The organism is Vibrio profundi, assembly GCF_043642225.1.
GTDB lineage: Bacteria > Pseudomonadota > Gammaproteobacteria > Enterobacterales > Vibrionaceae > Vibrio > Vibrio profundi_A.
In genome coordinates this window covers 521,615-579,285 of record NZ_JBHZSF010000002.1, presented here as the reverse complement: position 1 = coordinate 579,285, position 57,671 = coordinate 521,615, and the positions used below count along the sequence as shown (strand labels likewise).

The following is a 57,671-nucleotide window of genomic DNA, read 5'->3' as shown; positions in this document are numbered from 1 at the left end:
CTAGTGTCATAGGGCGGCCAACAATGTTTGATGCGCCAACCACAACAGCGTGCTTTCCACGTAAATCGATGTTGTAACGGTCCAACAGGGTAATAATGCCTTTTGGCGTACAAGAGCGAAGCTTAGGGATACGCTGAGCCAGACGGCCTACGTTGTATGGGTGGAAACCATCGACGTCTTTTTCTGGCGTGATGCTTTCTAGAACATGTGTGCTATCAATACCTGCTGGCAGTGGAAGTTGAACCAAAATACCATCGATTTCTGGATCGTTGTTTAGTTCAGCCACAAGGCTAAGCAATTCTTCTTCTGTCGCTGTCGCAGGTAAATCGAAAGATTTAGACACGAAGCCAACTTCTTCACACGCTTTGCGCTTGCTGCCTACGTAGACTTGAGAAGCTGGGTCTTCACCCACTAATACTACCGCTAGGCCCGGAGCACGCAATCCAGCTTCAGTACGTGCTTTTACACGCGCTGCAACTTCCGAACGAACTGTCTGTGAAATGAGCTTTCCATCAATATTTTGAGCAGTCATGAATTTCCTTAGAAAATGATATTCAAGTTAGTGGCTGATGTTTTGGCGCATTATTTCAGAAAACGTTTTTGATTTCCATCAAGCAAACGTTTGCATCGGTCTCTTTTTCATCAAGTAACCACTGAGTGACTCATTTTTACTCACTTAGATCATAATGTTACACAAAGCCGTTGATTTACAGATTCTAACTCGTATAATCCTTTCCCTGTAGCGCGCCCTTAGCTCAGCTGGATAGAGCACGTCCCTTCTAAGGATGTGGTCGAAGGTTCGAATCCTTCAGGGCGTGCCATTTATTTAGAAGGCCTGATAACTTATTAAGTTGTCAGGCCTTTGTCGTTTCTGAGCACTACTTAAAATCTATCAAGGGTAGTTTCCACTCAGCTTCGTTTTGAAACGCCGAACAACAAGATCATTCATTCCAGTATTGCTTGTTTGGATCTTTCTTTTCCACCCATTCAGGGTTCTCCCGAGCCTCCAAATACAACTGAAGCCCGTTATAAGAAAGATAAGCGGCTGGGCCACCGAGGTGCTCAAAATAGTTGAAGTAGTCATCTTCGAGTGAGCAGAGGTGGTTTAAGTCTTTCACCTTTTGTGCCAATGCCCATTGAATGGCAAATTTAGGGGCAATGCTGCCAGAGATATTTACCTCTTCAACATTGTCGTTAAATGCTAACTCTAAGCGTTTCTGTTCAAGCTCCATTTCTTCTTGTTCGGACTCTTGTTGGAGAACTTCTTCTACAATGTCTAAACGGGCTGCTTTAGAGGCATTCTTATTAAGTTTAGCGACTCGCAGAGCATAGCCAAATCGATCAGGCGTGACGATATCAACCAACTGGGTGAGCAACTCTTTGTTTACACCGGCGGCTTTAGCGAAGTAATCGATACATGAATACACGTTGGCGTAACGAATACCATTAAACTCAAAACCTGTAGATTCGTCATAAGTATTGAGTGGGATAGTATCAATAGCTAACGCCCAACCTTGATAATCGACTCGTTGTTGGGCGATTTGATACATCTTCCAAGCACTTTTGCCAAAGCCACTCAAGATTGCACCGGAGAATTCGCTATCAATGAGTTCTTGCTCTGTCCAATTCTCCCCAATACCAAGGTGCTTGGCGTATTTGGTGATTAGCGCTTGTTTGATTTTGTCCCGCAGCATCCATATGGAGGTGAGCCCTTTTGGGCAACTGACGCTAGCACACTCCTTACAGGCTGGGAGTGCTATTGGTGGGTGTTCTAGTTTGGCTATTGACCCAGCAGATTTAGGAAATTCGATGCTATGGCTTGATGGCTCACCACAAAACCAACAGGTGTGGCGTGAGTTGAATGGTATATCGATATGTCGTGGAGCGTTCGGCCTCATATTAGATCCAGAGTTTTATTTTATTGCCTCATCGTAAAGTCGATAGTAGCACTTCCGGTGTTACTCGACCTAAACCGTTACCAAAGGATTGGCTAACAGCTCAATTGATCAAATAAACCCCTAGTTAGGTGCTAAACCGCTTTGATGTACTAGCGAATTAGTTTATCATCAGAACGTCATACTGATTATTTGGATGAAAAAATGCTTCGACGACTACGCTTTACATTACTTTTCATATTATTTTTCCCTGCAATGGTTTTCGCGAATGAGGTTGAGGCCGGCAAAGTTAAATCTAAGCCTTTGATAATGGGCATTGTTTCTAGTAAACCTCAAAAAACGATCCGCAGAAGCGAGCCATTCATTGAGTATTTAGCTAAAGAGTTGGCTCCGTTTGGTTATACCCATGGAGAGGTTTTGGTTACTGATAACCTAAAAGAAATGGCTGATTTGTTGAACAGTGGCAAAGTGCACCTTACGACTTCTACTTTATTTTCGGCTCTCTTGCTAGAACAGCTAACTGACGTTCACTTCGCAGGACTACGTTGGAAGAAAAGTGCCCGTCAATATCACTCTTTGCTTTTTAGTAGTACTCAAAGCGGCATTAAAGATCTAAATGGATTAAAAGGTAAAACCATCGCGTTTGAGAAAAAGAGCTCAAGCAGTGGCTTCTTTTTTCCGGCTAACTATCTAATAAGTGAAGGTTATGAACTGCAAAAAATGCAGTCGTTAGAGCAGCAACCAGATCCTGATAAGATCGGTTATCTTTTTGCCAGCCAAGCTCTAAACAATTCCGATGAGCTTAATATGGCGATTTGGACATACAGCCAAAAACTGGATGCTTCAGTGTTCAGTAATTTGAATTGGGAAGATCCTAATGATGTTCCAGATGCGGTAAGAGACGGCTTGGTCATCATTGCACAAACTCCTCCAGCTCCTCGTGGTTTGATGCTTATCGGTCCGGATATCAATGGCATTGAATTTGATGCACTCAAGAAAGCGATGTATCAAGCTGACACAACAACGGAAGGCAAAAGAAGCTTAGAACGGTTCCAAAAGACGACCAAGATTGAAGCGATTAATGACGAATTCAACCAGTTTATTGATTTGAGTCGTACTCAATTGCCCCAAATCATACAGCTAGCCGACTAGTTCTATGTATGTCCGATCCTCCCTAAAAAAGCGTTTTATGTATGCCAGTACAAGTATTTTACTGGCTATTTCGTTGATGTTTTTCCTCGCCTACCGAAATATTTATGACGAGATAAACACTAAGCTGATTGAACAACTGCACGCTAATACGGAAATTAGTTTAAATCAGCAGTTATCCAGGCGCGGAATATCGTTAGGCAATGTATTAGCTGAAAACTTGTTTGATGCTCTATACACATTCAACCTTGAATTGGCGTTGAAGCTCCTCAAGCCAGTGTTAACACTTGAAGAAGTTCGCTCTCTTAGCGTAACCAATGTCGACGGTATTATTTTTCACGATGGCAGTGAAGCGCTGACAGATTTTGGTAAGCGACATTCACAATTATCTTTGATTCAAGAGTCAATCACTCGCCGAGAAGTGATTACGAAACAAGTAGATAAACGCATACAGTTTGTTTTTCCTATCCAAGCGGGGAGCTCGGTCGAAGGCGCACTGTTCATGGAACTTAGCATGGACCAGCTTAAAAAAGATCTGGATGCAGAGCATGAGGCAATACATAAAATTCGTGAAGAGGAGCGACGTGACTTTGTTTTTTTACAAGCGTTATTAACCATTGTAGGAATGGCGATTGGTGCGAGTTTTATATGGTATCTCGCTCATACACTGACTAAACCTCTTAATCTACTTATCAACCACTTTAAAAGCGCTAGCAACGATGATTATCAAAACTTTCCTAATGAGGAGCGCAATGATGAGATTGGTGAGCTATCACGTGCTTATAACGAGATGAGCCAAAAAATTAATAAGCGAACCGAAGCGATTAAATACATGGCTTATCACGACGCATTAACAGGACTATCGAATCGCACTAAATTTGCTGATTTTGTGAACGCTCATTTGTCTAAATCGAGTACTCATTCGCTCCAAGTATTCTTTATCGACATTGATGGTTTCAAAGCTGTTAACGATACGTACGGACACGCGCAAGGCGATCAGTTTCTAATCAAAATAGCTGAGCGATTAAACCGTTTATTTATTAACTATCATCAGTTTAAAGATGGTCAGCAGAATACTTTTCCGCATATGGTGTCTCGTATCGGCGGTGATGAATTTCTGGTTTGCATAGTGAATGCGCCGAAACTCAGTCATCAAGCGATATCGGATCTGATGCTAGAAAATTTGCAGCAGCCAATTCAGTTAGAGAGTGATTCTGTTAACGCTGGTGGCAGCATTGGTATTGCTCATTACCCGGAATTTACTGGGGATGCACTAAGCTTCATCCAATATGCTGATATGGCAATGTATGAGGCGAAAGCAAAAGGAAAGAACACCTCAGTGACGTTTAATGAAGCAATGAGAAAAAGAGTGGCTCATCGAATGGCGATCGAAAAAGAACTGAAAACCGCCGTTTATAATACCGAACAATTTGAGCTTTGGTATCAGCCTAAAATGGATCTCACTAGTCAAAAGATCGTCGGGGCCGAAGCGCTGGTTCGCTGGAACCACCCGCAACGTGGCATTATATTTCCTGACGAGTTTATTTCTATTGCTGAAGCGTCTAACTCTATACTGCTTATCGGTGAAGCCTTGATTGAACGCTTGTTTCAAGACTTGGCTCACTGGGTTCATTCCGGGCTCGTTGACGATCAATTTACGCTCGCTTTAAATTTGTCAGCCCGCCAAATATACCGACAAGATCTGTATGGTATTTTTCAAAATCAGTTCAAAAAACATCATGTATCTCCGGCCCAGATTCAATTGGAAGTGACCGAATCTTTGCTATTGGATGATACAGAAAAGGCCAACGACGTATTGGTAGAGCTGCAAAAACTAGGGGTTTCGATTTGGTTAGACGATTTCGGTACTGGCTACTCATCTTTAACGTATTTGCAGAATTTCAATTTTGATGGTGTAAAGATAGATAGGTCGTTTGTTCAGGACGTCGATACCAATAATAAAAACAAAGAGTTGGTGAAAGCGACTCTTGCATTAGCAAAGAGCCTTAATATCGATACGATAGCCGAAGGGATTGAGACTCAAGCGCACTTAAACATTTTATCGGAACTCGGCTGCCACACTGGCCAAGGTTATTACTTTGATAAACCGATTACCGCGCAGCAACTGAATGTCAAATACTTTAACAACGAGGAGATAGCCCCGTTAGCGAAGGAACCGATTCAAGAGATGCTCGTCTAAATCGTGCTTTAATGCACGTTTTTATTGAGTTTTGATAGGCTGAGAGCTCGAAGAATATATTTAAATCAGATTTTAGTCTTTGCCTACACCAGTTAAACTGCCATGTCAGAGTTTGACTGCGGATAAAGAGGTGAATTGTGTCTGAGCGTTTTATGCTGCGAGCTTTAGAGTTATCAAAAAACGCGTTACCCCATTGTCGACCAAACCCGCCGGTCGGTTGTGTGTTGGTAACAAACGGGAAGGTGGTGTCAGAAGGTTATACCCAATCGATAGGGGGAAACCATGCAGAAGTGGAAGCGCTCAATAAGTTGTCTGGTTCAACGGAAGGGATCACTGCTTATGTCACGTTAGAGCCTTGCGCCTTTGTAGGGCGAACCCCAGCCTGCGCCCGAACGTTAGTGGCATCGGGAATTGAGCATGTGGTTGTCGCCATGCTCGACCCAGACCCAAGAAACAGCGGTAAAGGTATCGCGATTTTGCAGGAAGCGGGCGTAAGGGTTGAAGTAGGCCTGGCTGAGTCGGCGGTTAAAGCGTTCCTGTCGCCTTACCTAGGGCATTCTTAAGGTATAGGTTCTAAGTTCGTACTATTGAAAGATAACTAACAAAAGATGAAGTTATTTTTTCCTTGATGCTTAACTTGGTACATCGCTTTATCTGCTTGTTCGTAGATAGTATCAAAATCGATGGCGCTTACTTCAAATTGACTTATCCCAATACTAAACCCAATATTTGCCTCGCCATTCTCTAGGCGAATTGGTTGCTTTACTTTGCTTAATAGGCGTTGAGCTAAGTCTGCAAGTCTTGCTTGCGTTGAATCGGGAACTAGAATGACAAACTCATCTCCTCCTAGGCGGGAGACATAAGCGCCACTTGAGGACTCTTGCTCGAGCCATCGAGCGACTTGTATTAATAGAGTGTCCCCCGATTTATGGCCGAGTTGATCGTTCACTGCTTTAAAGTTGTCTAGATCAATGAAAATGATTGCCGACTGGGAGCTTTCTGAACAAGGTTTAAGTGTGTTGAATTGAGTTTCTAAAGCGGCTCTGTTCATTAAACCAGTCAAGGGATCGGTACTTGCGAGTTTGGCTAATTCTAGCTCATAACGTTTTTCTTGCGTGATATCGATATGCGTCCCCATCATTCTAAGGGGCGTTCCATCTAAGCTGTATTCAACAATTCGTCCACGGTCTGATACCCAACTGTGGCTGCCGTCTTTATGAAGCATACGATGGACGGCTTGGTAAGAATCGCTTTTTCCCGCGACGTGAGATTCAAACGCTTCAATAACTTCATCACGTTCTTCTGGGTGGAGTTTACTCTTCCAGGTTTCGACGTTGGCTTCTAACTCATTGGGATTGAATCCAAGCATCTTGCCCCATTCCATATTGAAGATGGTAAGGCTCCCTGTTGGGATATGTTGTTCCCATAAGCATAGGCCCGTACCATCAAGAGCCGCATTGAGCTTTTCTTCAAGGCGATACTTTTGCCGCTTGAGTCGCTCATTTTCCCTTTCTAGCTCGATGATGCGCATCTGATATTGTGCGAGCTGAACATGTTCCTTAAGCTTTTCCATTTGAACAATTACATCCTGTAGTTACTCGTTAGAAATAGAAAGCTCAATATAACCCATTTTCCATATTTATAAATTCCCATAACAGATAATTATGAATTACGTTTATTTGGGTCAGTGTCTATGACCGAAGATGGTGACTTGAGGGGGCAAGGGGATTACATCTAGTATTATTGTTTGGATTTAAGCCTTAGCTTGCTTGGCAAAGTGACGTATAATCCGCAGTGATTAAATAAATAGGTAATAACATGAAAATTTGTGGTGTTGAGATCAAAGGTAATGACGCGATCATTACTCTGCTTTCGCTGTCTAACGGAGTATTCAATATTCCAGATTGCCGAGTGGCTAAAGTTTCGATTAGTGATGCAAACGATACTCAGCAAATGAGAGATTTCCAGTTTTCTTTTGCGAAATTAATGGAAGACTACCAAGTTGATAAAGTTGTGATTCGTCAGCGTCAAACTAAAGGTAAATTTGCGGGTGGTGGCTTTGGCTTTAAGCTAGAAGCTGCAATTCAATTATCTGAAGGGTTAGACGTAAAGGTTGTCGCTCCTGCTGAAATTAAAGAAAGCTTAAAGAAAAACCCGTTAGCTGTTCAATTTAAAGAAACAGGTTTGAAGCAATACCAAGAGCAAGCGTTCATTACCGCTTATGCGTGTTTGATGAGCCGAGGCTAGTCTTACTTTTAGGTCTGAGAGTTGTTAACTTTCAGACCTTTACTCTTCTAAGACGCTACTTTTTACTCACACCCTCCATTCAAAGTTCCCGGTGAATCCCTTCTTGAGCTAAGGGTCTACCGATAGTGTTGAAGGATCTCATCCAGTACGCTATTGCCACTTTCATCTTTGGTTTTAATGATGTCCAAGCCTTTTTGGAGCTCTCTAAGCACTGTTCTGTCTATGTTTCTATTAAAAGCGAAGTAAAGGTCACCTTGTTTAAGGACATACACAACCTCAAATTCACTGGAATCTAGCCCAGCTTGGCTAGTCCACCAAAATGCGGCTTTCTCGGCATAAGCGAGTAGGTCGATCCGCTCTTTTAATAGCTGTTCGGCGAGCGTAGTCACCGATGTGGTTTCTTGCATTGAGTCTCGGGGGATACCAAGTTCTAGAAGTGACTGCTCTCCAATGTCGTCTCGAATGACGCCGATTTTGTATTTCCCCATCTCGATTGGATCGGTAATTGTGATGTTGTCGGACTTTCTTGCGAGTACAACAACCTTGATATCAGTAATAGGGCCAACCCAGTTAAATAAATGCTCACGGTGCTCAGTGCGAGTCGTAGAAAACAAAACGGTATTATCAGTGGTTAGTACTGAGCGGTAAGAACGTGGCCAAGGGCGCAACAGGATTTGAGACGAGTCAATTTGTTGCCCTACAGCTTTTGCTGCGGCATGCAATATGTCGACAGAATAGCCGGTGATTTGCCCATCTTGCTCAAAGTTAGCGGGGGGATAACTTTCCGTATAATAGGTAAGATCGTTCAGCTGCTCTGAAGCGGTAGCAAAACAAGTGAATAGCAGGGTGCTGAACATTATTGTGAGTCGATTACTTAAGGAGAATCCGCGTCTCATACTCACCTCCACAATTCTTGTTAGTAGCTTTAAAACTAGTTGATGATTGCCTTCCCGTCTAATGGATGAACGAGCTCTTTTGAGCTTATTTTGCCGAGGTCGGTAGGGAAAATTCATCGTTCAATTTGGAGTTTACGGAGCGCTATCCCGAAGGAAAAAGTCGATCTATCAATAATTATTACTAAACAAGTGGAATACAAATTTGATTATTTTGAATAAATAGCACAGTATCTAAGGTCATTTTTTAATCTGTTGTTCGTGAGTTATGGAGGATTCACAATGAGCTTAGATACATGGGTTTATTACTTTCTAGCGGTATTGGTACTGACGGCGTCGCCCGGGCCTAGCTCTTTACTGTGCATGACCAAAGCGGTTCAATCGGGCTTTAAGTTATCGGTATTTACCGCACTAGGGAGTCTGACAGCGATCACTGGAATCTTGTCGTTATCCTTTACTGGCCTTGGGATGATCATTGCTTCGTCTGAGTTGGTATTTAGCGTCATTAAGTGGGTGGGTGCTGCCTATTTGATTTATTTGGGCTTTAAAGCGATTCGTTCTACCCAGCAGGACTACGATATGGATTCGGTTCATTCTGCTAAGAAAGAAAATGCGAAAGGTTCACGTATAAATCATTTTGTCAGTGGTTTTATTGTGGGTTCGAGTAACCCGAAAGCGATTCTCTTTTTTACTGCACTTTTCCCGCAATTTATTGACCCGAATGCTTCTCTTCTTTCTCAATACGTCGTGTTTGCCATTACGTTTGCTGTGATGGAGCTGTCATGGTTGTTAATGTATGCCTACCTTGGGGCGAAATCATCAAATTGGCTTTTTGCTAAGGGCAGAGCGAAGATTTTTAACCGCGTAACGGGTGGAGTCTTTATTGGTGCAGGGGCACTGCTTTCTACAACGTCTCGCGCCTAAATGAAAGTTTCTTGATGCTGTCATAAAAAGTTAACACTAATGTGCTTTCTCTTCCGTATGCCGATCGTTATATTGTAATAACTAATTAACATTCTCAGGGAGAAAAGAATGCAGCATCAAGAAATGATTCAACACAGTAATTTCGGCGTAATCGGTAGAACATGGCTTTTCTCAATGGGGTCATTGGTGAGCATCCTAGCGTTCATGCAGTTTTAACAGCCTTTCACTTAGTTCCATTTAGTCTATTTTCGGGTCCAAGCTTTTCATATTTACTTCAGTTACCTGACTTGGCCCGTCAGCACACTCCTCACTTGTTGCGAAATTGTGATACGATCAAGCTATGTTTTTCTAGCGCGTATTATTCATGTCTATTTGGGATTCCCTTTCATTCAATAATCGATTTTATTCTTTTCCAGCGGCTTTCTACAGCGAGGTTAATCCTACCCCTCTTAGCGCTGTTCACTGGCTCAGCTGGAATACACCGTTAGCTTGTGAACTCGGTTTTCCGGAAAACCCAGAACTTTATCCTGAGTTATTAAGTGGTTTATCTGGAGCACAAGTTCCAGACCAATTCGACCCAATTGCAATGAAATATGCGGGCCATCAGTTTGGCGCATACAACCCTGATTTGGGTGATGGCCGAGGCCTGTTGTTGGCTCAGATTGACACTAAGTTAGGCACAACCGTTGATTTGCATTTAAAAGGGGCGGGTAAAACGCCTTACTCGCGAATGGGGGATGGAAGAGCGGTGCTACGTTCAACGATTCGTGAGTATCTATGTAGTGAGGCGATGGCTGGGCTAAATATCCCAACCACACGCGCACTGGCGATGATGGGAAGTGACACTCCCGTATTTCGTGAAACTCAAGAAACAGGGGCATTACTACTACGAGTCACTGAGTCGCATATTCGCTTTGGTCATTTTGAACACTTTTTCTATACCAATCAGTTAGCTGAACAAAAATTGCTAGCGGATAAAGTCATTGAGTGGCATTTCCCCGAGTGTAAAGACAGCGACAAGCCTTATGCGTGCATGTTCAATACGATAGTCGATAGAACCGCTGAAATGATCGCTTTGTGGCAAGCCTATGGCTTTGCACATGGTGTGATGAACACTGACAATATGTCGATTCTTGGCCAAACCTTTGATTATGGTCCGTTTGCATTCCTCGATGATTACAACACTCAACTGATTTGTAATCACTCGGATTATCAAGGCCGTTATGCGTTTAATCAGCAGCCAAGAATCGGCTTATGGAACTTATCTGCTTTGGCGCATTCATTGTCGACTCTCATTGACAAAGACGACCTAGAAGCCGCATTAGAGCAGTACGAGCCTCAAATGAATGGCTATTTCAGTCAAATCATGCGCCGTAAACTCGGCCTTACTCGAAAGCTGCCTGGTGATGGAAAGCTGTTCGATTCGATGTTTGAGCTGATGTCTCAAAGCCGTGTGGATTACACTCGATTTTTCCGTGCTTTGTCTGACTTAGATACTCGAGATAAACAGAGTGTGGTGGATTTATTCTTGGATAGACCAGCCGCTGCGATGTGGATAGATCAATATTTGGTTCGCAGTGAAGAAGAGAGCACGACCGCTGAGCAGCGCTGTAGTGCGATGAGAAAAGTGAACCCTAAATATATATTGCGAAACTATCTCGCACAAAATGCGATTGAAAAAGCGCAAGGTGGCGATTTCAGTGAAATAGATATATTGATGAAGCTTCTAGCTTCGCCTTTTGATGAGCACTCTGAATTTGAGAGTTACGCGAATCTTCCACCCGAATGGGGGAAAGAAATGGAAATCAGCTGTTCTTCATAAGAGGCTTTTATTCGTGTGTGGAGGGTGAAGCTTTCATACTCCACTGCGCGATCATTGCTAGTACATGCTCTTTGTTAATGGGCTTAGTCAGGTAATCATTCATGCCTGCTTTCAAACAGGCTTCTCTATCACCAGTCATCGCATTAGCTGTCATTGCAATGATTGGGATATCTTGGTACTTCTCGCCAGATGTTCCGTCCCTAATCTCTCGGGTGGCTTGATAGCCATCCATGACTGGCATCTGGCAGTCCATGAGAATGAGGTGAAAGTCATGTTGGCTCTTCAATATATCGAGAGCATGTTGCCCATGTTCTGCAATAGTGACTGATGCGCCCACTTTTTGGAGTAGGCCTTCCATGACAATCTGATTGATTCTATTGTCTTCCACTACCAATATATTCAAACCTTCAGGGACGCTCATATCGATTTTTTCTGTTTGTCTAGGGCCCAATGTTGAAAGGTAATTGGGCGTAACCAAATTGTCGTTGGTAGAAAAATTCTTACTCGCAATCACATTGAGAGCGTCAAATAGGTCTGACGTCGTTGCGGGTTTCGGGAAATAGCCACTAAAGCCGACTTGTTTGAATAAGTCTTGATTGGCAATTGAGTCCATGGAAGTCATCATAATTAAATCGATGGACTTGGTGTTCTCGTCGGCTTTAAGTTTTTTACAGAGCTCAATACCGTCAGCGTCGGGCATCTGCATATCTAAAAAAGCGATATCGAACATTTTATTATGTGTGTCAATAAAGCTCTGGCAAGCTTGAATGGCTGAGTCGCAACCATTCGCTTCGATAACTTGAGCTCCCCAAACTTCTAATTGAGCCCTGAGCACCTCTCGGTTAATCGCGTTGTCATCGACCACTAGTATAGCTAGCTGGCTGATGTCCGTGGTTGGCAGCACTTGAACAGATTCGGATGATCTAGCGACAATGACTTCAAATGTGAAAGTACTGCCTTTTCCTTCTTCACTTTCTACCAGCACATCTCCATGCATGAGCTGACAGAGCCGTTTGACGATGGCCAAACCAAGCCCTGTTCCTCCGTAGCGGCGTGTGGTTGAGGCGTCGACTTGGCTGAATTTATCGAACAAGTGCTCGATTTTATCTTTTGGGATGCCAATTCCAGTATCAATAATTTGGCCCATAATACGCCAGTGATTTTTATCTTCTGGAAGTAACTCAACTTTAATGATGATTTCGCCATCTTGGGTAAATTTCAGTGCGTTGGAAAGCAAGTTGGCGAAGATCTGCCTTATACGGGTTGCATCTCCGAGTACCGTAGATTCCGTCACGCCAATGGTATCTAAGATCAATTCTAGGTTTTCATGGTCGATTTGGGTGGCGAGTGATTCTGCGAGATCACCGAGCATTTTTCTCAAATTAAAATGCTGTTCTTCCAGTTCTAGCTTGTCGGCTTCAATTTTTGAAAAATCAAGAATATCGTTGATTAAATTAAGTAATGAGACGGCACTGTTATGGGCCAAGTAGGCTTGGTGGATTTGACTTTTGTTTAGGTTATTTTCCATCAGCAGCTCGAGCATCCCAATGACGCCGTTCATAGGAGTACGAATCTCATGGCTCATTACCGCTAAAAATTCACTTTTGGCTATCGCTGCCTGTTCGGCATCTTCTTTGGCTTTAATGAGCGATGATTCAATTTTTTTAGCATGAGTGATGTCTTTAACGATCCCTGAGAAAATAGTCCCATTGGTTGTATCTACTCTAGCGATCGACAACACTATTGGGAATATTTCGCCATTTTTTCGTTTTCCATTCAGCTCTCTCCCTAGGGTACCGTTTTCTCTTATGTGACCGATAATTTTCGCTTTACCTGTCGTCATGTAGCGATTCATATGCGAGTCGTGATTGATGGCGTCTTGAGTATCCATCAATACGTTGACGGGGCTACCGAGCATTTCGTGTTCTTGATAACCGAAGATCCGTTGGGCAGCTTGGTTAAAAGTGAGAATGTTGGCTTGGGTATCTATCGTGATTATACCGTCGGCGGCGGTGTCCAAAATCGCCGACATTTTATTACTGAGCATCTGTTGCGTCATCATCAACGCTTCTTTTTGCTTCACTTCTTCATCAAGTAAAGAGACAGAAATCATCGACTTGCTAAGCTTTTGTGTGAGTTCGTTGATTGAACTTGCCATTTGGCCAAATTCATCCACTTTGTGTATTGGCAACTGGGTATTGAGATTCTGTTCGTCAATATGTTTTATGTCAGAGACTAATTGAGTGAACGGGGTTACTAATTGTTTCCTGAGCGCAAGAAAGAGTGCGCCACTTAAAATGATTCCGCCAACGATGATCACGTAGGTGATAGATAAAAGCATGGCGTTGAGAGTGCTGTAGGTTTCGTGCTGGTCAAAAGAGAGCTCCAATTGGAGAGTCCCGAGTCCAATAGACAGGTCTTTGCGTTTTGAAAGCAGTGGGTGGTGGCCGGTTAAATGGCGTGTTTCTAAATATTGTGAGGGTAATTCGGTAGGGATCAACTTCATTCCGACAATGGGATAAGAAGCTTCTGCTAATTTCGTCATCGACCTTTGCATAAGGTCTCGATACGCTTCGTCCCACTGAGTCGAAATGATAACCCAACCAATGAGTTGATCTCTAAATCGAATGGGAGAAGATGTCCATTGTGAGAGCGTTTCATAACTCAGCTGCGGTAAAAATGGGTCAGGGTGAGGTTCACTTAAATAAGCCCGATCACGCAGAGTATTAGCGAATAGAGGCCAATGCTCTAGATCCTCCATTAATAGCGTTTCTCCGGAGAAGTTTTTACCTGAACTTGAAGTCGTTGAAGTTGAAAAAATCTTACCATCGTAATCGAGCACTAAAATGTAATTAATATTCGCGTAGGTATTGGCGATTTCGTTGAGCCCTTGGCTTACACCACGGTTGATTCCCTTATCCAGAGCTTTCCTAGTGTTCCGGTTTTTGGCTGTGATATCGGCGATAGAAATAAGCTTTTCGTTGTATTCTTCAATCACACTTTCAACAAGTTCTAATGTTCCTTCTAGTTGCTGGTCGACGGTTCTTTCTATGGATTTTTGAGCAATATTGTAAGCGCCATACCCGATCGCCGACATAATTAAAGTCGTCGCGGTAGAGATAAGAATGAGTAGCTTAGGCACTATTTTCATTTTGTTTACTCATGCCACTGGAAGTTTTCTTTTTGTGTTGGGGCGGGTAGGTTGAGTTGTTCAACACTTGAACGATTAATGAGAAACAGTGGCGTAGGCTGTAAAGAAGATTCTAAGAATCGCGGCTCAACATTATCGAGTAAAATCTTTGCCGCGAGCTGGCCAGATATTTTACCCAGTACATAAAAATCAGCCACGGGCCCAAACGTGGAACCTTGCTGAATGCCTATTTTATTAGAACTTAAAATGGGTATCTTGAACTCTCGAGATAGTTCGATCAGCGCGGTTTCTCCGCCATTTTGAAGCAAGGTGTCTGTCGTGGTAATAAACAGGTCGACGCGTCCTTTTAGCGCAGAGGCTTGACGTTTAAGATCTGCAATATCGGTTGCGGTGACATCTTGGACTTTTATCCCTTGTCGTTCTAACAATCGAATCAAATTACTGGCTTGTATCTTGGAGTTAGGCTCTCCCTGACGATGAAAGATGGCTGCTGATTGGATATTCGGAACTAACTGATCAACGAGAGAGATGTAGTGTTCTAAAGGGATGTAGTTGCTCGTGCCAACTAGGTTATTGCCTGAGTATTCAAAAGATTCTATTAGCCCTGAATCAGCGGGGTAGGTGACAATCGAAAAAACGATGGGTGTGGTTGAAGGTAAGGTCTCTTTGACGATAACGGTGCCAGGGGTTGTCAAAGAGTAGACTAAGTCGACCGACTTGTTTTTAAAGTTCTCTGCTGCCGCACGTTGGGATTCTTTATTGCTTGATATATCACCTTCAATGAATACGACATCGGATTGAAGATCTAGCCCGCCTTCGCGCAAACCCTCTTTGAAGCCTTCAAGGCTTGTCGGATAACCCGTCCATAAAGCTAAACCAATTTTATACGGTGGAGAGGCGGAAGAAGCAGGTGAGTGAACTAAAAAACAAACCAATAGAGCCATGATCATATAAATCGATAGGCTAGCTCGAGAAGGGGCATACCTACTTAATTTGTCTGTTTCCATATTAACCCTAGCGAATTTAACGCTCCTGATGTGATTTACACAAACATCAATGTCCGACTTTTACTAAGCTCTTCTTCCAGTGTAGTTAAGTGTTATTTTTTTGTGATCATAATTTGTTAGTTGGTCAAATTTAATAAAATCATCAATAACAAACCACATAAGTTAAGCTTTACTATGAGCGCAGTGAATGTAAGAGGCGAATAATAATGCAGGGTAGTACTCACATTTTGGTGGTGGATGATGATTCTGAAATCCGCGAGCTGCTAGAAGAATATTTAAGTAAATCTGGTTTTAGAGTGTCATCCGTTGAAGATGGAATCGCACTAGAAAAGCATATTGAACGTGAAGGCTATCCTGATTTGATGCTATTGGACGTGATGTTACCGGGAGACGATGGTTTTACCTTATGTCAAAAGGTGCGAAAGCATTCTAATGTTCCAATCATCATGCTGACGGCGGTTTCTGATGAAACGGATCAAATCATTGGACTAGAAATTGGCGCCGATGATTACATCGCTAAGCCATTTAGTCCCCGTCAATTAATGGCGCGTATCAAAGCTTTACTTCGTAGAGTGCATGTCGTGGAAGAGAAACCAAGTGATGCGTTACCTAAACATATTGTTTTTGGTGACTGGCGTTTAGACACTTTAGCTCACCGGTTAACCCATCAAGAAACCGATAAAAATTTTGATCTTTCAGGCAGTGACTTTTCACTGTTAATGCTGTTTCTCAATCGTCCGAATGAAGTGCTGGATCGTGACACCATTTCCTTTGCGACTAGAGGCCGAGAAGCCTTGCCATTTGAGCGCGGTATTGATGTTCAGCTGAGTCGATTGAGACAAAGGCTAGGTGACAGTGGTAAATATCCTCAATACATAAAAACCATGCGAGGTAATGGCTACATCTTGGCTGTCCCTGTTAGCTATGAACATTAATGGTGAGGTAAGGACTCAATATGAGATGGCTATTTAGAAAACTAAAGCCCAACTCACTGGTGGCGCGAACGTTATTGCTCACATTGCTCGCGGTAGTGATTGCTCAAGGCATTGCAACGGCAATTTGGTACAGTGAATCCAAAAATAAAGAGCTAGAAGGGATTCGTGCGGCTTCTTCAAGCATGGCAAACATGTTTGCGTCGACAGTGACTTTTTTCCAATCGTTACCCGTGAAATACCGGCATATCGTGCTCGATCAAATTCGAAATATGGGCGGAACGCGATTTTTCGTTTCCTTCAATAAAGAGCAGCTCATTGTTGAACCCATTCCAGAAACCCGTTTAAAACGAGCCTCAGTTGAGGAAGTTTATTCTGTACTTCATGACAAACTGAATAAAGTGGAGTCCATTTCGGTTGATTTCTCTCGTCCCGAACATTTGCGACTCTTGAAAAATGATATTTACTTGAGCGACTTACCCAAATCTTGGGCACACCATACCTTGACGTTAGAACCAATCAACCCGCCAATTCTTGTGGTTCAGATTCAACTCGCTTCCAATGAGTGGGTCTATATTGCGGCTTTGTTGCCAGCGCCATACGTCAAGCTTGATGACACCATCATTGGTCGTGAGCAAATTCTATTTATCTTTTTCTCGACCTCGATTTTGTTGGTGCTGACCTACTTTATGATCCGTCGCCAAGTTCGACCTTTAAAAAGCCTGGCGAAAGCGGCCAATGAAATGAGTATGGATATCGAACAGCCTGCATTGAATGAAGAAGGGGCGACAGAACTTGTAACCGCCACTCGTGCTTTCAATCGAATGCAGCAACGAATACGCCGCTATGTTTCAGACAGAGAGCATCTATTTTCCGCAATATCACATGATTTAAAGACTCCTATTACCCGTTTAAGGCTTCGAGCAGAGCTGCTCGAGAGTGATGAAAAGCGCGCGAAGTTCAACAAAGATTTAGACGAACTAGAGATGATGGTAAAAGGGGCGCTGCAATGTGTCCGAGAGACGGACTTACATGAAAATAATGCGTATATCGATTTGAATGACATGATTTTTTCGGTCATTGAGTCCCATAACCAACATAAGCAAAATGTGACTTTTAATGCTGAGCTTGGCGACCCGATTGTGGCGAAACCCTTGGCGATGAAAAGAGTCCTCACTAACCTAATCGACAATGCGGTGAAATATGGACATTGTGCGACGGTCACGTTGGAAGTGGGTGAAGAATGGGTAGAAGTGAGCATAGTGGATCAAGGTGAGGGCATTCCTGAAGAGAAGCTTGAATGGGTATTTGAACCTTACTATCGCTTAGCAAAAGATAATGATGGGCACGGTTTAGGGCTTGGTATTTGTCGAAATATCCTGCACGGACATGGTGGAGATCTCATTATTCGTAATCTGCCACAAGGTGGATTAGAAGCACGAGTCTTTATTCCTAAAGGCTTAGAGGTTTAGTGTAACAAGCTTGTTACATTGTGCTTACTTTTTGTTTCAATCTCATAAGTCAGAGTAAGTAGACTCTCTAGTGAACCGGACGAAAAGGTCCGCTAGACATGGAAGATAATAATGAATATTAAGAAAACCCTACTTACCCTATCTTTGCTTACTGCCACCTCAATCGCACATGCTGGAGAAGTCGAAGTACTTCACTGGTGGACGGCGGGTGGTGAAGCTAAATCCGCTGCTGTTCTTAAAGGCATGCTGGAAGACCAAGGTCACTCTTGGAAAGACTTTGCTGTTGCTGGTGGTGGCGGTGAAAGTGCGATGACAGTACTTAAAACACGTGCGGTTTCAGGCAACCCGCCTTCTGCAGCGCAAATCAAAGGTCACGACATTCAAGAATGGGGCGGTCTTGGTTTCTTAACTTCATTAGATTCAACCGCTAAAAAAGAAAACTGGGATGAAATCCTACCTTCAGTAGTGACGAAAGTGATGAAGTGGGATGACGAGTACGTCGCGGTTCCTGTCAACGTTCACCGCGTTAACTGGCTGTGGGCAAACCCAGAAGTATTGAAAAAGTCAGGCGTAACCGTTCCAACCACTTTAGATGAATTCTTTGTTGCGGCTGACAAAATCAAAGCGGCGGGTTACGTACCGTTGGCGCATGGCGGTCAACCTTGGCAAGACGCGACGGTATTTGAAGCGGTAGCGCTTGATGTGCTTGGCAGTGAAGATTACAACAAGGCCTTTGTTGAGCTAGACATGAGCGTGCTATCTGGTGACAAGATGGTAGAAGTGTTCACTAAGTTCAAGAAGATGCGTGACTACATTGACAGCAACTCTCCAGGCCGTGATTGGAACGTGGCAACCTCAATGGTTATCAATGGTGAAGCCGCAATGCAAATCATGGGTGACTGGGCGAAAGGTGAATTTACCGCTGCAGGTAAAGTACCGGGTAAAGATTACATCTGTGCACCAGCGCCGGGTACTAACGGACAGTTTACCTTCAACATTGATAGCTTTGCTTTCTTTGAGCTAAACGGTTCTTCGAACCAAAAAGCGCAACAAGATCTAGCGCAAACCATTCTTACTAAAGATTTCCAAGAAGTCTTTAACCTAAACAAAGGCTCTATCCCAGTACGTCTTGATATGGACATGTCTAAGTTTGACCAATGTGCGCTTGATTCAATGGCGACGTTTAAAGCCAGTGCCGGCACGGGTGATCTTGTCCCTAGTATGGCTCACGGCTTAGCAACGACAAGTTACGCACAAGGTGCGATTTACGATGTGGTGACCAACTTCTTTAACGAGAAGAATGCTGACCCTCAACAAGCGGCTGCAAAACTGGCGAAAGCGGTTAAAGCTGCAATCTAAAGCGCTTCCCCTAACTAATTAATGTTAGTTAGCGACTCGTTATCACTTCCCTCATCTTACTGAGGGAAGGTTAGCGAGCCTTAACCCCCAGGGTGGGTAGGCTCGTGGGGAGCCTACTCGCCCTTTACCTAATTTATGACCTGAACTTCAGCCACGTCGTGGAAACTGAAGTCTCAGGCATATTTAAAAGATGTGAGATGTTCTGTTAAGCGTATCTGATTTTAAATCAGGATAAGCACTTAATAGAGATGAGATTGCGTTACAAGGACTTGTTATGGAGCATGCTTTAACTCGCTCAAAAGGCAATTCAGCAAAGAAGGTCGCACCGAAACCTAGCTTTGCTGACAAGCTACAAAACTGGCTTCCGAAAATAGTATTAGCGCCGACAGCGTTAGTGACTGTGGTGTGTATTTACGGATACATATTTTGGACAGCTGCACTTTCAATGACTAACTCTCGTTTCCTACCTAGCTTCAATTTTGTAGGTTTCGCTCAGTACGAAAAGTTGATGGAGAATGATCGCTGGATCACGTCCATTACCAACTTAGGTTTGTTTGGCCTGCTGTTTATGGCGATAGCGATACTGCTTGGTGTCGGCCTTGCGGTTCTACTAGACCAGAATATTCGCCAGGAAGGGGCGATCCGAACTATCTACCTTTACCCGATGGCGCTGTCATTCATTGTGACGGGTACGGCGTGGAAATGGATTTTAAACCCTGGTTTGGGGATCGAAAAACTGATGCAGGATTGGGGATTCACGGATTTCAAATTCGATTGGTTAGTGGATTCAGAATTGTCGGTTTACACCTTAGTGATTGCAGCTGTGTGGCAGTCGTCGGGCTTTGTGATGGCGATGTTCTTAGCGGGACTACGTGGTATCGATTCTTCCATCATTAAAGCGGCACAAATAGACGGAGCAAATTTACCCACCATTTATCTAAAAATCATTTTGCCTTGCTTACGTCCAGTTGTGTTTAGTGCTGTGATTATTACCTCGCACATTGCGATTAAGAGCTTCGACCTTGTCACAGCGATGACGGCTGGTGGGCCCGGTTATTCCTCTGATTTACCTGCATTATTTATGTACGCGCACTCCTTTACCCGAGGGCAAATAGGATTAGGCGCAGCCAGTGCCATGATGATGTTAGCAGGCATTCTAGCGATTTTAGTGCCTTACCTTTACTCAGAACTAAGGGAGAAGAAGTCATGATGAATAACATTAACTTTGCTCGTTTGTTTATCTACTCAGCACTATTGTTCTTCTGTCTTGTTTATCTGATGCCTTTGTTTGTGATGGTGATTACCTCATTCAAAACGCTACCAGATATCAAAGCGGGCAACTTGATGAGCTTACCGAAAGAGTGGGTGTTTGATGCTTGGTATAAAGCGTGGGATAGCGCTTGTACCGGCGTAAAATGTGAAGGTGTGAAAGGTTACTTTTGGAACTCTTTTCAAATGGTGATTCCTGCGGTTGCTATCTCAACCTTACTGGGAGCATTCAACGGTTATGTCGTGACTAAATGGCAATTCAGAGGTTCTAACTTGTTCTTTAGCCTGCTGCTGTTTGGTTGCTTCATCCCATTTCAAGTGGTGTTGCTACCTATGGCGACCATGCTTGGGAAAATGGGGCTAGCCAACACCACGATAGGCTTGATTATTGTTCACGTTATTTATGGGATGGCTTTTACCACGCTGTTTTTCCGTAACTTTTATATTTCGATTCCTGATGAGTTAGTAAAAGCAGCGAAGTTAGACGGAGCTGGGTTCTTTACGATTTTCTTTAAGATTTTGCTCCCGATCTCAACGCCAATCATCATGGTGACCGTGATCTGGCAGTTCACCGCAATCTGGAACGACTTCTTGTTTGGCGTGGTGTATTCAGGGTCAGAAACTCAACCTATTACCGTGGCATTAAATAACTTGGTGAACACCAGTACTGGTGTGAAAGAGTACAACGTGGACATGGCAGCGGCGATCATCGCCGCATTACCAACGTTACTTGTTTATGTATTCGCAGGAAAATATTTTGTTCGTGGCCTAACGGCAGGATCAGTAAAAGGATAATTATCATGGCAACACTAGATTTAAAACAGATCCGTAAAACCTACCGTAACGCGGACAACGAAACGCTTAAGGGTATCGACATCAGTATTGATTCGGGGGAATTTTTAATATTGGTCGGCCCTTCGGGGTGTGGAAAATCCACACTAATGAACACTATCGCAGGGTTAGAGAACATTAGCTCCGGCGAGATTGTTATCGATGGCGTTGACGTTGCTCAGGTTGAGCCAAAAGACCGCGACATTGCCATGGTATTCCAATCGTATGCGCTTTATCCAAACATGACGGTACGTGGCAATATCGCTTTTGGTTTGAAGATCCGCAAGATGCCTCAAGAGCAAATTGATGCCGAGGTTAACCGAGTGGCAGAAATGCTTCAGATTGATCACTTGTTGGATCGCAAACCGTCACAGCTATCAGGGGGGCAGCGCCAACGTGTGGCGATGGGGCGTGCACTTGCTCGTCGACCTAAGCTGTATTTGTTTGACGAACCATTATCGAATTTGGATGCCAAACTCCGTGTAGAGATGCGCCATCAAATTAAGCGTTTACACCAACAGCTGAATACCACAATCGTCTACGTGACTCACGACCAGATTGAAGCGATGACCTTGGCCGACCGAATAGCGGTAATGAAGGACGGAGAATTGCAGCAGTTGGGTACGCCTCAGGAGATTTACAGCAAGCCAAACAACATGTTTGTCGCAGGGTTTATGGGGTCTCCTTCAATGAATTTCATCAAAACAATGGTGGATTTAGATGATGAACAAAACCCGATCATTAAAGTCACGGGCACGGCAGATCAAGAACACCACATTCGATTGCCAAAGAGCATGAGGGAGCAAGATGGGAAAGAAGTGGTGATTGGACTAAGGCCTGAGCACATCAGTGAGCAGCAAAGTGAAGATACGTCTGCTTCAACCCTACTGGATCTCAAGCTCGAGGTGTTGGAGCCTACCGGCCCAGATACGATCGCAATGGTCAAAGTGAATGAACAAGAGGTTGCTTGTCGCTTGTCTCCAGAGTTTGAAGCTTCTGTCGGTCAAATGGCTCCATTGCACTTTGATCTCTCCAAAGCGGTATTTTTTGATGCAAAAACTGAAGCACGAATCGACTTTTAAAGCGCAGGGTGATTTGTATTATTAGTGTTTAGTATTAAACCCATGCTGTTAGAGCATGGGTTTTCTTTTGTCCGAAACGTTCAATTGTCAATTTAATGTCAATTGTATCAATAGTGGCATCTCCCTAACCGGGAGTGGCTATACTTATTTCAGAGCCGGGACATTCAGTATCTACCCCTAAAGAACTGACTCTTCGCTTGTAATACCAAAAAACTGAGTAGGGGAATGACGTATAACCTCCTTCCATGCGCCATTCTCCTCCTGTTTCCTAAGAGTAAGTCTTATAACTAGTTTGAATGAATGAGTGGAATTGCACTCATTCGGTCAATTTTAATGTGTCATTTCCCACCCATTTTAAACGACCTAAAAATCAATATCTTACATCGATCGTGTTAAGTGGTTGTTATTTATTGGTTATTTTTTATGGCGCGAGTTGGCTTGGTAGTTGCTCTATAGAAAACATGCAGTTCCCATTGATGGGCTGTTTTGTTTACTAAGGAGAATAATAATGTTTAAGCCTCTTACCTTGCTGTCTGTATCTGCTCTTGCCTTAACCAGCTTTAACGCTGCTGCTAACTGTGATCCAGGTGAGATCGTGATTAAATTCAGTCACGTAACCAATACCGATAAGCACCCGAAAGGCATCGCTGCTTCGTTACTTGAAGAGCGAGTAAACACTGAGATGAATGGCAAGGCTTGTATGCAAGTTTTCCCTAACTCGACGTTATACGATGATAATAAAGTTCTGGAAGCCCTTTTAAACGGTGATGTTCAAATGGCGGCACCTTCGCTGTCTAAATTTGAAAAATTCACTAAGAAATACCGCATTTTTGACCTTCCATTTTTATTTGAAGACGTAGAAGCGGTCGACCGTTTCCAAAACTCTGAGTCTGGTGAAAAACTGAAGAATGCAATGAAACGCCGCGGCTTGAAAGGGCTGGCTTTCTGGCATAACGGTATGAAGCAAATGTCTGCGAACAAGCCACTTCTAAACCCTGAAGATGCGAAAGATCTTAAGTTCCGCGTACAAGCTTCTGACGTATTAGTTGCGCAGTTTGAGCAACTTGGTGCGAACCCTCAGAAAATGTCCTTTAAAGAAGTTTACGGTGGTCTACAAACCAAGGTTATCGACGGACAAGAGAACACTTGGTCAAACATCTACGGTAAGAAATTCTTTGAAGTACAAGACGGTGTAACAGAAACCAACCACGGTATTCTTGATTACCTAGTCGTAACTTCAAACGACTTCTGGAAGAAGCTACCTGACGACGTACGTACTCAGCTAGATACAATCGTGAAAGAAGTATCTGCAACTCGTAATGCTGAATCTTCGAAAGTTAACCTTGCGAATAAAAACAACATCATCGAAGCCGGTGGTGAAGTTCGTACGCTTACTCCAGTGCAACGTCAAGCATGGGTAACTGCGCTTCAGCCAGTCTGGAAGAAGTTTGAAAAAGATATCGGTTCAGATCTTATTGAAGCGGCTCTAGCTTCAAATAAATAACACAGCAAAAGGAGTGGTGCCTCCTCACCACCACTCCTTATTCCCCCGTTACTCCCAAAATAAAAACGATAAGTGGAGCTTTTATGGAAACCCCTCAGATGGAAGAACAGTCTTTATTTTCCAAAGTCGGAAAGTTTACCGATGCAATTGAAGAGTCCTTGATTGCATTTTTCCTAGGCGCAATGACGCTACTTACTTTTGCCAATGTGATTTTTCGTTATGCGTTTAACGACAATATCCTGTGGGCGTTAGAGCTTACCGTTTTCATGTTTGCATGGATGGTTTTAGTCGGCGCTTCCTACGGTGTGAAAAAACATTTTCATATTGGTGTCGATGTCATCATTAATCTCGCCCCAGAACAGCTGAGAAAAGTCTATGCCATTATCGCTGTGACAAGTTGCCTTGCATTCTCTGTTCTGTTGCTAATTGGCTCTTGGAACTATTGGTATCCATTTGCGACTGAACGCGCATGGTATGAAACCGATGATATTCCGATGCCTGAGATGCTTCAGTTTTTTTCTGATTGGCTAAATGAAGGCGAAAGGTATGAAAAACTGCCTAGGTTTATCCCCTATATGGCGCTACCAATTGGCATGGCCTTGCTGACGTTTAGGTTCGTTCAAATCGCTTACCAAATTTTCACTGGAAAACTGGATCGCATGATTGCCGGACATGAAGCGGAAGAAGATCTAGAGGCTCTGAAAGCAGAAGTGATTGCAGGGAGTGAAGAAGATGCGGTGGCACCTCTGACGGGAGTGACCGGAAAAGATGACAAGGTTTCACAAAAATCAACGGGCAAGGAAGACTAAACCATGGCTATGTTATTTCTCTTTTTAATGGTTATTGCTTTCATGTTGGTGGGTGTACCGATCGCAATCTCCTTAGGTTTATCAAGCATACTATTTTTGTTGATGCACTCTGATGCCTCATTGGCTTCAGTGGCACAAACCCTTTTCAATGCTTTTGCAGGGCACTACACCTTACTGGCTATTCCGTTCTTTATTTTGGCGTCTAGTTTCATGTCTACTGGCGGTGTCGCGAAGCGTATTATCCGTTTTGCTATCGCAATGGTAGGTTGGTTCCGCGGTGGACTTGCAATGGCGTCAGTGGTGGCGTGTATGATGTTCGCTGCGCTGTCCGGCTCTTCTCCTGCAACAGTAGTGGCGATTGGTAGTATCGTAATTGCGGGCATGATTAAGAATGGCTATTCAAAAGAATTTGCCGCTGGGGTGATTTGTAACGCAGGTACTTTGGGCATTTTGATTCCACCGTCGATTGTAATGGTGGTGTATGCCGCTGCTACAGATGTCTCGGTAGGTCGTATGTTCCTTGGTGGTGTGATCCCTGGTTTACTCGCTGGGGTGATGCTGATGATCGCTATCTACATTGCAGCGCGCATTAAGAAGATTCCAGCACAGCCGTTTGTTGGTTGGGGCGAGATGTTCGCAGCCGCGAAAGATGCGAGTTGGGGCTTATTGCTGATTGTGATTATCCTAGGTGGTATCTATGGCGGAATATTTACTCCGACAGAGGCGGCAGCGGTAGCAGCAGTCTATGCATTCTTTATCGCTAACTTTATCTACAAAGATATGGGGCCGTTTGCAGATAAAGAAAACAAGAAGCCTGTGTTAGTAAAAATGGTACAAACCTTTGTTCATAAAGACACCAAGGACACGCTTTATGACGCGGGTAAATTGACGATCATGCTGTTGTTTATCATTGCTAATGCTCTGATTTTAAAACACGTTTTAACTGAGGAACGCATACCGCAAATGATCACCGAATCCATGCTGTCTGCTGGGTTAGGGCCAATCACCTTCTTGATTGTGGTGAACGTACTGCTGCTGATTGGTGGGCAGTTCATGGAGCCATCTGGCTTATTGATCATTGTCGCGCCACTGGTATTCCCAATCGCAATTGCACTGGGAATCGATCCAATTCACCTTGGTATCATGATGGTAGTGAATATGGAGATTGGAATGATCACCCCTCCGGTCGGGCTCAACCTATTTGTTACCGCCGGGGTTGCGAAAATGTCGATGATGAATGTGGTTAAGGCGGCGTTGCCTTGGGTGGGCGTTATGTTCTTATTCTTGTTAATCGTGACGTATGTACCATGGGTATCCACTTGGTTGCCAACGACCTTGATGGGACCGGAAATCATTACTAAGTAATCTTGGTTTCACCCTATTATAAAAAAGCCCCGGCATAACTTTTGCCGGGGCGAAAAGTGCAGTAAATGTGTTAACTTAAATTCCGTATTTTACTTTGATAGGGTTGCAGACCAAGGCATACTTCTCTTGTGCAGCCTCTGCGCTTTTAAATTCAATCATGGCTTCCGAATAGCCCATCGCCACTCCAAACTCTTCCATGATCTTTGGGTCTTCCATTAAAGAAACCGAGCTGTCTGTCGTCAGTTCTACCATATAAGAACCAAAATCAGATTGTGCATCAATGCCAGCCGCCCAACCTAAGCAGTGGGCCAAGTCTTGGGTCGGGAATTCGTCAAAACTTTCCGACGCATGACTATTTACAGAAGTCAGTGCAGCAATAGATATTAGTAGGGATAGTGATTTTCTCATCGTGTACTCATCAAGGTTAAAGTTTGGTTTCGCCTAAAGTACGGTGCGTAGCGTGAATGAAATGTGAAGATATCTTGCGAACACCTAGAACTTCTCACTATGTCATGATCGTTGTTCTATAGTTAAAAAGAGCCACATACTGCAGATGGAGAGTTGAAAATGGAAAGGTATCAACACTCAATACCGGAACTGTTTAAACAATTAGGTTTAGGTAGTTCAAAGCAAGAAATTGAAGGTTTCATTATGGAGAACAGTGGTATGGCTGCCGGTGTTGCAATCCATGAAGCTGAGTTTTGGTCTGCATCACAAGCTGAGTTTCTTAAACAAGCGATTGATGAAGATGCCGATTGGGCAGAAATTGTGGATCAACTTGACGCAATGCTTCACCACTAACATCGCTTATCTTAAAAATCGTAGCCGATTCGCCACGTTTTTTAAGATAAGTTGATTGGGGTGAACCCTAATTAGTCAGATTTGTAATTACACTTGTCCAGTCCATAACGCTGCATTTTGTCATACAGGGTTTTTCTCGCGACTTGCAGTTTTTCCATCGTGCCTTTAATGCTGCCATGACAATCAATGAGGGCTTGTTCTACGGTGCTTTTTTCGAATTCAGCGACTTGATCCGCGAGCGATAGTCCTTCCGCCATTGGTTGAGCATTTTCGGATAATTGTACGAGCTTACCAAGTAAAACGTATCGCTCAGCGGTATTTCGTAACTCTCTCACGTTTCCTGGCCAGTCGTGGCTCAGCAGCGTATGTAACTCGTTAGAGGGAAGCGATGTGGCGGCTTTGCCATAACGTGCTGCAGCCACTAAAAGGAAATGATGGAAAAGGGCAGGTATATCTTCTTTCCGGCTTCTTAGTGGAGGTAAATCTAAAGTCACGACGTTAAGGCGATAATAGAGGTCTTGCCTAAAAGTGCCTTCGAGTGCCGCTTGTTTTAGATCGACTTTGGTTGCTGCAATGACTCGAATATCAAGTGGTAAAAGTTGGTTAGAACCCACTCTTTCAATCACTCGCTCTTGCAGTACTCGCAGCAGTTTAATTTGAGCTTGCATCGGCATAGATTCAATTTCATCGAGGAATAATGTTCCGCCTTGAGCGTATTCAAATTTTCCGATGCGAGACGTATCAGCCCCAGTGAACGCGCCTTTTTCATGGCCGTAAAGCTCGCTTTCAATTAGGTTTTCAGGCACCGCTCCACAGTTCACGGCCACAAAGTTTTGTTCACGACGGGGGCTTTGTTCATGAAGAGAGCGGGCAATGAGTTCTTTACCAGTACCAGTCTCACCAAACAGTAAGATGTCTGCAGAAGTATCGGCGATATGTGAAATGGTATCTCGCAATTCTTGGATACAAGGGGTTTCACCTATGATACGTGGCCCTAATGTTTGGGTTGCTTTAAGTGTGCGTTTAAGTTGTTCATTTTCAAGGGTGAGTTGGCGTTTCTCAATGGCTCGTTTGGTGGTTTCAATGAGTCTTTCAGGCGCAAAAGGTTTTTCGATAAAATCATAAGCGCCATCATGCATCGCACTCACTGCCATCGATATGTCGCCGTGACCTGTAATCATGATCACTGGTATATCGGCATGTTTGTGCTTAACGGTGCTAAGAAGATTTTGGCCCGACAGCCCTGGTAAGCAAATATCCGTAATGATGACGCTAGGTAAAACGTCGGTTTGCATGGCGACTAAAGCGTCTTCGGCACTTGAGAAAAAACGGGCTTCAATTTCAGCGAGTTCGAAACTTTGCTCAATTGCTAGACTTAAGTCCGTTTCATCGTCAATGAAGAAAACTTGGCTCATACCGGTTCCTTTCTATGTTATTGGTTTTGTTCTGTATGGCTTGTTAATGTAGGTAAGGTCACGGTAAACCTCGCGCCACCTAACGGGCTGCTTTCTGTGGTCAAACTGCCATTCATACTGCTCATGATTTGCGATGAAATGGACAGCCCTAACCCGAGCCCGTCTTTTTTGGTCGTAAAAAATGGCTCGAATAAGTTGTCGATTTCTTGATTGGTTAGGCCTTCTCCATTGTCATCTATATGGATAAGCACGCGCTCTGGTTTTGACTCTATGGATAAACTCAGAGTTTTATTGTCGCGTGTGTCGACGGCTTGAATGGCGTTTGTCAGAAGGTTAATCAAAACTTGTTCAAGCTGAATAGGGTTAACCAAAACAGCAACACTATCGATATTGGATAATTCGTGATGGTAGTCCACTCTTTGAGTTTTAATTTGTGGCGCAATCAACTCATTAACGGAATGCAAAATCGGTAATAGCGCGACTTCAACTAAGTCGGAGCTAGCGGATTTTTTTGCGAAAGATTTGAGCTGCAAGCTGATCTTAGCCATGCGCTCAGTTAACGAGGAGATCCGAGTAAAATTCTCTTCAACGCGGTCGTATTTTTCTTTCGCTAGGAATAACTTCCCATTTTCAGCAAAGCTTCGAATGGCGGCGAGCGGGTTATTCAGTTCATGGCTGATGCTGGCAGACATTTGACCTAGTACCGCCAGCTTAGCCGCTTGAATCAGATCGTCTTGCGTTTTCCTTAGCGTATCTTCGGTTTTTGTCCGTTGCTCGATTTCGACATGCAGTTCTGAGGTTCGCTCCATCACCAAAAATTCTAGTTTTTGCTTGGCTTCTGACTGAAGTTGCTCAATGTGCCGGTGTTTTTGTTTGCGATGATGCACGAGTTGAGTGAGTAGAAAAATGACGGCGAATACTAGCGTGAGAATCACGATATAGGCGATAAGGTCCCACCACACCAGATGCTTAGGCGATAACACTCGGATTGTAAGTGGTAAGGTATCCAATGAACGTGATGACATGACGAAGCCATCACTGCCTAGCGAGCTTTGTTGAGACATCATCGTAGGGGAGGCGTTGACATCACCACGAAGGTTTAAGCTGGTGATCTCAGTATCTAGATATTGGCGGTTATCACGAATGAATTGTTTTCTTTCATTGCTGAGTGGCTGAAGGCTTTTGAACAGCCAGTTAGAGTTACTCGACATGAAAATGACATGATCGGGGTCACTGGCGACAAAATAACTTTGCTTACCATGCCAGTTTTCTTCTATCGACGATAAATCCATTTTGACGACGACCACGCCAATGATTTCTGCGGCATAGGTGATCGGATAAGAGTAGTAATAGCCGCGCAAGCCTGAAGTCGAACCTAATGCGAAGTATTGGCTTACTCCCCCGACAATGGCTTCTTGGAAATAAGGACGAAACGCAAAATTACGACCTACGAAAGATCGCTCTTTATTCCAATTACTAGAAGCTATCGTTGTGCCATAGCGATCGATAAGGTACGTATCAGCAGCCTGAACAACGGAATTAACATGGGTAAGGTATCGGTTCGTTATCTCGATCTGTGCACTGTTGGTGGAGTTGCGTAGCGCGTCCACCAGTTCTTTATCTTGCGAAAGGAGCTCAGGTATGTGAGCAAATTTGTCGAGTTTATTGACGATGTGCTGAGAAAAACGGTCAAGCTGAGACGACTGTTGAGAAGTCAGTGAGCTAAAACTGAAATTCCATACCCATTTACCACCCAAAACTGCAAAGAGTGAATACAACAGTAGAAGCAACAGCGACAGGCGTTTAATTGGTGACATCCCTAAACCACTCTAAACCAAGAAAAACAGGAGCAAAACAAGAGGCGAAATTGATGAAATCGAAGCCAAATTTGCTATCGATAGGTTAAGGCTTTGTCAGGGGAATTGTTGAAAAAGTTATCGACTATGAGGACTAAAACAAGAGCAAGATCTCTTTTTAAGGTTTTTCGGAAAAAAAGCCCTCGATTCCCTTGAAAAAGTCGCTATTGTCCCCATTTCTGATGTGCTAAGTGACGATTTGATTGTTTTTGTATCACTTAGAGAAAGAATTTAGAGCATTCATCATCAAGCAGAGGTGAACGGCTCGACAGAGATTAAACAGATCGCTAGAATGTCGCGTCTAAAATTTCTGTCCTGAGGCTAATCGGAGATACCTTTCTTGTTTTCGAATCACATCGTGCTTCTTAAAGCAGGGCGAAAAAGATATCACTGATTAGTCTGGTGTTTGATTGAATTATCGTTCAGACATCAATGCTCAATTTTAAATTAAGTGTTCGGATAGAGCACTACACAAGGATGCAGCCAACAACGTCAGGCCAAGCTTATATTTCTAAGCAAACTCTACGTTACGGCTCATATGCTCAGATTCACTGAGCCAGTTTTGAGGTTTATATAATGCAAGTTACTGTTGAAACGCTAGAAGGCCTAGAGCGCCGTCTTAATATTACTGTTCCTGCTGCTAACATCGAAGATGCAGTTACAGCTGAACTACGCAACATCGCGAAAAACCGTCGTTTCGATGGTTTCCGTAAAGGCAAAGTGCCAATGAAGATGGTTGCTAAAATGTACGGCAAAGCAGTACGTCAAGACGTGATGGGCGAAGTAATGCAACGTCACTTCATCGAAGCGATCGTTAAAGAAAAAATCAACCCAGCTGGCGCACCAACTTTCGCACCAGTAGAAACTGAAGAAGGCAAAGATCTAGTATTCACTGCATCTTTCGAAGTTTACCCAGAAGTTGAACTGAAAGGTCTTGAGAACATCACTGTTGAAAAACCAGCAGTAGAAGTTAAAGAAGAAGACGTTGCTGAAATGATCGAAACTCTACGTAAGCAACAAGCTACGTGGACTGAAGTAGATGCAGCAGCTGAAGAAGGCTCTCGCGCAACTATCGATTTCGTTGGCTCTATCGACGGCGAAGAGTTCGAAGGCGGCAAAGCTGAGAACTTCCCTCTAGAAATGGGTGCTGGTCGCATGATCCCTGGTTTCGAAGACGGTATCGTTGGTAAAACAGCAGGTATGGAATTCGAAATCGACGTAAACTTCCCAGAAGATTACCACGCTGAAAACCTAAAAGGTAAAGCGGCTAAATTCTCTATCAAGATCAACAAAGTTGAAGCTCGTGAGCTTCCAGAGCTTAACGAAGAATTCGTTTCTAAGTTCGGCGCAACTGACGGTGTTGAAGGTCTTAAAGCTGAAGTTCGTAAGAACATGGAACGTGAGCTTAAGCAAGCTGTTAAAAACCGCATCAAAGAGCAAGCTCTTGACGGTCTAGTTAACGAAAACAACATCGACGTACCAGCTGCACTTATCGATCAAGAAATCGGTGTTCTACGTCAGCAAGCTGCACAACGTTTCGGTGGCAACACTGAAGCTGCTGATCAACTTCCACGTGAGTTGTTCGAAGAGCAAGCTAAGCGTCGCGTAGTTGTTGGCCTACTACTTGGTGAAGTAATCAAGTCAGAAGAGCTAAAAGCAGACGACGAGAAAGTTAAAGCTATCATCGAAGAGATGGCTACAGCATACGAAGATCCATCAGAAGTTATTGCTTACTACGAGCAAAACGAACAGATGATGAACAACATGCGCAACGTTGCTCTAGAAGAGCAAGCTATTGACGCAATCATTGCTAAAGCACAAGTTTCTGATAAAGAAGTTAGCTTCAACGAGCTAATGAATCAGCAACAACCTGCTTAATAAGCAATATCTTGCGTAGAAAAGTTGACTTAGCGTTAACTATTCTGCTAACAATGGTCCGTATGATTTTATCATCCGGGCCATTTATTTTAGGGACATAAGAATATGAGCTACCAAGAAAAAAACACAATGCCATCGATTATGGACGCGCTAGTTCCAATGGTGGTTGAACAAACTTCCCGTGGTGAACGTTCTTACGATATTTATTCTCGTCTATTAAAAGAACGCGTAATTTTCCTAACAGGTCAAGTCGAAGACCACATGGCAAATCTTGTCGTGGCTCAGCTACTTTTCCTAGAATCTGAAAATCCAGACAAAGATATTTTCCTATACATCAACTCGCCAGGTGGCAGCGTTACTGCTGGTATGTCTATTTACGACACAATGCAGTTCATTAAGCCAAACGTGAGCACAGTATGTATGGGCCAAGCTTGTTCAATGGGTGCTTTCCTACTTGCTGGTGGCGCAGAAGGTAAACGTTACGTTCTGCCTAACTCACGCGTTATGATTCACCAACCACTTGGTGGCTTCCAGGGGCAGGCTTCTGATATCCAAATTCATGCTCAAGAAATTCTAACGATCAAACAAAAGCTAAACAAATTGTTGGCTGAGCATACTGGTCAACCGTTAGAAGTTGTTGAACAAGACACGGATCGTGACAACTTTATGTCTGCAGAGCAGGCAGTAGAATACGGTTTGGTGGATGCAGTTCTTAATCATCGCGGTGAGTAATTGCTACGCAATTGTTTAACGCAAACTGATTAAAATTGATATACACTCAAATCATAGTGAGTAAAGGCTAAGAGGTTAGCGAATGACAGATAAAAGCAAAGAGGGTAGTAGTGGTAAACTGCTTTACTGCTCTTTCTGCGGCAAAAGCCAGCACGAAGTTCGCAAATTAATCGCAGGTCCTTCTGTTTACATTTGTGATGAATGTGTCGATCTTTGTAACGACATTATTCGTGAAGAAATCAAGGATGTTCTACCTAAAAAAGAATCGGAAGCGCTACCAACTCCGCGCCAGATTCGTGAACACCTTGATGACTATGTAATTGGCCAAGATTACGCGAAAAAAGTGCTAGCCGTAGCGGTATATAACCACTATAAGCGTTTACGTAATGGTGATACTACGAGTGACGGTGTTGAACTAGGTAAGAGTAATATCCTACTTATCGGTCCAACAGGTAGTGGTAAGACTCTACTTGCAGAAACACTAGCTCGTTTCCTAGATGTACCATTCACAATGGCTGATGCAACTACATTAACCGAAGCGGGTTATGTAGGTGAAGATGTAGAAAACATCATTCAAAAACTGCTTCAAAAATGTGACTACGACGTAGCGAAAGCAGAGCGTGGCATTGTTTACATCGATGAGATTGATAAGATTTCTCGTAAGGCTGAAAACCCATCAATTACCCGTGACGTTTCTGGTGAAGGTGTTCAACAAGCCCTTTTGAAGCTTGTTGAAGGCACTGTGGCTTCAGTTCCGCCTCAAGGTGGCCGTAAGCATCCACAGCAAGAATTCTTGCAAGTGGACACATCTAAAATCCTATTTATCTGTGGCGGTGCATTTGCTGGCCTAGATAAAGTGATTGAGCAACGTGTAGAGAAAGGTTCTGGTATCGGTTTTGGCGCTGAAGTGCGTTCAAAAGATGAAACTAAAACTATCGGTGAGCTATTCACTCAAGTAGAACCAGAAGATCTAGTGAAGTATGGTCTAATCCCAGAATTCATTGGTCGTCTGCCTGTGACTACGACACTGACTGAGCTTGACGAAGAAGCGCTGATTCAGATTCTATGTGAGCCAAAGAATGCACTGACCAAGCAATACGGCGCGTTATTTGATTTAGAAGATACTGAACTAGAATTCCGTGAAGATGCCCTTCGAGCGATCGCTAAGAAGGCGATGGAGCGTAAAACAGGTGCTCGTGGCCTACGGTCTATTTTGGAAGGTGTTCTACTTGAAACCATGTACGAGCTTCCATCTTCTACAGATGTAAGCAAAGTCGTTATTGATGAATCGGTAATTAATGGTGAGTCTGAACCTCTGTTGATTTACAGCAACTCGGACAATCAAGCTGCTGGCGCAGAATAAAAACATTCATAAAGTAAAAAGGAGGTAAGCAATTACCTCCTTTTTTTTATTCTTTCATTGAATCCAGTCGTTTAAGCCCCATATACTGCTTTATAAGTTAAAGCGGAAGAGAGAAAAATATGAACTTGGAACGTTCCGAGCGTATCGAGATCCCCGTACTGCCTCTACGTGATGTAGTGGTTTACCCACATATGGTAATTCCATTATTTGTTGGTCGCGAAAAATCAATTTCATGTCTAGAAACGGCAATGGAAACCAACAAGCAAGTACTGCTAGTCGCGCAGAAAGAAGCGGATACTGATGAGCCTTCAATTGACGACCTATTTGAAGTAGGTACTGTTGCAACCATTCTTCAGTTATTAAAGCTTCCAGACGGTACTGTTAAAGTCCTAGTTGAAGGCCAACAGCGTGCGAAAATTCATGAATTTAGAGAAAGTGAATTTTTCCTAGCGGATGCCGAATACGTAGTCACCTCAGAACTTGATGAAAAAGAACAAGAAGTGGTTGTCCGTAGTGCGATTAATCAATTTGAAGGCTTTATTAAGCTGAATAAGAAGATTCCGCCAGAAGTACTGACGTCCCTAAATGGTATCGATGAAGCCGCTCGCTTAGCGGACACCATTGCTGCTCATATGCCTCTGAAGCTAGCTGATAAACAGCACGTGTTAGAAATTCTAGATGTGACAGAGCGTCTTGAATTCCTAATGGGGCAGATGGAATCTGAAATTGACATCCTACAGGTTGAGAAACGTATCCGTGGGCGTGTTAAGAAACAAATGGAGAAATCTCAGCGCGAGTACTACCTGAATGAGCAGATGAAAGCGATTCAGAAAGAACTTGGTGATATGGATGATGCTCCAGACGAATTCGAGACTCTGAAGAAGAAGATCGAAGAGTCAAAAATGCCTCAAGAAGCTCGTGAGAAGACCGAGCAAGAACTGCAAAAACTGAAAATGATGTCGCCAATGTCTGCTGAAGCAACAGTAGTACGTAGCTACATTGATTGGATGGTTGGCGTCCCTTGGGCTAAGCGTTCAAAAGTTAAAAAGAATTTAGCGAAAGCGGAAGAGATCTTAAATGAAGATCACTACGGTTTAGAGCGAGTTAAAGAACGCATCCTTGAGTACTTGGCGGTTCAAAATCGCATTAATAAGCTAAAAGGTCCAATCCTTTGTCTTGTCGGTCCTCCTGGTGTTGGTAAAACCTCGCTAGGTCGTTCTATCGCAGCAGCTACAGGTCGTAAGTACACACGCATGGCGCTAGGTGGCGTTCGTGATGAAGCGGAAATTCGTGGTCACCGTCGTACCTACATTGGTTCTCTTCCGGGTAAGCTTATCCAGAAAATGTCTAAAGTTGGTGTTAAGAACCCACTGTTCCTATTGGATGAGATCGATAAGATGTCTTCTGATATGCGTGGCGACCCATCTTCAGCGCTTCTTGAGGTTCTCGACCCAGAGCAAAACAATGCATTTAATGATCACTACTTAGAAGTAGATTACGATCTGTCTGATGTAATGTTTGTTGCAACTTCAAACTCGATGGATATTCCAGGCCCATTACTGGACCGTATGGAAGTGATTCGCTTGTCTGGTTACACCGAAGACGAGAAGCTAAACATTGCGAAGCGCCATCTAGTGGACAAGCAAGTTCAGCGCAACGGTCTGAAGCCGCATGAGATTGAAATCGAAGATTCAGCGATCATCGGAATTATCCGTTACTACACGCGTGAAGCGGGTGTACGTAGCTTAGAGCGTGAAATTTCTAAGATCTGCCGTAAAGCAGTGAAGAATATCTTGCTTGATAAAGAGCTGAAATCTGTGACTGTTACGATGGAAAACCTAAAAGAGTACTTAGGTGTTCAACGTCATGACTTTGGTAAAGCGGATGAAAGCAACCGTATTGGTCAGGTGACTGGCTTAGCGTGGACTCAAGTAGGTGGCGATCTGTTAACCATTGAAACTGAGTCTATGCCGGGTAAAGGTAAACTGACGCAAACGGGGTCGCTTGGCGACGTAATGAAAGAATCGATTCAAGCTGCAATGACAGTGGTTCGTTCACGCGCTGAAAAGTTAGGTATCAACTCAGACTTCTACGAGAAACGTGATATTCACGTTCACGTTCCAGAAGGCGCTACACCAAAAGATGGCCCAAGTGCGGGTATCGCAATGTGTACTGCGCTTGTCTCTAGCTTAACGGGTAACCCGGTGAAAGCTGAGGTCGGTATGACGGGTGAAATTACCCTTCGTGGTGAAGTCTTACCTATCGGTGGCTTGAAAGAGAAGCTTCTAGCCGCTCACCGTGGTGGTATTAAAACGGTGTTGATTCCGAAGGATAATGAGCGTGATCTTGAAGAGATTCCTGATAACGTTATCGCTGATCTGAAAGTGATTCCAGTTCAATGGATCGATGAAGTACTTAAGGTTGCACTAGAGCAAGACCCGTCAGGGGTAGCTTTTGAAGCTAAAAAATAGTGATGTGTAGCAAAAATAAGTAAAGAATAACGCTGATAGGCTTAAAAAGGCTTGTCAGCGTTTTTTTTGGGAGCTAAGTTAATCCACTAAAGCTTCTAGCCCTTTTGTTACAAGGCTTGAAGCTGTTTTTAAACCACAATGGAACGAACAGTTACCTTAAAAAAATAATTACAGGTGACACAAAGGGGAAACACAGTGAATAAAACACAATTAGTAGAATCAATCGCAGAAAACGCAGACATCTCTAAAGCTTCAGCGGGTCGCGCTCTAGACGCATTCATTGAAGCGGTGGGTACTACTTTACAATCTGGTGACCAAGTAGCACTTGTTGGCTTCGGTACATTCAGTGTTCGTACTCGTGCTGCACGCACAGGTCGTAACCCTAAAACTGGTGAAGAAATCCAAATCGCTGAAGCTAAAGTACCAGGTTTCAAAGCTGGTAAAGCTCTGAAAGACGCTTGTAACTAAGATGCTTTCTTAACCGTTTGAAACATTGAGTTTCAATTTCAAGCGGTTTGTGCGTTAAGCACATCGAACTTTTTTAATTTATGCGCATCCTACTGATGCGCATTTCTTTTTCTGATATTATCGCGTGAATAGAATTTTATATTGAGGCTATGAGCTTCATTCCCGGAGAGCAGTTAAATTATGATGGATCGGTTACGCGAAGGCGTGAATAGCATCGCGGTAAAAATTATCCTTGGATTAATTATCCTTTCATTTGTTTTCGCTGGCGTTGGTAGCTACGTTACTGGCGGCAATAACGCGGCGGCGAAAGTTGGCAATACTGAAATCGGTCGTGGCGAATTTGAGCAAGCTTACCAAAACGAACGTAACCGCATGCAATCACAGCTAGGCGATTACTTCTCACAAATGCTTGCTGACCCAGCTTATGTTGAATCTTTCCGTAAATCAGTACTGGATCGTTTGATCAACGACCTTCTTCTTGAGCAGCATGCCGAGTCTCTTGGGCTACGAATCAGCGATGCTCAGATTCGTACTATGATTCTTGAAATGCCACAATTTCAAAATGATGGCAAATTTGATCAAGAAATCTACCAAGCAGCGTTGCGCCGTGCAGGTTTCAGTGCAGAAAGCTTTGCTGAGTATATGCGTCGTGATTTGGTTCGTAATCAATTAATTACTGCACTTCAAAGCAGTGACTTTGTCCTTCAAGGCGAAATTGATGCGCAAAGCAAATTAATTGCTCAAACTCGTGATATTCGCTCGATCACACTGTCGGTAGATGAGTTAGCGAAAAATATTGAGCTGACTGACGAAGAGATTGAGCAGTACTACAAGCAGAACCCTGCTGATTACACTCGTCCTGAGCAAGTAAAAGTGGCGTACATTGAATTGTCAGCAGAAGCGTTGAAAGCGAAAGCACAAATCTCTGATGAAGCGGTAGATGCATACTACCAAGAGCACTTAGATAAGTACTCTTCAGCTGAACAGCGTAAAGTGAGCCACATCTTAGTTCAAGGTGATGACGAAGCGAAAGCGCAAGCGATTCTGGATGAATTGAATGCAGGTGCTGACTTTGCAGCGCTGGCTGAAGAAAAATCTGATGACTTTGGTAGCGCAGACCTTGGTGGTGACCTTGGTTGGATTGAACGCGATGTTATGGACCCAACTTTTGAAGAAGCAGTATTTGCACTAGAAAAAGTGGGCGATACAACAGGTCTAGTTAAGTCTGAGTTTGGTTACCATATTATCAAACTTGACGAGCTTAAAGCGTCTCAAGCACAACCTCTAGCTGAAGTTGCTGCAGAGATTAAGAAAGAGCTTGTTGATCAATATGCGATTGACCAATTCTACGAGCTTCAGACTGAACTAGAGAAAGTAGCGTTTGAGTACCCTGATTCATTAGATGACTCTGCTGAAGCGATCAATGCGAAGATTCAAACAACTGACTTTGTCTCTACTGTAGATGCACCAGAAATCTTAAAGACTCCTTCTGTTACTCAAGCAATTCTAAGCCCTGAAGTAAAAGAGGACGGCCTTAATTCTGAAGTTATCGAAGTTGCTCCAGAGCATGTGATTGTAGTTCGTGTAGAAGACTCTCGTGACCAAATTGTTCTTCCGCTTGAAGAAGTGAAAGATCAAGTTGTGGCTGCACTATCTGCTGTAAAAGCGGAAGAGCAAGCTGTTGAGTTAGGTGTTTCTCTAGTCAACGAGCTTAAGGCTGGTAATGAAGCAGTTCTTGCGGATAATAATCTTGAGTTCACTGAGCTTGAGACTATTGACCGTAGCTCTCCACTAGCAGCTTCTGTATTTGCTCTAGCGAAGCCAGAAGAAGGTCAGGTTGTATTTGGCCAATCTAAAGGCCAAAGTGGCAATATCGTTGTGGTAGAGCTGTCTAAAGTTGAAGCTAAGATTGAGCCTGCTTACAGTGAACAAATTGGCGCTCAACTAGAGCGAGTAGGCAATCAACAAGATCTTACAAATGTACTTACAGTTCTACGTAAGAACGCAGATATTGAATACTTCGTTGTGAGTCAGTAAACACTCTTGTTGTAATTGATATGTATCTTTAAACGGGTCACTTTGGTGACCCGTTTTATTTTGTGTGTAAATGATTGTTGATTGAATTACTCGTTGATTACTCTCTCTTTCTAATCAGAAAACAGAGGGAATCAGAATGTATAAAATACTATTAGTGCTACTTCTATCTATATCGTCTATCACTCATGTTATGGCTGCAGATGCACCGACAAGAGAAGATAAATATCAAGGTATCGAGATAACCGTTAATATCAATACAGCTTCAGCGGAAGAGCTTGCCATTATGTTATTGGGTGTTGGCGAGAAAAAGGCTGAAGAGATAGTCACCTACCGTGAACATTATGGTGACTTTAAATTCGCGAGAGACTTGGTGAATGTGAAAGGTATCGGAGAAGCCACTGTCGAGAAGAACCTTGAGAGAATCAAGTTGTAGCAGTGGCTCCAGCGCACAGCCTATTGATTTACAAAAGCACTTATTCGTAAGTGCTTTTTCGTAGTTTTTAATGCTGCTTCGATCTATTAGATAAGAAAACGAGGGCTGCTGCAATGAGCCCAATAGCGCCGCCAGCCAAGTGTGCTTCTATTGCAACTCTGGCGGCAATCAAACTGCTTGTGCTGTCAGAAGCACCGTAGATTTGCTCCCAGGCAATTTTTGCAATTAAACCAAGCACCAACAACCAACTTGATTTACGATCGCCTAAGGCTTCACTGAGAGCTAAATAAGCGAACAAGCCATGTAAAGTTCCAGATAGCCCCAAATAGATTTGAATATCCGAAAATATCAGAGCGAGTCCAATACACAAGCTCACTATAATGAGCGAAAGGAATAATGTTATCCGTGTTGGGCGAAACAAGTAAGAGATAACCCATAGCCCTGCTGTGTTCATCAGCAGGTGCCAAATGTTGGTATGAGTAAAGTTTCCTGTTAGGATTCGCCACCATTGACCATCAGAGATCGCTTGTGCATCCCATTGAAGGGCTAACTGTAGTTCAGGAAGTTGTACAATAAAGCAGAAAATCGTTACTAGAATTAAAACAAGGTACACATATACTCCATGTCTCGATATTGTCCTCATTGTGCGAAAGCCAACAAAGCGTGTATTTGTAAGTGGATCAAGCCACTTATTTCTGACGTTGAGCTTATCATTCTTCAGCACCCGTCAGAAGAGCATCGGCCAATGGGCACTGCGAGGATACTGTCTTTATCGCTCAAAAATAGTGTCACTTTTGTTGGAGAAGATTTTTCTCAGCACGATGCGTTAAATACTCTGCTCGCAGATCCAAGTTATCAGCACGTGATTCTTTATCCGAGTGAGCAATCTCAGAGTATAGAACAGGTGGTGGAATCGAACCGAAAGATTCGAGTTGTATTGTTAGATGGCACCTGGAAAAAAGCCTTTAAGATTTGGCAGGTATCATCAAACTTGCATGTTTTACCTACCATTCACTTACCTAAAGGTTTAAAAGGCAATTACAGGATTCGTAAAGCGCCAAGTGAAAATAGCCTATCGACAGTTGAAGCTGGATATCATTTACTCTCCCTATTAGACCAAGAACGGGACTACTCTCCGCTGCTGGAAGCGTTTGAGAAAATGATTCAATTTCAAATAGACCAAATGCCTCCCGGCGTTTTTGAACGAAATTATCTAGACGGAGCTTAGTGTTTAGAAGCCCGTATGTGCAGAGAAAAGTTGCTGATGAAGCTTTTGAGCAAAGTCGTCAGTCATCGAAGAAATATAGTCGGTGATCACTCTCATTTTTTCTGATGCATCATTAGCGGCTACCCATTCGGATTTAACATGAGTCGGCAGTAAGCGTTCAGGATCGGCACTTAACGCTTCAAACATATCCATAATGATCTGCTGCCCTTTGTATTCGATAATTTGAACTTGCGGTACTTGGATGACGAACTGACTTACAAAGCGCTTTAATACGGACAGCGCTTTATCCATATTTGGATCCAAATAAGCATTGTAGGCCAGAAGTGGGCTTTCGAAAGGCATAGGCACTTTTTCGATAGAAATGCTTGTCAGTAGGGCATTCACAATGCCACCAATCGCATCTTTTCTTTGATACTGTTGACCAGAAAACAGCATCTCAGTGACAGATTCCAGGTTCTTGTTAAACCAAGGATCATTCGCCTCAAGCAGCTCGAGCTCTGCATTTTTCCACTGAGCTTTGGTGACCATTCCTAAGACAATCGCATCTTCTAAATCATGTACGCCATAAGCGATATCATCAGCGAGCTCCATAATTGAGCAATCAATCGATTTGAATTGAGTCTTGTTGTGTTCTGTGTCTGGTAGCGTATCGAACCGAAGCGTACTTAAATGGCGCTTATCCTGTTCAGATAGCGGAGACAGAACCCAATCGAAAAGCTCCGCATCGTGGTCATAAATACCTTTTGCTGGCATCCAATCTTTTGCGCGTAGTTGTCGTTGATGTTTTACTGGCAGCGCCTGCTGCTTTGCACTAGTTTGACTAAGTAGAGCTGGGTATTTGATTAGGCCTAGCAGTGTTCTTCGGGCTAGGTTCATACCGTGGTGTTCGGTGTAGGGTTCTAGCCTCGTTAAAATTCGAAAAGTTTGTGCGTTACCCTCAAAGCCGCCATGATTTCTCATCATATAGTTGAGAGCGACTTCACCGCCATGCCCGTAAGGAGGGTGGCCAATATCATGCGCTAAACACAGTGAATCTATCAGGCTATCGGATGGCAGTAGATCTCGAAATTCAGGTTGTTTTTTCTTGAGTTGAGCGACGATTCCCGTTCCAAGTTGAGCGGCTTCGAGCGAGTGGGTTAAGCGAGTACGATGAAAATCATTGACGCTTGTACCGTGAACTTGAGTTTTTGCTTGTAAGCGACGAAAAGCGGCGGAGTGGAGGACGCGCGCGCGATCCCTTTGGAAAGGGCTGCGGTGATCATCTCGTCTAATTTTATGTTCATCATCATTACGATGTTGCCACTCTGCGCTTAGCGAAAAATCCAAATTTACACCTATCTGTTTGATTCTATTATTGTTGGAAGTTTATCGTATCAACTGATTTCGTCTAGCGATAATTCGAAGCTGGGAGCGAATGTTGTAAGGAAGTAGTCCATCTCAGGTGTTTTTCTCTGAGATAGTGTTTCTTCAAGTCTTCGTTTGGCTTGAGCGTACTCGTGGTTTCCAGCACTAAGTTCTTCTAAACACTTCAAGTAGGCGCAAATGGAGTCAGCTTGCTTGACGATCGTTTGCTCTTCTTCGTTGCAGTTCCCAGAAATAAGGAAGGGCTCAAAATCTGATTGGAATTCTTCAGGGAGCATGGACAGTAAACGCTGCTCAGCGGCCGCTTCAATCTTTTTATATTCAGTAGCAATTTCTGAGTTGTAGTATTTGACTGGAGTTGGTAAATCGCCAGTCAACACTTCGCTAGTATCATGATACATACCTAATAGCGCTAAACGCTCTGGATTAACATTTCCAGCGAACTTTTTATTTTTAATCAGTGCGAGGGCATGAGCCACAAAAGCGACTTGTAAGCTGTGTTCCGAGATATTCTCAGTAGAAACGGAACGCATTAGAGGCCAGCGTTGTATGAGTTTCATGCGAGCGAGGTGTGCGAAAAAATGGCTTTGCTTCATACTTCTTAACTCTTTGTTTGACAGTGAAAACAAAAAAGGCTCCCTTGGGGAACCTTTTAAGCATAGAAGTGATTGATTACAAAATAAAGTACTTATAAAACAATCTATTATATCTGGCTTGCCTTGGTGTTACTGACGGTATGTCGATAGAAAACGTTCAAAGCGACCAATCGCAGTTTCTAAGTCTTCAATATGAGGCAAAGTCACAATGCGGAAGTGGTCGGGTTTTGGCCAGTTAAAGCCTGTACCTTGTACCAGCAATACTTTCTCTTGCTTTAAGAAATCCAGCACCATTTTCTGGTCGTCTGTGATGTTATACATCTTGGTATCAATTTTAGGGAATAGATACATTGCGCCTTTGGGCTTAACACAAGATACCCCCGGGATTTGGTTGATCAATTCCCATGCTCGGTCACGCTGCTCCAGCAAACGGCCACCGGGTAGGATGAGTTCATTAATGCTTTGGTAACCGCCTAGCGCTGTTTGGATTGCGTGCTGCATTGGTACGTTGGCACATAAACGCATAGAGGCAAGCATCTCGAGCCCTTCCACATAGCCTTTCGCTAAATGTTTAGGGCCCGTTAAGAACATCCAACCACCGCGGAACCCACAAACGCGATACGCTTTGGAAAGTCCGTTAAAGGTCACCATTAAGACATCTTCGGCCAGTGTCGCTACAGAAGTATGAGTCGCACCGTCGTAAAGCACTTTATCGTAGATTTCATCGGCGAAAATGATGAGGTTGTTCTGACGCGCAATTTCCACGACTTGCAGTAGGAAATCTCGGCTATAAACGGCACCTGTCGGGTTGTTTGGGTTGATCAGCACGATACCGCGAGTTTTCGGGGTAATCTTAGCGCGCATGTCATCGAGATCAGGATACCAGTCAGCTTCTTCATCACATAGGTAGTGAACCGGCGTACCACCAGAAAGTGCTACTGAGGCTGTCCAAAGCGGATAATCTGGTGCGGGAACTAAGATTTCATCGCCATTATCAAGAAGCGCTTGCATCGACATTACGATCAGCTCAGATGCACCATTACCGATGTACACATCTTCCACGTCTAGGTTACGTAACCCTTTTTTCTGGTAATGCTGAACCACGGCCTTACGAGCCGAGTAAATACCTTTGGAGTCACAATAACCTTGAGAGGTTGGTAAGTTTCGGATTACATCAACAAGGATTTCATCAGGGGCGTCAAAACCAAATGGGGCCGGGTTACCAATATTTAGCTTCAGTATTTTATGCCCTTCTTCTTCCATGCGCTTAGCATGTTTGAGTACTGGACCCCTGATCTCATAGCATACACTGTTAAGCTTTGCCGACATCCCGATATTTTGCATTGCCGATTTCCTGAAAATTATTTAAATACTTTATTAAAGTACCTTAAATTCCCTTTTGATAGAATAAAAATCTATGATTTGTCGAATTAACGGATAAGCTTTGTTCGCTTGGAATCACAGGAATGTGCAAAACATTTTATACATTCTTGATCTGAATGGGGTCTATCCATAGAGTATCCTATTAATATAATAATAAATTTGATGTGGACGAGGTCGATTTGTCACATTTTCAGCAAGCTATTTCTGCGTTAATAAAGCGGGTTCAAAATGCCTCAGCTGAGGAAGCACGTTGCGTCGAGGTTTTAGAACAAGCTCCTACATTTTCTTTCATCGAGTGGCTTCATGCTCAACCAATGTTTCCGAAATTCTATTGGCAATCTCGCGATACTAGGGAAGAAGTCGTTGCGCTGGGCAAAATTCACACCTTTACCGATCCAGCTCCAGCATACGCCATTTTAGGCGATGAACAGAGGATTTGGGGAGGGCGCTCGTTTGACGGTAACACCGATAAAAATCGACGCTGTATGTCGTCTTTGTTTTTCCTACCTCAAATTGAATTGATTCGCTTCGACCAACAGTGGTCTTTGGCAGTTAATTTAAGTTCTGACAAGCAAAACGAAATAGCAGCGTTAACTAAACTGAAAATCGATGCCGGATCGTTACCGCCATTAAGTGCTCACATCAATCACATTCAACACCTACCTGAACGACCGCAGTGGGACGAATTAGTTAGCAATGTTCTTAACGGCATAGAGAATGATGCCTTTAAAAAGGTTGTATTAGCGCGAAAAACTACGTTGAGTCTGGATGTTCCTATCCATGCCGCACAATTACTTAAAGCAAGCTACTTACAAAATCATAATAGCTTTCACTTCATGTTGATTTTGGATTCGAAGCACAGCTTTATTGGTTCGACGCCAGAACGACTCTATAGCCGTCATGGTGCAACGCTTCATACGGAGGCGCTTGCGGGGACTACCGGTCGTGGGCAAAACGCGACTAAGGATATGGAGCTAGCAAATTGGTTATCACAAGATGAAAAGAATCTTAACGAAAACCAATATGTTGTTGATGACATTATTGACCGATTGACTCCGCACTCTACCAATGTTGATGTGGAAGCTGATGCTCGCTTGGTGAGGCTACGTAAGGTGCAACATCTAAAGCGCGCCATTCACGCAGAATTAAAGCCCGGAGTTAATGGTGTGCAACTGTTGGCTGCATTACAGCCGACGGCAGCGGTTGCCGGATTACCTCGTAAAGAGTCGTTGGATTTCATTTCTCAGCACGAGCCATTTGCACGCGGCTGGTATGCGGGATCTGTAGGGTTTATTAGCCACCAAAGGGCTGAGTTCTGTGTAGCGATAAGAAGTGCCCTGATTGTTAATGACCAAGTTCAGCTATTTGCAGGCGCTGGCATTGTACCGGGCTCTGAAGCTGAACTTGAGTGGCAAGAGTTAAATAAAAAGATGTCTACATTGCTGAGCTTGATTTCCGATCATCCGCCTCTTGGTGTGGCGTCATGAGCCTAGATCAAGCAGTACTGAACCGGATATGGTGTGAAACACTCTTAGAAGAGCTATCTCGTTTAGGGATAACGGATGTGTGTATGGCACCAGGTTCGCGCTCAACACCATTGACACTAGAAGCAGATGCGAACCCTAATTTAACGCTGCATAGCCATTTTGATGAACGGGGCCTCGCTTTTTTTGCGTTAGGTTTAGCTAAAGCTAGCGATAATCCTGTCGCCATTATTGTTACCTCTGGCACAGCCGTCGCGAATTTATTGCCGGCAATCGCAGAAGCGGGGTTAACTCGTGAAAAGCTCATCGTTTTAACATCCGATCGTCCGCAGGAACTTATCGGGTGTGGTGCAAATCAAGCCATCGCTCAATCTGGTATTTTTTCTTCTCACGTGACCGATGCCTTGAACTTACCTAGTCCCAGTGTCAGTGTGCCACTTAATTGGCTTTTAACATCGGTTGACCATTTAGCGGCGAAACAGAAGCAGCTCGGTGGTGCGCTACATATCAATTGTCCTTTTCCTGAGCCACTGTATTCAGACGGCGATAAAAACCAGTATGCTGAATATCTAAGTTCCGTAAAGCACTGGAAAGGAAGCGAACGCCCCTACTCAGAGTATCCTAATTTTGATTCTCAGAGCCATTGCACAGGAGTAATGAGTGCAAACTATGCTGACGCGAAAGGGGTTGTTGTCATTGGCTCTGTGAGTGTTGAAGAAGCCAAGCATGCATATCAATGGGCATCACAGCTTGGTTGGCCGGTATTATGCGATCCACAGTCTGGTATTTCGAGCGAATGGGCTCACTACGATTTATGGATGCAATCAAAAGGGGCTATCACACAGCTAGCTGAATGCGACTTTGTGATTCAGTTCGGAGAAAGGATTGTATCTAAAAGGCTAAACCAATGGTTAGTCACGCAGTGTACAAACTTTTTGTCTCACCAATACGTAGTGGTTTCGAAGCATTACCATAAAATCAACCAATCTCACTTGCCTCAGACTCATATCATTTCGTCTGTTGAACAGTTCGTTAATTATTATCCGAAACCTTTGCTTAACGCTAGAAGCTTTGGGTGGGGGAAAGATATGTGTTCTTTCTCGAATAGAGTAGGGGAACTGTCTCAGGCGCAAATTTTAGGGGGAGACCACCTAACCGAACTGGCTATTGCCGTTGATTTGTCTGCTAGAGTTAACAATAGGGATCTATTTTTAGGGAATAGCCTAATCGTTCGTTTAGTTGACATGTTTTCAAAGGTTGACGCTGACCAAGTACATAGCAACCGAGGGGCCTCTGGTATTGATGGATTGGTGGCGACTGCCTCGGGTGTGCTTAAAAAAACGCAAAAGCCCACGTTAATGCTGGTCGGGGATACTTCATTACTTTATGACCTAAACTCTTTGTCTTTGTTAAGCCACATCGAAGCGCCTATGGTGCTTGTGGTCACTAATAATGATGGCGGTGCAATTTTCGACTTATTGCCCGTACCTGAGCAACAAAAACAAGCACTTTATCAGTTACCTCATGGTTTTGATTTTGAGCACGCAGCACTTCAATTTAAATTAGGTTATTGTCAACCTGAAACGCTCAGCGCATATCAATCCTCTATTGAAAACCACTTTAGTTCAGGTAAGGGGACATTGTTGGTTGAAGTCAAAACCCCTCCCGAACAAGCGTCTAAACAGTTGAAGCAGTTTACTCGTCTACTCATGGAATCGCTCAATTAAGGAGCCTTTATGCTTTCTTCGACACTACAACCTGCGGTATCTGGTTCTTGCCCATCTAAAACGCCCCTTCTGGTTTTTTTGCATGGATTGTTAGGAAGTGGCGAAGATTGGAATGAATGCATCGAGCACCTTCCTAACTTTCATAAATTGATGATCGATCTCCCAGGGCATGGCGAGAGCCGCTTTGTGGATTCTGAAGGTTTTGAGCCTACATGCCAAATGCTCGAACAAACGATTCTTTGTCAAATAGGGCAAATCGGATTAGCAGCAAACCATCCCGTTGTGGTTATTGGTTACTCACTGGGTGGAAGACTTGCTATGTACAGTTTGGCGAACGGATACCTAGATAAGCTAAATCTGGTTAAGTTGATTGTGGAAGGGGGGAACTTCGGTTTAGAAAGCGAAGAAGAAAAAGCCCAGCGACTAGTTAACGATACGAAATGGGCAATTCGATTTGCACAGCAACCAATTGATGAGGTTTTGTCCGATTGGTATCAACAAAGTGTTTTTTCTTCACTAAACCATGAGCAAAGACAAACTTTAGTGTTAAAGCGTAGTGGTAACCTTGGAGTATCCGTAGCAAGTATGTTGTTATCTACTTCGTTAGCAAAGCAACCAGATTTACGTGCTACATTGAGTACTTATCAACATTTGATTCATTACATTTGTGGTAAAAAAGATCGAAAATTCATAGATCTAGCGACACTAAGTGGTTTTGAATTTAGCGAAATTGATTTTGCTGGGCACAATGTTCATTTTGAGCAACCAGAACAATTTAGCGATGTGATAAAGAAGCAAAGTAACGTCTAGACCATGGTATGAACCATGGCTAACTAAGAGAACAATGGGAACCACCATGGCAAAAACAGTTGGCATCACCGAAGAAGAACTTTACGCAGCAGTACATTGGAATGATTGCAGTACTGGTTATGAAGATATCCAATACCATAAATCAGAAGATGGCATCGCCAAAATCACTATCGCTCGTCCGCAAGTGCACAATGCGTTCCGACCTCAAACGGTCAAAGAGATGATCAATGCGCTAGCCGATGCTCGTTATGACGAGAGAGTTGGGGTGATTATTTTAACGGGGCTAGGCGAGAAAGCATTTTGCTCTGGTGGTGATCAGAGTATCCGTGGTGATTACGGCGGTTATCAAGACGATTCGGGTACGCATCACCTCAATGTATTGGATTTCCAACGTCAAATTCGTACTTGCCCTAAACCTGTTATTGCTGCTGTTTCTGGGTGGGCAGTCGGTGGCGGTCATGTTCTGCATATGATGGCAGACTTAACCATTGCTGCTGAAAATGCTCAGTTTGGTCAAACTGGTCCTAAAGTGGGCTCATTTGATGGTGGCTGGGGCGCTTCTTACATGGCGCGTATTGTTGGTCAGAAAAAAGCACGTGAGATTTGGTTCTTATGCCGTTTTTATGATGCTCAAGAAGCACTTGATATGGGCTTGGTCAACACGGTCGTTCCAACCAATGACCTTGAAAAAGAAACAGTTCGTTGGTGTCGTGAGGTTCTGCAGCATAGTCCAATGGCATTACGTTGCTTGAAAGCCGCCCTAAACGCGGACTGTGATGGTCAAGCTGGCCTTCAAGAGTTAGCGGGCAATGCGACCATGATGTTTTATATGACAGAAGAAGGCCAAGAAGGTCGAAACGCGTTTAACGAAAAGCGTCGTCCGGACTTCGATAAATTCCCTCGTAATCCATAAGCATTAAATTATTCTCAACTAGAGGCAGCTTCAGGCTGCTTCTTTTTTCTCATTGCTACAAGGTACCCATCTATGCGCCAAGCTAAGCTTTACCGTTACAAACTTCCAATGGATAGTGGTGTGATTCTTCGTGAAAACAAATTAACGGAGCGCGTGGGCTACGTTATCGAGCTAAAAGAAGGTGAGGATGTTGGTTTAGGAGAGATATCCCCATTACCGCACTTTAGTACTGAGACGGTTGAAGAAGCTGGGATACAAATCCAAGCCGAATTAGAGATTTGGATTAATCATCATGAGCCTACGCCAACTAAAGAGCTGTATCCGTCAGTCGCGTTTGGTTTATCGATGGCGCAATTAGAGCTAAGCGGTGAATTGCCCGTAACTGGTAACTATCAAGCTGCGCCTTTGTGTAGCGGTGATCCCGATGAATTGATCCCCGCTCTTAATGAGATGCAAGGGCAAAAAGTGGCGAAAGTGAAAGTCGGGTTATACGAAGCGATTCGTGACGGCATGCTTGTTAGTCTGTTCTTAGAGTCTATTCCGGATCTGCATCTGAGACTTGATGCGAACCGAGCTTGGACGCCTAAGAAAGCGAATCAATTTATTAAGTATGTCGCGCCTTCACTTCGTCAGCGAATCAGTTTTTTAGAAGAACCGTGTCAGCAACCAGAAGACAGCTTGTCTTTTGCTATCGATACCGGTGTTGCTATCGCTTGGGATGAAACCCTACAACACGCCGTGAAACGTAACGATTTCTCATTAGACGATCTCACAGGTGCTAAAGCCATTGTCATTAAACCTACGTTAATTGGCTCGGTTGAACGCTGCGTTGCATTAATTGAGAATGCTGAGAAATTAGGAATACAAGCTGTTATTAGCTCTAGTCTTGAGACGAGCTTAGGGTTGAATCAGTTGGCGCGACTCGCGAATTGGAAAGTCCCTAAAGAAGTGCCTGGGCTTGATACGATTGGTTTGTTTCAACAGCAATTGGAAATAACTTGGCCTAATTGCGATTTACCAGTTAGCTGCCTCGACGAGCAAGAATTGATCTGGCATTCATAAGAACAACTCTTGGCTATTAAGCCATTTACTTTTGGTATTTCGATGGCTGATTTATTTTCAGAACCTCTTTCCTATTGGAAGCTTTGGGCCCAAGAGCGCCCAACGCAAACGGCTTTCAAGACTTCTTATTGCACTTTGAATTGGCGGCAAGTTGATGAGGTAGTAGGGGTTTATAAGCATCAACTTTCGATGCAAGGACTAACCCGTAACGACGTTCTAACCATTGTCGGAAAAAATAGCCCGGAAGTGGTGATGGTTTATATCGCCGCTTTAGAGCTAGGGGTGGTGTGTGCTTTCACCATGCCTCAGCCAAATACTTCTCTTAAACATAAGCTCGATACGCTTTACCCTCCAAGTAATCAACCTTGTATCTTCTATTCACATCACTCTAAATCACGGGGCAGTGAACCTGAGCTATCTGGTATACGAAATATAGAGGTGTCTCCGCTGCAAGACGCACTTATGGAAGGGGAGCGGATTGAAAGGGTAGAGCGGCAGGACCAAAGTCGCTTGTCTTCCATTATTTTTACGTCAGGATCAACGGGTAACCCTAAAGCCGTGGCTTACAATCTTGAACAGCATCTGTTTTCGGCGAAAGGTTTACTCAATGCCATCAAGTATGAGCCTTCAGGTTGCTGGCTGTTAAGCCTACCTATATATCATGTGTCCGGCTTAGCGATTGTTCATCGATGGCTTTTAGCGGGCGCAAGCCTAAAAGTCGGTAGTGGAGAACTTGCGTTAGACGCGACAGGTTGCACTCATGCTTCTTTGGTTCCGACTCAGTTACACCGATTGATAGAGAGTAATCAATCACTCTCTCTGACGCATGTGTTGCTCGGCGGAAGTCATATTCCGGTGAAACTTGCACAGCAGGCCCAAGGTATGGGCATTGAAACTTGGCTCGGGTATGGCATGACAGAAGCTGCTTCCACTGTCACAGCCAAGATGGTTGATGGGACCAATACCACAGGTGCTTTGTTGCTGTATAGGGAGATAAAAATCGATCAAGGGAGGATTTTTATATCAGGTGATACCTTAGCGAGTGGCTACTACTTCCAAGGCAAGCTGACGCCTCTGAGAAATGTGGAGGGTTGGTTTGATAGCAAAGATCTAGGAAACTGGGTAGACGGAGAACTTCAGATCGTTGGCCGTGTTGATAATCAATTCATTTCTGGTGGGGAAAATATCCATTGTGAAGAAATTGAAAGGGTTTTGAATGCGCACCCGGCCGTTACACAGGCCTATATCATTCCAGTCGACGATGAAGAATTTGGCCAAAGACCCGTCGCGATTATTCAGACCAGCCGGAAAATAGCTTTGCCTGATTACCACAGTTTTTTGGATGGGAAGTTAGAAAGGTTTAAATGGCCAATTGATTACTATGAACTGCCGCAGGCGCTGATGAATACGGGAATAAAAGTGTCGCGTAAAGCGTTAAAGGATTGGCTAAACGAAAAAGAAGTGCAGACACGGTGACTAGGCGTTTCTGCACTTCAGGTGGCGTGGTGATGGTGAGTCACCACTTTTTGTTACTCTATTAGTTTGCGAGCGATTTCTTCATTTGCTCTGCAACTTTATCTACTTTCCCAAGGCCAATGATGACTTGCAGTCCACCTTTACCGACGGGTACGACGCCTGCTTTTGCAAATAGTTGGCTGCTTCCTAGACTGGCAGATTTCAAGCAAAGATACCCTAAATTTAATCTGAATATCTTTTCTCAAGAGGAACAAAACTTCCACCAGAATCATTTAGATATCGCCATTTACTATGGTGGCGGCGATCTAAAAGACATGCATCGTAAGCGCCTTTTCGGTGAAAAGTACATCCCAGTATGCACTCCGAGTTACGCAGAAAAACTCAAGATTTTTGACGATGGGTTAGATTATCTTCATAGGATTAATTTTATTCATGCATTAGGTTCTGACGTATGGCAGCGTTGGATCAAGTATATGGAAGTCGATGTGGACCTCTTCGAGCAATTTTACTGCGTAAGTCACCGAGATATGGGAGTGCAAAGTGCACTACATGATGTGGGTGTAGCGATGGGACGTTATCAATTCGTGAAGCAATACATAAAAACAGGTGAGCTTGTTACACCATACCCAAGCATGGATACCAACCTAGGTTATGATTTGCTCTGCCCGCTGGGTACAGAGAAGAGGCCGAAGGTGAAAACATTCATAAAATGGATTGAAGATCAGCTAGGTTAGTTAATTTAGAAATTAATTAGTTCAAAACTGAATTTAGTATTCTTATAACTATCACTCATAATAAAACTCGATTATTAAGGGTTATTGAATAAGGAGTGAAATGATGAGAGTGATGTTAGTGCTAGCGGTGATAATACAAATCGTTGTGGCGATTCAGAGTGATGGACTGACGCGCTCTATGGCGGAGTTAACTGCATTTTTGCTAGTCGCGGCGTTAGTCCTTGATCACCGAAAAGCCTCGAAGCCAACCACTGCGACCAGCGTAGAATCCTAAGATCCTTATACCAATGTCAGCCACGCCAACGAACCTGAAGAAATCATAGCCCACATTGTTACCCCAAATATCAGTGGCTTAGGTCCTGCTTCTTTAAGCTTCTCTACAGAAATCCCACACCCAATTAAGAACAAACAAACTACGAGTGCACGCTTTGATACATCGAAGATCCCTTGATACATGGCTTCAAATTGGGGAAATGCGTCGCTAATAAAAATGGCGACACAATAAAAAAGAATGAAATAGGGAATGGTTACTTTTTTTTGTTCGTTGCGAAAGAGCAGTGCACTCACGAACGCAATAGGGATGATCCACAAAGCCCTCGCTAACTTAAGCGTAGTGGCAGTTGTTAGCGCTTCTTCACCGTACGCAGACGCGGCACCGACAACAGATGAGGTATCGTGAATCGCAATGGCAGCCCAAGTACCGAAAGTATGTTGGTCAAGCTCTAGAGCATGACCTATCACAGGGAACACAAATAGAGCGATGGAGTTTAAAACGAATACGGTCGCGAGAGCTAAGCCAATTTGTTCATCATCCGCTTTTATCGCAGGAGCCACCGCAGCTATAGCACTACCGCCACAAATAGCGGTACCAGAGGAGATTAAGTAGCCGGTAGTTTTATCTAGTCCCATCTTTTTCGCCAATACCCACCCAACACATAGCGTGCCAATAATGGTGGTGACAATTAAGCCTATGCCGTTTCCTGTAACGGCAAGTGCCTGTTGAAATTGAATACCAAAGCCTAAGCCCACAATAGAATAGGCGAGCAGTTTTTTAGTGAGTTTCCCGATAGGCAGCTCTTGGGGAACAAGCCCTAAACTGGCGAGTAAAAAACCGATAACGAGTGCTGTTGGCGAAGTCACCCAAGGTGATAAGCAGAAAAGAGCTGCAAGAGCGAATGGAATGATCTGTTTTGGTTTCATTATTATTTTTATTAGCTTGAAGTAGTCGACTAGTTTACCAAGTGAAGGTCGGTAAGTAAGTCTAAAGGATCTGAACATGCGTTAATAAAAACTTAACGCATGTCTCCACGTAGCTTAGATACGGCGTCATGCATTAATTCTGTTGATGCAAGGTGCGCAGGGACAGGAGCGCCCGCTTCTATCTCAAGCTTAGTCCAAAATCGAGTGGGTAAGCCTTTACAGGCTTGTCCTTTATGTCGACTAAAGTAGCTGCCCCATAATCCTTTTAGTGACATTGGGATCACTGGAACGGGCGAGCGACGGATAATGATGTCCATTCCTCTCATGAATGGGCCAATCTCCCCATCAGAAGTTAGCTTCCCTTCGGGGAAAATACAGACGATATGACCTTCTTCAAGTGCTTGTTCTACATCGTTGAATGCGCGACGGATGGATTTTCTGTTTGTAGCGGAAATAGGAATGACGCCAGCGCGTTTCAAAAAGCGTTTCAAAGGAGGAAGGTTGGCATAATCTTCTTCCATCACGAAGCGAATCAGGCGTGGGCATACCGCACTCAGCAATAGCGCATCCATGTAACTGACATGATTACATACGATGAGTGCACCACCTTTTTCTGGTAGGTGATGAAGGTTTTTATGAGTCACGCGATACATTGTATGAGTGACAATCCACATGATGAATCGGACGGCAAAAATAGGCACTTGATAAAACAGGTAAGCCACGACTAACGCATTTAGGACTGCTAGCAATGTGAATAGTTGTGGGATTGAGAGATCAAGAACGGTCAAACAAATAATGCCTAAGATGGCACTCCCCACCATGAACAGTGAGTTATAAATGTTGAGCGCGGCGATAACTTGAGCGCGTTCATTTTCTTTTGCACGCTGCTGCATCAACGCATAAAGCGGCACAATAAAGACGCCCCCTGAAGCGCCTAGAAGCAGCAGGTAAGCAAAGAGTGGCCACAATTCTGAGTAACGAACGAAGTCGTTGAAAGAAGAAAATTGCGGTAATGTTTCGGGAATGGCTGTTGCCATCAGGAACCCGAAAATGGTAATGCCCAAGCTACCAATTGGTACGATCCCGATTTCAATTCTGTGGTTGGATAATTTATCGCAAGCCAGGGAACCTACAGCAATGCCTATTGAAAACAGGGCCAGTAAGAACGAAACCGCCCCTTCTGTACCATTAAGGTGAAGCTTAGTGAAATTAGGGAATTGAGTTAAGTAAGTAGCACCAAGGAACCAAAACCAACTGATAGCCATTAACGCTTGGAAGATCGTGCGATCTTTTTTGGCGATCACTAAAGTATTTCTTGTTAAGCGAATCGGTTGCCAACTTAGCTTGATATTCGGTGCACCTGCAGGGGCTTCAGGAATGTGACTACTGGATAAATAACCTAGTACGGCAAAAGTGACGACACAAAACGCAGCAACGTATTTCGCATTATCAGCTGAAGCTATCACTCCTGCGCCTAACGTCCCTAGCAAGATTGCTAAAAACGTCCCCGTTTCAACCAGTGCATTTCCAGGAACAAGCTCTTTCGCCTTGAGTTGTTGCGGTAGTAGAGCGTACTTAACGGGCCCAAAGAAGGCACTTTGCGTTCCCATAAGAAACAGCAGGAGCAACAAAACACCGTAGCTTTCGAAAATGAACCCAATCGCCCCAAGGCACATAATGGCTATTTCGAGTAGTTTCACCCGGCGAATCAGCCATGACTTTTCGTACTTATCGGCTAATACCCCTGCGGTGGCTGAGAATAGAAAGAAAGGCAAAATGAATAAGCCAGCCGCAAGGTTAATAAATAGGTGGCTAGAAATGGGTAGGGCATCAACGCTGGCAAAAGCTACAAAAAGCAGTAGAACGTTTTTAAATATATTGTCATTAAAGGCTCCAAAAAACTGAGTGATGAAGTAAGGAAGGAACCTTTTTTGAGTTAACAGCGAGGTTTGGCTGTTGTGAGACATTATTTATCCCTTACTCGGACCAATTAGTGAGGTAACTTGAGATTAGATTATTGATTAGCTCTTTACCATCAATAGGTTCGGAAGAGAAAAACTTATCGTCGACGCTGAGTAAGGTGATCCCATGTACACCAGACCAAAGCACACGGCTCGCTTTTAATACGTCAGATTGTGAGCGCTCAGGCGCTAAGGCGGCTAATAGGCTTTCGAGCATGCCAGTCATGCCATCAATACGTTTTGCTTGCCACTCCGGGAGGGTTTCGCCATTCATGTTGTGTTCGAAGATTAACTGCCAACGGTGAGGGTGCTTGAGGGCAAAGTCGTGGTAGCAATAGGCAAGTTTGAATAAAGCGTCTTGAGGAGCAGTCGAATCTTGTACCGCTTGTTGTGCTTCTTCTGCTAGTTCATCTAAGGTTTGTGCAACGGCGTGGAGAAGCAGTAGATTGTAATTACCAAACACATTAACCAAGGTGCTTGGAACGTAACCGATCATATTTGCGATTTTTCGCAAGCTTAATTCATGGTAGGAATGCTCATCAAGAAACGTTTTTACGGTTTCCAAAGTAAGTTGAATTAATTGCTCTCGGGTATGATCGTTTCTGCGCGCCATGGTTAACTTCTAATAAATGAACATCGTTCAATATTTTATGCTTGCCGTGTATTAGCGTCAACTACTTCACTTGCCTATGTGAGAAGTGTTACGGCAATATTCTGATACATGTGTAATTCATGTGAATATTTCATTGTTCAATGTTAACTAGTATGATTAGGGAGTCGATAGAACAACCTCTACAAAGGATAACAATGAAACGTTTTTTCTCGCTAGTCGCCATACTGATGGTTTCAGTTGCGGTTACTCCAATCGCGGAAGCGAAAAAGTTTGGTGGTGGTAAGTCGTTTGGTAAAAGTTTCAAAACGGCTCCGGCACCTAAACAGCAACAGCAAAATACAAACACAATTAAACAAGATCAAGCTGGTAAAACCGGGGCGAAGAGCTCTAGCAAAAAAGGCTTAATGGGTGGACTACTAGGTGGTTTACTTGCTGGTGGTTTGCTTGCTGCTTTCTTTGGTGGTGCATTTGAAGGTATTCAGTTTATGGATATCCTGATCATGGGCTTGATTGCTTTCTTCGCATTTAAGTTCTTGCGAAAGATGCTAGGTGCTAAGCACGGTTCGATGAATCAGCATCAACAGCAGCCAGCATTCGGTGGAATGAACCAGAATAAATTTGAGCAACCACAGCAAAACAATGCGAATGTTCATAACTTTGAACAGTCTGGTAATGCGGGTGGCTTCGGCGGTTTCAACGCACAAAGTGAAATCCCTCATAACTACCCACCTGGGTTTGACCAAGCGGCATTTATTAACGGTTCTCGTGAACACTACCGTACTATCCAAGGAGCTTGGAACCACAATGAACTAAGCACGATTGAAGAGTACGTGTCGCCAAGCTTGTTTGAAGACTTGAAAGCAGAGCGTGCGAAATTGGATGGTGAGCAACACACTGATGTAATGTACGTAGACGCGGAAATTGTTCGTGCGGACTATGATGCAACTAAAGCTCAATTAAGCTTGCAGTTTAGCGGTCGATACCGTGATGCTGCTGAAGATGTCGAAGAAAATATTGAAGATATTTGGCACTTAGAGCGTGATCTTACAGAACCAAATGCACCTTGGTTGATCGTAGGTATTCAAGGATAATTCTACCCTAATAAAGTTCAATTTAGTCATTGAATGAAAGCGCCTACCGAGAAATTGGTAGGCGCTTTTTTATTGGCTTTTAGAATAAGTTTTCACTCGATACCGTTATAAGCTATTTATGTTATAGTATGGTGTGTTTTATTTTGAGGTTATCGCATGAATATTACTGATTTTTGTTCTGTTGTTTTGAAAGCGCCATTGAGAAGTGCGTACGATTGGTCTTGTGAAAATGACGAGTCTTTCTTTTATCTTGGGTGGAATAATGCCATCGATATGAAAAATCGGACGGTGAATGTTTGTAGTTCACTTGATGAGGCGATTTCAAAAAATGCGACGAAGCAGCTTATGGACAAAATGCTTCGTGAACGTAATAAACTTTTTAAGGCAATAGAAGACGGAAAATCAATATATTACGTGTTGCGAGTAAAGCAAAACCCAGAGAGTGACCGAGATTGGAGTGTGATCGCTAAGTCTAAACCGATGTCGAATAACACGATAGTGTTGAAAATAGGCAATGTAACTGAGCTTGAGAATGGGGAAGTGACCGCTGACCTAATCGAGCGTTTAGATGCAAAGAACTTTCGCTAACTCTTTAGATATTAAACAAAAAAGCCAACTCAATGAGTTGGCTTTTTTGTTTCTATGTAGAATATGGTGGAGGGGGAC

General features: G+C 43.6%; 50 protein-coding genes, 1 tRNA gene and 1 pseudogene (1 of these 52 cut by a window edge). 35 read left to right on the top strand and 17 right to left on the bottom strand.

Going from position 1 to position 57,671, the window contains the following annotated elements; genetic code table 11:
- Positions 1-532 carry the 5' portion of a bifunctional methylenetetrahydrofolate dehydrogenase/methenyltetrahydrofolate cyclohydrolase FolD gene (folD, locus tag ACHUFI_RS06125; RefSeq protein WP_394247453.1) on the bottom strand. It extends 329 nt beyond the left edge of the window, so the window shows 532 of its 861 coding nt (coding positions 1-532); the start codon lies at positions 530-532; its stop codon lies off the left edge, out of view.
- 212 nt (positions 533-744) lie between these two features.
- Here folD and ACHUFI_RS06120 point away from each other — a divergent pair.
- Positions 745-821: transfer RNA gene (locus tag ACHUFI_RS06120), tRNA-Arg, on the top strand.
- 120 nt (positions 822-941) lie between these two features.
- Here the strand turns inward: ACHUFI_RS06120 and ACHUFI_RS06115 are convergent.
- Positions 942-1,898, bottom strand: coding sequence for a hypothetical protein (locus ACHUFI_RS06115; RefSeq protein WP_394247452.1), 957 nt, complete (start codon positions 1,896-1,898; stop codon positions 942-944).
- 201 nt (positions 1,899-2,099) lie between these two features.
- Between ACHUFI_RS06115 and ACHUFI_RS06110 the strand changes: the two genes are divergently transcribed.
- The 3 genes from ACHUFI_RS06110 (at position 2,100) to ACHUFI_RS06100 (ending at position 5,807) form a co-directional block, all read left to right on the top strand.
- Positions 2,100-3,047, top strand: coding sequence for a PhnD/SsuA/transferrin family substrate-binding protein (locus ACHUFI_RS06110; protein WP_394247451.1), 948 nt, complete (start codon positions 2,100-2,102; stop codon positions 3,045-3,047).
- A gap of 37 nt (positions 3,048-3,084) precedes the next feature.
- Positions 3,085-5,244, top strand: coding sequence for a putative bifunctional diguanylate cyclase/phosphodiesterase (locus ACHUFI_RS06105; protein WP_394247450.1), 2,160 nt, complete (start codon positions 3,085-3,087; stop codon positions 5,242-5,244).
- A 152-nt stretch (positions 5,245-5,396) separates the two neighbouring features.
- Positions 5,397-5,807 carry a bifunctional diaminohydroxyphosphoribosylaminopyrimidine deaminase/5-amino-6-(5-phosphoribosylamino)uracil reductase RibD gene (locus tag ACHUFI_RS06100; protein WP_394247543.1) on the top strand — a complete coding sequence of 137 codons (411 nt, stop codon included), beginning with the start codon at positions 5,397-5,399 and terminating at the stop codon, positions 5,805-5,807.
- A 35-nt stretch (positions 5,808-5,842) separates the two neighbouring features.
- Here ACHUFI_RS06100 and ACHUFI_RS06095 read toward each other — a convergent pair whose 3' ends face one another.
- On the bottom strand, positions 5,843-6,817 hold the full coding sequence (locus ACHUFI_RS06095; RefSeq protein WP_394247449.1) for a GGDEF domain-containing protein: 975 nt from the start codon (positions 6,815-6,817) through the stop codon (positions 5,843-5,845).
- A 245-nt stretch (positions 6,818-7,062) separates the two neighbouring features.
- Between ACHUFI_RS06095 and ACHUFI_RS06090 the strand changes: the two genes are divergently transcribed.
- Positions 7,063-7,491: a DUF3010 family protein gene (locus tag ACHUFI_RS06090; RefSeq protein WP_394247448.1), complete on the top strand. Its 429-nt coding sequence runs from the start codon at positions 7,063-7,065 to the stop codon at positions 7,489-7,491.
- Positions 7,492-7,607: 116 nt separating this feature from the next.
- Here ACHUFI_RS06090 and ACHUFI_RS06085 read toward each other — a convergent pair whose 3' ends face one another.
- The gene (locus ACHUFI_RS06085; RefSeq protein ID WP_394247447.1) at positions 7,608-8,387 is read right to left on the bottom strand and encodes a substrate-binding periplasmic protein; all 780 of its coding nucleotides are present in this window, start codon (positions 8,385-8,387) and stop codon (positions 7,608-7,610) included.
- A gap of 279 nt (positions 8,388-8,666) precedes the next feature.
- Here ACHUFI_RS06085 and ACHUFI_RS06080 point away from each other — a divergent pair, with 279 nt between their 5' ends.
- Together ACHUFI_RS06080 and ACHUFI_RS06075 are read left to right on the top strand one after the other, a co-directional pair.
- The gene (locus ACHUFI_RS06080; RefSeq protein WP_394247446.1) at positions 8,667-9,308 is read left to right on the top strand and encodes a LysE family translocator; all 642 of its coding nucleotides are present in this window, start codon (positions 8,667-8,669) and stop codon (positions 9,306-9,308) included.
- Positions 9,309-9,672: 364 nt separating this feature from the next.
- Positions 9,673-11,130: a protein adenylyltransferase SelO gene (locus ACHUFI_RS06075; RefSeq protein WP_394247445.1), complete on the top strand. Its 1,458-nt coding sequence runs from the start codon at positions 9,673-9,675 to the stop codon at positions 11,128-11,130.
- 7 nt (positions 11,131-11,137) lie between these two features.
- Here the strand turns inward: ACHUFI_RS06075 and ACHUFI_RS06070 are convergent, their stop codons facing one another.
- Both ACHUFI_RS06070 and ACHUFI_RS06065 read right to left on the bottom strand, forming a co-directional pair.
- Positions 11,138-14,281: a response regulator gene (locus tag ACHUFI_RS06070; protein ID WP_394247444.1), complete on the bottom strand. Its 3,144-nt coding sequence runs from the start codon at positions 14,279-14,281 to the stop codon at positions 11,138-11,140.
- A 5-nt stretch (positions 14,282-14,286) separates the two neighbouring features.
- A complete protein-coding gene (locus ACHUFI_RS06065) occupies positions 14,287-15,288 on the bottom strand; it encodes an ABC transporter substrate-binding protein (protein WP_394247443.1) in 1,002 nt (333 codons plus the stop codon).
- Between the two features lie 206 nt (positions 15,289-15,494).
- Between ACHUFI_RS06065 and ACHUFI_RS06060 the strand changes: the two genes are divergently transcribed.
- The 9 genes from ACHUFI_RS06060 (at position 15,495) to ACHUFI_RS06020 (ending at position 25,911) form a co-directional block, all read left to right on the top strand.
- Positions 15,495-16,223, top strand: a complete 729-nt coding sequence (locus ACHUFI_RS06060; RefSeq protein ID WP_394247442.1) for a response regulator — start codon at positions 15,495-15,497, stop codon at positions 16,221-16,223.
- 20 nt (positions 16,224-16,243) lie between these two features.
- Positions 16,244-17,692, top strand: a complete 1,449-nt coding sequence (locus ACHUFI_RS06055; protein ID WP_394247441.1) for an ATP-binding protein — start codon at positions 16,244-16,246, stop codon at positions 17,690-17,692.
- Positions 17,693-17,803: 111 nt separating this feature from the next.
- Positions 17,804-19,051 carry an ABC transporter substrate-binding protein gene (locus ACHUFI_RS06050; RefSeq protein ID WP_394247440.1) on the top strand — a complete coding sequence of 416 codons (1,248 nt, stop codon included), beginning with the start codon at positions 17,804-17,806 and terminating at the stop codon, positions 19,049-19,051.
- A gap of 274 nt (positions 19,052-19,325) precedes the next feature.
- On the top strand, positions 19,326-20,261 hold the full coding sequence (locus ACHUFI_RS06045; protein WP_394247439.1) for a carbohydrate ABC transporter permease: 936 nt from the start codon (positions 19,326-19,328) through the stop codon (positions 20,259-20,261).
- Entirely contained in the window at positions 20,258-21,115 is an 858-nt protein-coding gene (locus tag ACHUFI_RS06040) for a carbohydrate ABC transporter permease (RefSeq protein ID WP_394247438.1), read from the top strand. The genes ACHUFI_RS06045 and ACHUFI_RS06040 overlap by 4 nt, the downstream gene beginning before the upstream one ends.
- Positions 21,116-21,120: 5 nt before the next feature.
- A complete protein-coding gene (locus ACHUFI_RS06035) occupies positions 21,121-22,233 on the top strand; it encodes an ABC transporter ATP-binding protein (RefSeq protein ID WP_394247437.1) in 1,113 nt (370 codons plus the stop codon).
- Positions 22,234-22,741: 508 nt separating this feature from the next.
- A complete protein-coding gene (locus ACHUFI_RS06030; RefSeq protein ID WP_137355760.1) occupies positions 22,742-23,737 on the top strand; it encodes a TRAP transporter substrate-binding protein in 996 nt (331 codons plus the stop codon).
- Between the two features lie 83 nt (positions 23,738-23,820).
- Positions 23,821-24,546, top strand: a complete 726-nt coding sequence (locus ACHUFI_RS06025; RefSeq protein ID WP_394247436.1) for a TRAP transporter small permease — start codon at positions 23,821-23,823, stop codon at positions 24,544-24,546.
- A 3-nt stretch (positions 24,547-24,549) separates the two neighbouring features.
- Complete coding sequence (locus ACHUFI_RS06020; RefSeq protein ID WP_394247435.1) at positions 24,550-25,911, top strand: TRAP transporter large permease; 1,362 nt, start codon at positions 24,550-24,552, stop codon at positions 25,909-25,911.
- Between the two features lie 75 nt (positions 25,912-25,986).
- Here the strand turns inward: ACHUFI_RS06020 and ACHUFI_RS06015 are convergent, their stop codons facing one another.
- Entirely contained in the window at positions 25,987-26,319 is a 333-nt protein-coding gene (locus ACHUFI_RS06015; RefSeq protein ID WP_394247434.1) for a hypothetical protein, read from the bottom strand.
- 159 nt (positions 26,320-26,478) lie between these two features.
- On the opposite strand from ACHUFI_RS06015, the gene ACHUFI_RS06010 reads away from it, so the two are divergent.
- Complete coding sequence (locus ACHUFI_RS06010; RefSeq protein WP_394247433.1) at positions 26,479-26,712, top strand: DUF2789 family protein; 234 nt, start codon at positions 26,479-26,481, stop codon at positions 26,710-26,712.
- Between the two features lie 71 nt (positions 26,713-26,783).
- Here ACHUFI_RS06010 and ACHUFI_RS06005 read toward each other — a convergent pair whose 3' ends face one another.
- Complete coding sequence (locus tag ACHUFI_RS06005) at positions 26,784-28,127, bottom strand: sigma-54-dependent transcriptional regulator (protein WP_394247432.1); 1,344 nt, start codon at positions 28,125-28,127, stop codon at positions 26,784-26,786.
- Positions 28,128-28,144: 17 nt separating this feature from the next.
- Complete coding sequence (locus ACHUFI_RS06000; RefSeq protein ID WP_394247431.1) at positions 28,145-29,944, bottom strand: sensor histidine kinase; 1,800 nt, start codon at positions 29,942-29,944, stop codon at positions 28,145-28,147.
- Positions 29,945-30,559: 615 nt separating this feature from the next.
- Between ACHUFI_RS06000 and tig the strand changes: the two genes are divergently transcribed.
- The 7 genes from tig to ACHUFI_RS05965 all read left to right on the top strand — a co-directional run bounded on the left by tig (position 30,560) and on the right by ACHUFI_RS05965 (position 39,365).
- The gene (tig, locus tag ACHUFI_RS05995) at positions 30,560-31,861 is read left to right on the top strand and encodes a trigger factor (protein WP_394247430.1); all 1,302 of its coding nucleotides are present in this window, start codon (positions 30,560-30,562) and stop codon (positions 31,859-31,861) included.
- A 105-nt stretch (positions 31,862-31,966) separates the two neighbouring features.
- Complete coding sequence (gene clpP / locus ACHUFI_RS05990) at positions 31,967-32,593, top strand: ATP-dependent Clp endopeptidase proteolytic subunit ClpP (protein WP_137355768.1); 627 nt, start codon at positions 31,967-31,969, stop codon at positions 32,591-32,593.
- A gap of 82 nt (positions 32,594-32,675) precedes the next feature.
- Positions 32,676-33,956, top strand: coding sequence for an ATP-dependent protease ATP-binding subunit ClpX (clpX, locus tag ACHUFI_RS05985; RefSeq protein ID WP_137355769.1), 1,281 nt, complete (start codon positions 32,676-32,678; stop codon positions 33,954-33,956).
- Between the two features lie 119 nt (positions 33,957-34,075).
- Positions 34,076-36,427 (top strand): endopeptidase La, encoded by a 2,352-nt coding sequence (gene lon, locus ACHUFI_RS05980; protein WP_394247429.1) that lies wholly within the window; start codon positions 34,076-34,078, stop codon positions 36,425-36,427.
- Between the two features lie 174 nt (positions 36,428-36,601).
- Entirely contained in the window at positions 36,602-36,895 is a 294-nt protein-coding gene (locus ACHUFI_RS05975; RefSeq protein WP_257618954.1) for an HU family DNA-binding protein, read from the top strand.
- Positions 36,896-37,075: 180 nt separating this feature from the next.
- Positions 37,076-38,932 (top strand): peptidylprolyl isomerase, encoded by a 1,857-nt coding sequence (gene ppiD, locus ACHUFI_RS05970; RefSeq protein WP_394247428.1) that lies wholly within the window; start codon positions 37,076-37,078, stop codon positions 38,930-38,932.
- Between the two features lie 136 nt (positions 38,933-39,068).
- Positions 39,069-39,365, top strand: a complete 297-nt coding sequence (locus ACHUFI_RS05965) for a ComEA family DNA-binding protein (RefSeq protein ID WP_394247427.1) — start codon at positions 39,069-39,071, stop codon at positions 39,363-39,365.
- Between the two features lie 67 nt (positions 39,366-39,432).
- Here ACHUFI_RS05965 and rrtA read toward each other — a convergent pair whose 3' ends face one another.
- Entirely contained in the window at positions 39,433-39,978 is a 546-nt protein-coding gene (gene rrtA / locus ACHUFI_RS05960) for a rhombosortase (protein ID WP_394247426.1), read from the bottom strand.
- 9 nt (positions 39,979-39,987) lie between these two features.
- Here rrtA and ACHUFI_RS05955 point away from each other — a divergent pair, with 9 nt between their 5' ends.
- Entirely contained in the window at positions 39,988-40,593 is a 606-nt protein-coding gene (locus tag ACHUFI_RS05955; protein WP_394247425.1) for a tRNA-uridine aminocarboxypropyltransferase, read from the top strand.
- A 3-nt stretch (positions 40,594-40,596) separates the two neighbouring features.
- On the opposite strand, the gene ACHUFI_RS05950 is transcribed toward ACHUFI_RS05955, so the two are convergent.
- From ACHUFI_RS05950 to ACHUFI_RS05940, 3 genes are all read right to left on the bottom strand, one after another.
- Positions 40,597-41,919 carry an anti-phage deoxyguanosine triphosphatase gene (locus ACHUFI_RS05950; RefSeq protein WP_394247424.1) on the bottom strand — a complete coding sequence of 441 codons (1,323 nt, stop codon included), beginning with the start codon at positions 41,917-41,919 and terminating at the stop codon, positions 40,597-40,599.
- A gap of 47 nt (positions 41,920-41,966) precedes the next feature.
- Complete coding sequence (yfbR, locus tag ACHUFI_RS05945) at positions 41,967-42,551, bottom strand: 5'-deoxynucleotidase (protein ID WP_394247423.1); 585 nt, start codon at positions 42,549-42,551, stop codon at positions 41,967-41,969.
- A 129-nt stretch (positions 42,552-42,680) separates the two neighbouring features.
- On the bottom strand, positions 42,681-43,895 hold the full coding sequence (locus ACHUFI_RS05940) for a pyridoxal phosphate-dependent aminotransferase (protein WP_394247422.1): 1,215 nt from the start codon (positions 43,893-43,895) through the stop codon (positions 42,681-42,683).
- 218 nt (positions 43,896-44,113) lie between these two features.
- Here ACHUFI_RS05940 and ACHUFI_RS05935 point away from each other — a divergent pair, with 218 nt between their 5' ends.
- The 6 genes from ACHUFI_RS05935 to menE all read left to right on the top strand — a co-directional run bounded on the left by ACHUFI_RS05935 (position 44,114) and on the right by menE (position 51,406).
- Positions 44,114-45,421: an isochorismate synthase gene (locus ACHUFI_RS05935; RefSeq protein ID WP_394247421.1), complete on the top strand. Its 1,308-nt coding sequence runs from the start codon at positions 44,114-44,116 to the stop codon at positions 45,419-45,421.
- Complete coding sequence (gene menD, locus ACHUFI_RS05930; RefSeq protein ID WP_394247420.1) at positions 45,418-47,145, top strand: 2-succinyl-5-enolpyruvyl-6-hydroxy-3-cyclohexene-1-carboxylic-acid synthase; 1,728 nt, start codon at positions 45,418-45,420, stop codon at positions 47,143-47,145. Before ACHUFI_RS05935 ends, menD begins: the two co-directional genes overlap by 4 nt.
- A 9-nt stretch (positions 47,146-47,154) precedes the next feature.
- The gene (menH, locus tag ACHUFI_RS05925; protein ID WP_394247419.1) at positions 47,155-47,955 is read left to right on the top strand and encodes a 2-succinyl-6-hydroxy-2,4-cyclohexadiene-1-carboxylate synthase; all 801 of its coding nucleotides are present in this window, start codon (positions 47,155-47,157) and stop codon (positions 47,953-47,955) included.
- A gap of 46 nt (positions 47,956-48,001) precedes the next feature.
- A complete protein-coding gene (gene menB, locus ACHUFI_RS05920) occupies positions 48,002-48,868 on the top strand; it encodes a 1,4-dihydroxy-2-naphthoyl-CoA synthase (protein ID WP_394247418.1) in 867 nt (288 codons plus the stop codon).
- 72 nt (positions 48,869-48,940) lie between these two features.
- Positions 48,941-49,930, top strand: coding sequence for an o-succinylbenzoate synthase (gene menC / locus ACHUFI_RS05915; protein ID WP_394247417.1), 990 nt, complete (start codon positions 48,941-48,943; stop codon positions 49,928-49,930).
- Between the two features lie 42 nt (positions 49,931-49,972).
- Positions 49,973-51,406 (top strand): o-succinylbenzoate--CoA ligase, encoded by a 1,434-nt coding sequence (menE, locus tag ACHUFI_RS05910; protein ID WP_394247416.1) that lies wholly within the window; start codon positions 49,973-49,975, stop codon positions 51,404-51,406.
- Between the two features lie 61 nt (positions 51,407-51,467).
- Here the strand turns inward: menE and ACHUFI_RS05905 are convergent, their stop codons facing one another.
- Positions 51,468-51,611 carry a hypothetical protein gene (locus ACHUFI_RS05905; protein ID WP_394247549.1) on the bottom strand — a complete coding sequence of 48 codons (144 nt, stop codon included), beginning with the start codon at positions 51,609-51,611 and terminating at the stop codon, positions 51,468-51,470.
- Here ACHUFI_RS05905 and ACHUFI_RS05900 point away from each other — a divergent pair.
- Both ACHUFI_RS05900 and ACHUFI_RS05895 read left to right on the top strand, forming a co-directional pair.
- A pseudogene (locus ACHUFI_RS05900) lies at positions 51,556-52,140 on the top strand (LysR substrate-binding domain-containing protein); the annotation flags it as partial. The gene ACHUFI_RS05905 and the pseudogene ACHUFI_RS05900 overlap by 56 nt on opposite strands.
- Before the next feature lie 100 nt (positions 52,141-52,240).
- Positions 52,241-52,414 (top strand): hypothetical protein, encoded by a 174-nt coding sequence (locus tag ACHUFI_RS05895; RefSeq protein WP_394247548.1) that lies wholly within the window; start codon positions 52,241-52,243, stop codon positions 52,412-52,414.
- A 5-nt stretch (positions 52,415-52,419) separates the two neighbouring features.
- Here ACHUFI_RS05895 and ACHUFI_RS05890 read toward each other — a convergent pair whose 3' ends face one another.
- From ACHUFI_RS05890 to ACHUFI_RS05880, 3 genes are all read right to left on the bottom strand, one after another.
- Entirely contained in the window at positions 52,420-53,340 is a 921-nt protein-coding gene (locus tag ACHUFI_RS05890) for a YeiH family protein (protein ID WP_394247415.1), read from the bottom strand.
- Between the two features lie 92 nt (positions 53,341-53,432).
- On the bottom strand, positions 53,433-55,307 hold the full coding sequence (locus ACHUFI_RS05885; protein ID WP_394247414.1) for an MFS transporter: 1,875 nt from the start codon (positions 55,305-55,307) through the stop codon (positions 53,433-53,435).
- 10 nt (positions 55,308-55,317) lie between these two features.
- Positions 55,318-55,914 (bottom strand): TetR/AcrR family transcriptional regulator, encoded by a 597-nt coding sequence (locus ACHUFI_RS05880; protein WP_394247413.1) that lies wholly within the window; start codon positions 55,912-55,914, stop codon positions 55,318-55,320.
- Between the two features lie 194 nt (positions 55,915-56,108).
- Between ACHUFI_RS05880 and ACHUFI_RS05875 the strand changes: the two genes are divergently transcribed.
- Positions 56,109-57,005 carry a Tim44 domain-containing protein gene (locus tag ACHUFI_RS05875; RefSeq protein WP_394247412.1) on the top strand — a complete coding sequence of 299 codons (897 nt, stop codon included), beginning with the start codon at positions 56,109-56,111 and terminating at the stop codon, positions 57,003-57,005.
- A gap of 156 nt (positions 57,006-57,161) precedes the next feature.
- Positions 57,162-57,593 carry a hypothetical protein gene (locus ACHUFI_RS05870; RefSeq protein ID WP_394247411.1) on the top strand — a complete coding sequence of 144 codons (432 nt, stop codon included), beginning with the start codon at positions 57,162-57,164 and terminating at the stop codon, positions 57,591-57,593.
- Positions 57,594-57,671 lie beyond the last annotated feature (78 nt).

Bases quoted from the DNA above. Each gene is read 5' to 3' on its own strand.
- ACHUFI_RS06010 (WP_394247433.1), top strand. From the start codon at position 26,479: ATGGAAAGGTATCAACACTCAATACCGGAACTGTTTAAACAATTAGGT.
- ACHUFI_RS05965 (WP_394247427.1), top strand. From the start codon at position 39,069: ATGTATAAAATACTATTAGTGCTACTTCTATCTATATCGTCTATCACT.
- yfbR (WP_394247423.1), bottom strand. From the start codon at position 42,551: ATGAAGCAAAGCCATTTTTTCGCACACCTCGCTCGCATGAAACTCATA.
- ACHUFI_RS06045 (WP_394247439.1), top strand. From the start codon at position 19,326: ATGGAGCATGCTTTAACTCGCTCAAAAGGCAATTCAGCAAAGAAGGTC.
- ACHUFI_RS06110 (WP_394247451.1), top strand. From the start codon at position 2,100: ATGCTTCGACGACTACGCTTTACATTACTTTTCATATTATTTTTCCCT.
- ACHUFI_RS05890 (WP_394247415.1), bottom strand. From the start codon at position 53,340: ATGAAACCAAAACAGATCATTCCATTCGCTCTTGCAGCTCTTTTCTGC.
- ACHUFI_RS06065 (WP_394247443.1), bottom strand. From the start codon at position 15,288: ATGGAAACAGACAAATTAAGTAGGTATGCCCCTTCTCGAGCTAGCCTA.
- ACHUFI_RS06100 (WP_394247543.1), top strand. From the start codon at position 5,397: ATGCTGCGAGCTTTAGAGTTATCAAAAAACGCGTTACCCCATTGTCGA.
- ACHUFI_RS06095 (WP_394247449.1), bottom strand. From the start codon at position 6,817: ATGGAAAAGCTTAAGGAACATGTTCAGCTCGCACAATATCAGATGCGC.
- ACHUFI_RS06035 (WP_394247437.1), top strand. From the start codon at position 21,121: ATGGCAACACTAGATTTAAAACAGATCCGTAAAACCTACCGTAACGCG.
- tig (WP_394247430.1), top strand. From the start codon at position 30,560: ATGCAAGTTACTGTTGAAACGCTAGAAGGCCTAGAGCGCCGTCTTAAT.
- clpP (WP_137355768.1), top strand. From the start codon at position 31,967: ATGAGCTACCAAGAAAAAAACACAATGCCATCGATTATGGACGCGCTA.
- ACHUFI_RS06000 (WP_394247431.1), bottom strand. From the start codon at position 29,944: ATGTCACCAATTAAACGCCTGTCGCTGTTGCTTCTACTGTTGTATTCA.
- ACHUFI_RS06080 (WP_394247446.1), top strand. From the start codon at position 8,667: ATGAGCTTAGATACATGGGTTTATTACTTTCTAGCGGTATTGGTACTG.
- ACHUFI_RS06005 (WP_394247432.1), bottom strand. From the start codon at position 28,127: ATGAGCCAAGTTTTCTTCATTGACGATGAAACGGACTTAAGTCTAGCA.
- menC (WP_394247417.1), top strand. From the start codon at position 48,941: ATGCGCCAAGCTAAGCTTTACCGTTACAAACTTCCAATGGATAGTGGT.
- ACHUFI_RS06070 (WP_394247444.1), bottom strand. From the start codon at position 14,281: ATGAAAATAGTGCCTAAGCTACTCATTCTTATCTCTACCGCGACGACT.
- ACHUFI_RS05885 (WP_394247414.1), bottom strand. From the start codon at position 55,307: ATGTCTCACAACAGCCAAACCTCGCTGTTAACTCAAAAAAGGTTCCTT.
- ppiD (WP_394247428.1), top strand. From the start codon at position 37,076: ATGATGGATCGGTTACGCGAAGGCGTGAATAGCATCGCGGTAAAAATT.
- ACHUFI_RS06075 (WP_394247445.1), top strand. From the start codon at position 9,673: ATGTCTATTTGGGATTCCCTTTCATTCAATAATCGATTTTATTCTTTT.
- menE (WP_394247416.1), top strand. From the start codon at position 49,973: ATGGCTGATTTATTTTCAGAACCTCTTTCCTATTGGAAGCTTTGGGCC.
- ACHUFI_RS06040 (WP_394247438.1), top strand. From the start codon at position 20,258: ATGATGAATAACATTAACTTTGCTCGTTTGTTTATCTACTCAGCACTA.
- menD (WP_394247420.1), top strand. From the start codon at position 45,418: ATGAGCCTAGATCAAGCAGTACTGAACCGGATATGGTGTGAAACACTC.
- menB (WP_394247418.1), top strand. From the start codon at position 48,002: ATGGCAAAAACAGTTGGCATCACCGAAGAAGAACTTTACGCAGCAGTA.
- ACHUFI_RS06030 (WP_137355760.1), top strand. From the start codon at position 22,742: ATGTTTAAGCCTCTTACCTTGCTGTCTGTATCTGCTCTTGCCTTAACC.
- ACHUFI_RS06115 (WP_394247452.1), bottom strand. From the start codon at position 1,898: ATGAGGCCGAACGCTCCACGACATATCGATATACCATTCAACTCACGC.
- ACHUFI_RS05895 (WP_394247548.1), top strand. From the start codon at position 52,241: ATGATGAGAGTGATGTTAGTGCTAGCGGTGATAATACAAATCGTTGTG.
- ACHUFI_RS06015 (WP_394247434.1), bottom strand. From the start codon at position 26,319: ATGAGAAAATCACTATCCCTACTAATATCTATTGCTGCACTGACTTCT.
- ACHUFI_RS05940 (WP_394247422.1), bottom strand. From the start codon at position 43,895: ATGCAAAATATCGGGATGTCGGCAAAGCTTAACAGTGTATGCTATGAG.
- clpX (WP_137355769.1), top strand. From the start codon at position 32,676: ATGACAGATAAAAGCAAAGAGGGTAGTAGTGGTAAACTGCTTTACTGC.
- ACHUFI_RS05880 (WP_394247413.1), bottom strand. From the start codon at position 55,914: ATGGCGCGCAGAAACGATCATACCCGAGAGCAATTAATTCAACTTACT.
- ACHUFI_RS06085 (WP_394247447.1), bottom strand. From the start codon at position 8,387: ATGAGACGCGGATTCTCCTTAAGTAATCGACTCACAATAATGTTCAGC.
- ACHUFI_RS06060 (WP_394247442.1), top strand. From the start codon at position 15,495: ATGCAGGGTAGTACTCACATTTTGGTGGTGGATGATGATTCTGAAATC.
- ACHUFI_RS05870 (WP_394247411.1), top strand. From the start codon at position 57,162: ATGAATATTACTGATTTTTGTTCTGTTGTTTTGAAAGCGCCATTGAGA.
- menH (WP_394247419.1), top strand. From the start codon at position 47,155: ATGCTTTCTTCGACACTACAACCTGCGGTATCTGGTTCTTGCCCATCT.
- ACHUFI_RS05875 (WP_394247412.1), top strand. From the start codon at position 56,109: ATGAAACGTTTTTTCTCGCTAGTCGCCATACTGATGGTTTCAGTTGCG.
- ACHUFI_RS05955 (WP_394247425.1), top strand. From the start codon at position 39,988: ATGTCTCGATATTGTCCTCATTGTGCGAAAGCCAACAAAGCGTGTATT.
- ACHUFI_RS06020 (WP_394247435.1), top strand. From the start codon at position 24,550: ATGGCTATGTTATTTCTCTTTTTAATGGTTATTGCTTTCATGTTGGTG.
- lon (WP_394247429.1), top strand. From the start codon at position 34,076: ATGAACTTGGAACGTTCCGAGCGTATCGAGATCCCCGTACTGCCTCTA.
- ACHUFI_RS06090 (WP_394247448.1), top strand. From the start codon at position 7,063: ATGAAAATTTGTGGTGTTGAGATCAAAGGTAATGACGCGATCATTACT.
- ACHUFI_RS06055 (WP_394247441.1), top strand. From the start codon at position 16,244: ATGAGATGGCTATTTAGAAAACTAAAGCCCAACTCACTGGTGGCGCGA.
- ACHUFI_RS06025 (WP_394247436.1), top strand. From the start codon at position 23,821: ATGGAAACCCCTCAGATGGAAGAACAGTCTTTATTTTCCAAAGTCGGA.
- ACHUFI_RS06050 (WP_394247440.1), top strand. From the start codon at position 17,804: ATGAATATTAAGAAAACCCTACTTACCCTATCTTTGCTTACTGCCACC.
- ACHUFI_RS06105 (WP_394247450.1), top strand. From the start codon at position 3,085: ATGTATGCCAGTACAAGTATTTTACTGGCTATTTCGTTGATGTTTTTC.